This window comes from Paenibacillus sp. FSL H3-0457 (genome assembly GCF_037981725.1).
Lineage (GTDB): Bacteria > Bacillota > Bacilli > Paenibacillales > Paenibacillaceae > Paenibacillus > Paenibacillus amylolyticus.
The window spans coordinates 6,689,199-6,746,869 of record NZ_CP150283.1; the positions used below are offsets into that span (position 1 = coordinate 6,689,199).

General features: G+C 47.4%; 53 protein-coding genes and 1 pseudogene (2 of these 54 cut by a window edge). 20 read left to right on the top strand and 34 right to left on the bottom strand.

The genetic code is table 11. The annotated features are described in order from the left end of the window. The 6 genes from MHH25_RS29420 to MHH25_RS29445 form a co-directional block, all read right to left on the bottom strand. A protein-coding gene (locus tag MHH25_RS29420) for a PepSY domain-containing protein (RefSeq protein WP_036671624.1) crosses the window boundary here: on the bottom strand, positions 1–109 show its beginning. Its footprint begins 692 nt before the window's first position; only the first 109 of its 801 coding nucleotides appear in the window; its start codon is at positions 107–109; the stop codon falls past the left edge of the window. Positions 110–187: 78 nt separating this feature from the next. Then, positions 188–1,564, bottom strand: a complete 1,377-nt coding sequence (locus MHH25_RS29425) for an ATP-binding protein (protein WP_339196037.1) — start codon at positions 1,562–1,564, stop codon at positions 188–190. After that, a complete protein-coding gene (locus tag MHH25_RS29430) occupies positions 1,561–2,313 on the bottom strand; it encodes a response regulator transcription factor (protein WP_036671627.1) in 753 nt (250 codons plus the stop codon). Before MHH25_RS29430 ends, MHH25_RS29425 begins: the two co-directional genes overlap by 4 nt. 55 nt (positions 2,314–2,368) lie before the next feature. Beyond that, positions 2,369–3,013 (bottom strand): SDR family oxidoreductase, encoded by a 645-nt coding sequence (locus MHH25_RS29435; protein ID WP_036671628.1) that lies wholly within the window; start codon positions 3,011–3,013, stop codon positions 2,369–2,371. A gap of 317 nt (positions 3,014–3,330) precedes the next feature. After that, a complete protein-coding gene (locus MHH25_RS29440; protein WP_036606574.1) occupies positions 3,331–4,512 on the bottom strand; it encodes an NAD(P)/FAD-dependent oxidoreductase in 1,182 nt (393 codons plus the stop codon). Positions 4,513–4,536: 24 nt separating this feature from the next. Then, a complete protein-coding gene (locus MHH25_RS29445; protein WP_017691658.1) occupies positions 4,537–4,983 on the bottom strand; it encodes a DUF1641 domain-containing protein in 447 nt (148 codons plus the stop codon). A 685-nt stretch (positions 4,984–5,668) separates the two neighbouring features. On the opposite strand from MHH25_RS29445, the gene MHH25_RS29450 reads away from it, so the two are divergent. After that, positions 5,669–5,845, top strand: a complete 177-nt coding sequence (locus MHH25_RS29450; protein ID WP_074092719.1) for a CsbD family protein — start codon at positions 5,669–5,671, stop codon at positions 5,843–5,845. 165 nt (positions 5,846–6,010) lie between these two features. On the opposite strand, the gene MHH25_RS29455 is transcribed toward MHH25_RS29450, so the two are convergent. Beyond that, positions 6,011–7,012, bottom strand: a complete 1,002-nt coding sequence (locus MHH25_RS29455) for an NAD-dependent epimerase/dehydratase family protein (RefSeq protein ID WP_200868488.1) — start codon at positions 7,010–7,012, stop codon at positions 6,011–6,013. 152 nt (positions 7,013–7,164) lie between these two features. Here MHH25_RS29455 and MHH25_RS29460 point away from each other — a divergent pair, with 152 nt between their 5' ends. Further along, a complete protein-coding gene (locus tag MHH25_RS29460; RefSeq protein ID WP_036606572.1) occupies positions 7,165–7,683 on the top strand; it encodes a cupin domain-containing protein in 519 nt (172 codons plus the stop codon). 277 nt (positions 7,684–7,960) lie between these two features. Here the strand turns inward: MHH25_RS29460 and MHH25_RS29465 are convergent, their stop codons facing one another. From MHH25_RS29465 to MHH25_RS29505, 9 genes and pseudogenes are all read right to left on the bottom strand, one after another. Next, the gene (locus MHH25_RS29465) at positions 7,961–9,040 is read right to left on the bottom strand and encodes a DUF1835 domain-containing protein (RefSeq protein ID WP_051447000.1); all 1,080 of its coding nucleotides are present in this window, start codon (positions 9,038–9,040) and stop codon (positions 7,961–7,963) included. Positions 9,041–9,102: 62 nt separating this feature from the next. Next, the gene (locus MHH25_RS29470) at positions 9,103–9,762 is read right to left on the bottom strand and encodes a TVP38/TMEM64 family protein (RefSeq protein ID WP_081745839.1); all 660 of its coding nucleotides are present in this window, start codon (positions 9,760–9,762) and stop codon (positions 9,103–9,105) included. A gap of 262 nt (positions 9,763–10,024) precedes the next feature. After that, positions 10,025–10,459, bottom strand: a pseudogene (locus MHH25_RS29475) (HNH endonuclease); the annotation flags it as partial. 79 nt (positions 10,460–10,538) lie between these two features. Further along, a complete protein-coding gene (locus MHH25_RS29480) occupies positions 10,539–11,666 on the bottom strand; it encodes a hypothetical protein (RefSeq protein ID WP_340018736.1) in 1,128 nt (375 codons plus the stop codon). Between the two features lie 382 nt (positions 11,667–12,048). Further along, the gene (locus MHH25_RS29485) at positions 12,049–13,221 is read right to left on the bottom strand and encodes an acyltransferase (protein WP_036612117.1); all 1,173 of its coding nucleotides are present in this window, start codon (positions 13,219–13,221) and stop codon (positions 12,049–12,051) included. A gap of 281 nt (positions 13,222–13,502) precedes the next feature. Further along, positions 13,503–14,849: a deoxyribodipyrimidine photo-lyase gene (locus tag MHH25_RS29490; RefSeq protein ID WP_036612119.1), complete on the bottom strand. Its 1,347-nt coding sequence runs from the start codon at positions 14,847–14,849 to the stop codon at positions 13,503–13,505. A gap of 35 nt (positions 14,850–14,884) precedes the next feature. Next, positions 14,885–16,048, bottom strand: coding sequence for a response regulator (locus tag MHH25_RS29495; RefSeq protein WP_036671630.1), 1,164 nt, complete (start codon positions 16,046–16,048; stop codon positions 14,885–14,887). Between the two features lie 94 nt (positions 16,049–16,142). Further along, positions 16,143–19,238 carry an ATP-binding protein gene (locus MHH25_RS29500; RefSeq protein WP_340018737.1) on the bottom strand — a complete coding sequence of 1,032 codons (3,096 nt, stop codon included), beginning with the start codon at positions 19,236–19,238 and terminating at the stop codon, positions 16,143–16,145. 239 nt (positions 19,239–19,477) lie between these two features. Further along, positions 19,478–19,906: an SRPBCC domain-containing protein gene (locus tag MHH25_RS29505; RefSeq protein ID WP_036671633.1), complete on the bottom strand. Its 429-nt coding sequence runs from the start codon at positions 19,904–19,906 to the stop codon at positions 19,478–19,480. A 226-nt stretch (positions 19,907–20,132) separates the two neighbouring features. Here MHH25_RS29505 and MHH25_RS29510 point away from each other — a divergent pair, with 226 nt between their 5' ends. Further along, positions 20,133–20,900: a class I SAM-dependent methyltransferase gene (locus tag MHH25_RS29510; RefSeq protein WP_036671634.1), complete on the top strand. Its 768-nt coding sequence runs from the start codon at positions 20,133–20,135 to the stop codon at positions 20,898–20,900. A 260-nt stretch (positions 20,901–21,160) separates the two neighbouring features. Here the strand turns inward: MHH25_RS29510 and MHH25_RS29515 are convergent, their stop codons facing one another. Beyond that, complete coding sequence (locus MHH25_RS29515; RefSeq protein ID WP_017691643.1) at positions 21,161–22,195, bottom strand: NADH:flavin oxidoreductase/NADH oxidase; 1,035 nt, start codon at positions 22,193–22,195, stop codon at positions 21,161–21,163. Positions 22,196–22,243: 48 nt separating this feature from the next. Next, entirely contained in the window at positions 22,244–22,435 is a 192-nt protein-coding gene (locus MHH25_RS29520) for a 2-hydroxymuconate tautomerase family protein (RefSeq protein WP_017691642.1), read from the bottom strand. Positions 22,436–22,923: 488 nt separating this feature from the next. On the opposite strand from MHH25_RS29520, the gene pepT reads away from it, so the two are divergent. Next, positions 22,924–24,162, top strand: a complete 1,239-nt coding sequence (gene pepT, locus MHH25_RS29525; RefSeq protein WP_340018738.1) for a peptidase T — start codon at positions 22,924–22,926, stop codon at positions 24,160–24,162. Positions 24,163–24,298: 136 nt separating this feature from the next. Here the strand turns inward: pepT and MHH25_RS29530 are convergent, their stop codons facing one another. After that, on the bottom strand, positions 24,299–24,991 hold the full coding sequence (locus tag MHH25_RS29530; RefSeq protein ID WP_047840885.1) for a cyclic nucleotide-binding domain-containing protein: 693 nt from the start codon (positions 24,989–24,991) through the stop codon (positions 24,299–24,301). 283 nt (positions 24,992–25,274) lie between these two features. Between MHH25_RS29530 and MHH25_RS29535 the strand changes: the two genes are divergently transcribed. Further along, positions 25,275–26,114 (top strand): methyl-accepting chemotaxis protein, encoded by an 840-nt coding sequence (locus MHH25_RS29535; protein ID WP_340018739.1) that lies wholly within the window; start codon positions 25,275–25,277, stop codon positions 26,112–26,114. A gap of 147 nt (positions 26,115–26,261) precedes the next feature. Here the strand turns inward: MHH25_RS29535 and MHH25_RS29540 are convergent, their stop codons facing one another. Continuing rightward, positions 26,262–27,698 carry an alanine/glycine:cation symporter family protein gene (locus tag MHH25_RS29540; RefSeq protein WP_340018740.1) on the bottom strand — a complete coding sequence of 479 codons (1,437 nt, stop codon included), beginning with the start codon at positions 27,696–27,698 and terminating at the stop codon, positions 26,262–26,264. A 329-nt stretch (positions 27,699–28,027) separates the two neighbouring features. Between MHH25_RS29540 and MHH25_RS29545 the strand changes: the two genes are divergently transcribed. Beyond that, positions 28,028–28,957 (top strand): response regulator, encoded by a 930-nt coding sequence (locus tag MHH25_RS29545; protein WP_036612142.1) that lies wholly within the window; start codon positions 28,028–28,030, stop codon positions 28,955–28,957. 173 nt (positions 28,958–29,130) lie between these two features. On the opposite strand, the gene MHH25_RS29550 is transcribed toward MHH25_RS29545, so the two are convergent. Continuing rightward, complete coding sequence (locus MHH25_RS29550; protein ID WP_017691636.1) at positions 29,131–29,307, bottom strand: aspartyl-phosphate phosphatase Spo0E family protein; 177 nt, start codon at positions 29,305–29,307, stop codon at positions 29,131–29,133. A 435-nt stretch (positions 29,308–29,742) separates the two neighbouring features. On the opposite strand from MHH25_RS29550, the gene MHH25_RS29555 reads away from it, so the two are divergent. Beyond that, complete coding sequence (locus MHH25_RS29555; protein ID WP_036671640.1) at positions 29,743–30,366, top strand: GPR1/FUN34/YaaH family transporter; 624 nt, start codon at positions 29,743–29,745, stop codon at positions 30,364–30,366. A gap of 211 nt (positions 30,367–30,577) precedes the next feature. Then, positions 30,578–31,090, top strand: a complete 513-nt coding sequence (locus tag MHH25_RS29560; protein WP_026081401.1) for an acyl-CoA thioesterase — start codon at positions 30,578–30,580, stop codon at positions 31,088–31,090. 41 nt (positions 31,091–31,131) lie between these two features. On the opposite strand, the gene MHH25_RS29565 is transcribed toward MHH25_RS29560, so the two are convergent. After that, a complete protein-coding gene (locus tag MHH25_RS29565) occupies positions 31,132–32,208 on the bottom strand; it encodes an anthranilate phosphoribosyltransferase (RefSeq protein ID WP_047840886.1) in 1,077 nt (358 codons plus the stop codon). A gap of 18 nt (positions 32,209–32,226) precedes the next feature. Beyond that, on the bottom strand, positions 32,227–32,820 hold the full coding sequence (locus MHH25_RS29570; protein WP_100528196.1) for an ANTAR domain-containing protein: 594 nt from the start codon (positions 32,818–32,820) through the stop codon (positions 32,227–32,229). A 590-nt stretch (positions 32,821–33,410) separates the two neighbouring features. Here MHH25_RS29570 and nirB point away from each other — a divergent pair. Genes nirB through cobA form a run of 4 tightly spaced genes read left to right on the top strand, consistent with a single transcriptional unit; the run spans position 33,411 to position 37,872 of the window. Next, positions 33,411–35,852 carry a nitrite reductase large subunit NirB gene (gene nirB / locus MHH25_RS29575; protein ID WP_340018741.1) on the top strand — a complete coding sequence of 814 codons (2,442 nt, stop codon included), beginning with the start codon at positions 33,411–33,413 and terminating at the stop codon, positions 35,850–35,852. Positions 35,853–35,868: 16 nt separating this feature from the next. After that, complete coding sequence (gene nirD, locus MHH25_RS29580; protein WP_036612155.1) at positions 35,869–36,186, top strand: nitrite reductase small subunit NirD; 318 nt, start codon at positions 35,869–35,871, stop codon at positions 36,184–36,186. Between the two features lie 37 nt (positions 36,187–36,223). Then, positions 36,224–37,105 (top strand): formate/nitrite transporter family protein, encoded by an 882-nt coding sequence (locus MHH25_RS29585; RefSeq protein ID WP_340018742.1) that lies wholly within the window; start codon positions 36,224–36,226, stop codon positions 37,103–37,105. After that, the gene (gene cobA / locus MHH25_RS29590) at positions 37,102–37,872 is read left to right on the top strand and encodes a uroporphyrinogen-III C-methyltransferase (RefSeq protein ID WP_036671651.1); all 771 of its coding nucleotides are present in this window, start codon (positions 37,102–37,104) and stop codon (positions 37,870–37,872) included. The genes MHH25_RS29585 and cobA overlap by 4 nt, the downstream gene beginning before the upstream one ends. Before the next feature lie 232 nt (positions 37,873–38,104). On the opposite strand, the gene MHH25_RS29595 is transcribed toward cobA, so the two are convergent. Then, the gene (locus MHH25_RS29595; protein ID WP_036671653.1) at positions 38,105–38,743 is read right to left on the bottom strand and encodes a TetR family transcriptional regulator; all 639 of its coding nucleotides are present in this window, start codon (positions 38,741–38,743) and stop codon (positions 38,105–38,107) included. Between the two features lie 195 nt (positions 38,744–38,938). On the opposite strand from MHH25_RS29595, the gene MHH25_RS29600 reads away from it, so the two are divergent. Continuing rightward, positions 38,939–39,706, top strand: coding sequence for an SDR family oxidoreductase (locus MHH25_RS29600; RefSeq protein WP_036671654.1), 768 nt, complete (start codon positions 38,939–38,941; stop codon positions 39,704–39,706). A 471-nt stretch (positions 39,707–40,177) separates the two neighbouring features. Here MHH25_RS29600 and MHH25_RS29605 read toward each other — a convergent pair whose 3' ends face one another. The 3 genes from MHH25_RS29605 to MHH25_RS29615 form a co-directional block, all read right to left on the bottom strand. Continuing rightward, the gene (locus MHH25_RS29605) at positions 40,178–40,432 is read right to left on the bottom strand and encodes a hypothetical protein (protein ID WP_036612324.1); all 255 of its coding nucleotides are present in this window, start codon (positions 40,430–40,432) and stop codon (positions 40,178–40,180) included. Between the two features lie 200 nt (positions 40,433–40,632). Next, complete coding sequence (locus tag MHH25_RS29610; RefSeq protein ID WP_340018743.1) at positions 40,633–41,982, bottom strand: HAMP domain-containing sensor histidine kinase; 1,350 nt, start codon at positions 41,980–41,982, stop codon at positions 40,633–40,635. Beyond that, positions 41,982–42,659 (bottom strand): response regulator transcription factor, encoded by a 678-nt coding sequence (locus MHH25_RS29615; RefSeq protein WP_339200076.1) that lies wholly within the window; start codon positions 42,657–42,659, stop codon positions 41,982–41,984. The genes MHH25_RS29610 and MHH25_RS29615 overlap by 1 nt, the downstream gene beginning before the upstream one ends. Before the next feature lie 253 nt (positions 42,660–42,912). Here MHH25_RS29615 and MHH25_RS29620 point away from each other — a divergent pair, with 253 nt between their 5' ends. From MHH25_RS29620 to MHH25_RS29630, 3 genes are read left to right on the top strand one after another with little or no spacing between them, the layout of a single operon-like run. Then, the gene (locus MHH25_RS29620; RefSeq protein ID WP_340020558.1) at positions 42,913–43,731 is read left to right on the top strand and encodes a polyphosphate polymerase domain-containing protein; all 819 of its coding nucleotides are present in this window, start codon (positions 42,913–42,915) and stop codon (positions 43,729–43,731) included. After that, a complete protein-coding gene (locus MHH25_RS29625) occupies positions 43,724–44,404 on the top strand; it encodes a DUF4956 domain-containing protein (protein WP_036612177.1) in 681 nt (226 codons plus the stop codon). The genes MHH25_RS29620 and MHH25_RS29625 overlap by 8 nt, the downstream gene beginning before the upstream one ends. 27 nt (positions 44,405–44,431) lie before the next feature. Next, a complete protein-coding gene (locus tag MHH25_RS29630) occupies positions 44,432–46,738 on the top strand; it encodes a carbohydrate-binding domain-containing protein (RefSeq protein ID WP_036671658.1) in 2,307 nt (768 codons plus the stop codon). 231 nt (positions 46,739–46,969) lie between these two features. On the opposite strand, the gene MHH25_RS29635 is transcribed toward MHH25_RS29630, so the two are convergent. After that, positions 46,970–47,548 (bottom strand): class I SAM-dependent methyltransferase, encoded by a 579-nt coding sequence (locus tag MHH25_RS29635; protein ID WP_036671660.1) that lies wholly within the window; start codon positions 47,546–47,548, stop codon positions 46,970–46,972. A 26-nt stretch (positions 47,549–47,574) separates the two neighbouring features. Continuing rightward, positions 47,575–48,246, bottom strand: a complete 672-nt coding sequence (locus MHH25_RS29640) for an FHA domain-containing protein (RefSeq protein WP_036671661.1) — start codon at positions 48,244–48,246, stop codon at positions 47,575–47,577. A gap of 234 nt (positions 48,247–48,480) precedes the next feature. Here MHH25_RS29640 and MHH25_RS29645 point away from each other — a divergent pair, with 234 nt between their 5' ends. Continuing rightward, positions 48,481–48,636: a hypothetical protein gene (locus MHH25_RS29645; protein ID WP_156946129.1), complete on the top strand. Its 156-nt coding sequence runs from the start codon at positions 48,481–48,483 to the stop codon at positions 48,634–48,636. A gap of 374 nt (positions 48,637–49,010) precedes the next feature. Here MHH25_RS29645 and MHH25_RS29650 read toward each other — a convergent pair whose 3' ends face one another. Continuing rightward, positions 49,011–51,599 (bottom strand): DUF2339 domain-containing protein, encoded by a 2,589-nt coding sequence (locus tag MHH25_RS29650; protein ID WP_036671663.1) that lies wholly within the window; start codon positions 51,597–51,599, stop codon positions 49,011–49,013. A gap of 189 nt (positions 51,600–51,788) precedes the next feature. Continuing rightward, a complete protein-coding gene (locus MHH25_RS29655; RefSeq protein WP_308737350.1) occupies positions 51,789–52,832 on the bottom strand; it encodes an LCP family protein in 1,044 nt (347 codons plus the stop codon). 112 nt (positions 52,833–52,944) lie between these two features. On the opposite strand from MHH25_RS29655, the gene MHH25_RS29660 reads away from it, so the two are divergent. Beyond that, the gene (locus tag MHH25_RS29660; protein ID WP_340020559.1) at positions 52,945–53,919 is read left to right on the top strand and encodes an aldo/keto reductase; all 975 of its coding nucleotides are present in this window, start codon (positions 52,945–52,947) and stop codon (positions 53,917–53,919) included. Between the two features lie 144 nt (positions 53,920–54,063). Here MHH25_RS29660 and MHH25_RS29665 read toward each other — a convergent pair whose 3' ends face one another. The 3 genes from MHH25_RS29665 to MHH25_RS29675 all read right to left on the bottom strand — a co-directional run bounded on the left by MHH25_RS29665 (position 54,064) and on the right by MHH25_RS29675 (position 55,729). Beyond that, positions 54,064–54,525, bottom strand: coding sequence for a MarR family transcriptional regulator (locus tag MHH25_RS29665; protein WP_036612197.1), 462 nt, complete (start codon positions 54,523–54,525; stop codon positions 54,064–54,066). A 134-nt stretch (positions 54,526–54,659) separates the two neighbouring features. Next, positions 54,660–55,337, bottom strand: a complete 678-nt coding sequence (locus MHH25_RS29670; protein WP_340018744.1) for a TIGR00266 family protein — start codon at positions 55,335–55,337, stop codon at positions 54,660–54,662. Next, positions 55,334–55,729, bottom strand: coding sequence for a winged helix-turn-helix transcriptional regulator (locus MHH25_RS29675; RefSeq protein ID WP_017691613.1), 396 nt, complete (start codon positions 55,727–55,729; stop codon positions 55,334–55,336). Before MHH25_RS29675 ends, MHH25_RS29670 begins: the two co-directional genes overlap by 4 nt. 164 nt (positions 55,730–55,893) lie before the next feature. On the opposite strand from MHH25_RS29675, the gene MHH25_RS29680 reads away from it, so the two are divergent. Next, the gene (locus MHH25_RS29680; protein ID WP_340018745.1) at positions 55,894–57,108 is read left to right on the top strand and encodes an MFS transporter; all 1,215 of its coding nucleotides are present in this window, start codon (positions 55,894–55,896) and stop codon (positions 57,106–57,108) included. A 196-nt stretch (positions 57,109–57,304) separates the two neighbouring features. Beyond that, on the top strand, positions 57,305–57,671 hold the 5' portion of the coding sequence (locus MHH25_RS29685; protein ID WP_340018746.1) for an aldo/keto reductase. It continues 491 nt past the right edge of the window; the window shows 367 of its 858 coding nt (coding positions 1–367); its start codon is at positions 57,305–57,307; its stop codon lies off the right edge, out of view.

The window sequence follows — 57,671 nt, forward strand, 5'->3', positions numbered from 1 at the left end:
CAACGAGAAGCCCTGCACCCCACCAGAGTGACCTTCGCGATTTCGCCCATCCAATGTTCCCTTGTTCATGCCGTTTCATCTCCGGTGGTCGCTGCTCATGTTCTGTCATCACGTTTCCCCCTATGCACTCTCTTATCATCCCCAGTTGATCTGATGCTTATCAGTATATAAGAGAAGAATGAGAATTTCATGAGAGCGGCCCGTTCTGAACCGATAAAGGCAAAATAATCGAAGCCTCGGTGCCTTCACCCTCGGTGCTGGTCAGTTCGATCCGTGCTCCAACTGCCACTGCAAGCTCTTTGGCAAGTGACAATCCCAGACCTGAACCGCTTGCACCTAAGCTGCGTGTTCTGGCCGGATCAACCCGGTAGAATCGGTCAAATACCTTCTCCAGCTCGTCCTCCCGCATACCAATCCCGGTATCCACGATTCGAATACGGCACTCTTGTCCCTTGGCTTCAAGCCTGACTTCAATTGCATCCTCACTATACTTCCGGGCATTATCCAGCAAAATAAACAAAAGCTGCTTCAGCTTACTCTCATCGCTGATCGCCCAGATTGGACCTGGATCTTCACACCGGACTTCACGGTGATAGGCTTCGCGAAATGCACGTGTCGAGTCTGTAGCCAGTCTCGTGATATCCACACGCGCCAACTGCACATTCCACTGCTCTGGCTGCTTCGCAAGCAGTAACAGTTGCTCGGTCATCTCTCGCATGCGAACCGATTCGGACAGAATCGCTTCTACCGCTTCATCAAATACCTCGGGCCGCTCTTTTCCTCGTCGCTGTAGCAGACTGGCATAACTCTCAATAATAGTCAGTGGTGTTTTGAGCTCATGAGATGCATCGGATACAAATCGCTCCTGTCGCTCAAAGTTGGATTCGAGTAAATCCATCATCCGGTTAAACGTCTGTCCCATCGTTTTCAGTTCATCCTTCGATCCTTCCTCCAGTGGAAGACGCTTAAATTGGCCGCTGGACTGGATATCAGTCATCGTGCGTGTCATCTGCTGAATCGGTCTGGTCATTCGATTCGCCAGAATCCGGCTGGAGATAATGGCTGGAATGAGAGCAATAATCGTGACCGCCACAAGCACAGTTCGCAGTACAGACAGACGATTCTCCGTCTCTGCAATGCTCTCGGTGACTTGTACATTCACCACCTCGCCATCAGGCCAGATGACCGGGACTGATACCCACACATAACCAATCTGTTCAACTTGGGTATACTCCGATTTCTTCTCACTTTCGTACTTATAAGGCAGCTTGCTCAGCTGCTCGGAAGCTGCTGTTGTTGTCACCGGGGAACTGGTGCCGTCTTCATTAACAATCCGGAGCATGCCGTTCACAGGCGCGTAGGCCCGTAACAAGTCATCCGGCGGAATGGAGCCGGCAGACTGACGCACTCCTTTGACAATAGACTCCGCTTCCGCTTCCACCCGATTAACCTCGTTATCAATCGACATCCGTTCAAACACGATGTAGACCGACAGGTTCACCGCGATTAACAGCACAGCAAATAATACAGACGAATATCCGTAGATTTTACTGCGCAGGCTCATAACTGTTCCTTCAGGACGTATCCTACGCCCCGTACGGTATGTATTAAGGGCGGTGTGAATCCGTTATCCACCTTTTTGCGCACATAACGGATGTACACATCCACCACATTGGTATCTCCATAATAATCGTATCCCCACACGGCCTGCACAATCTGATCACGACTGAGCACCTGACGTTGATTTTGAAGCAGGTACACGAGCAGGTCGAACTCACGTGGAGTAAGCTCAATGGCTACACCATCTCGGGATACCTCTCGCGTTCCTTCATTTAGTTTCAACCCGGCAGCCGTCAACCAGCCCGCCTCAACTTCATCCTGATGCCCAGAAGAGTCATTCCCTGTATCAACAGGTGTAGAAGAAGCGGAAGAAACAACAGACGCCACTGCACTAAGCCGCAATGCAGCCCGAACTCTCGCAAGTAGCTCTTCAATCTGGAACGGTTTGGTGATGTAGTCATTGGCTCCAAGATCCAGGCCGGATACTTTGTCTTCTACAGAATCTTTGGCAGTGAGCATAATGATCGGGACCGTAGCATCTTTGGCCCGAACTCGCCGCAACACTTCAATTCCACTCAGACCAGGCAACATCACATCCAGCAGAATCAGATCCCACTGTCCTTCAGCATACTTCTCCAGTCCTTCTGTTCCACTACCAGCCTTGCCCACCTGATATCCCTCATACTGTAGTTCCAGTTCCAGCAGACGTGCTATTTTGGGCTCATCCTCTATGACCAGCACGGCTTCGTTCATGCAGCGCTCCCCCTCATCCCCATCATTTCATTCTCCCGTTATCTTACAATAACATCTACAATTTGCCCAAGGCATCTTCAACGGGATGCTCCCCGGCAACCAGATCAAAGGCCATCCGGTACGTCTTCTCTTCCTGCAAAGAAGCCACGATTACACGGGCTACATCTTCACGTGGGATGCTCCCCGGCTCCAGATCGGTTCCAACTGCAATCTTGCCTGTGCCTGGTTCATTCTTGAGACCGCCTGGACGTATAATCGTGTAATTGAGATCACTTGCAAACAATGCACGATCCGCATAATGTTTCGCCACGTAATAAGGCTTGATGGACTCTGACCATTTCTCCCGTTGATCTGCGCCATACGCACTGACCAGAATATATCTGGAGATTCCTTGCTGCTCTGCGGCTTCCATCGTTTTCACCGCACCGTCAAGATCAATAAGCAGTGTTTTGTCCTGACCGGTAGATCCGCCAGAACCCGCCGTAAACACAATGGCATTATGATCCTTCATTGCCTCAGCCAAGTCCTCCACACTACCCTCCAGGTCACCAATTACCACATCTGCACCGAGTTCCTTCAGTGCATCCGCCTGCTCCGGTTTGCGGATCATAGCCGTTACTTTATGTTTGCCTTCCTGTGCCAGCTGCTCCACCACAAACTTTCCGATTTGTCCATTTGCTCCTATAACTAAAACGTTCATACGTCATTCTCCTCTCAGTTGAACGGATGGCTTGTTGTTGCCCCCCGTTCCTTTTATTTAAAGATGCTCATCCTATAATTTAAACGAAAGCCGGCGCTTCTAAGCGCCGGCTTCATGTCCATGCCTGTTCAGTACCTCTAAGAAATGTGAAGTCTTCCGTTGTCCCATTAATATGCCATATCCCCTAGGTACTTTATACGCGACCTCACATTTGACCACTTCTGCCGCACCTTTTTTCATTCTGAATATCTGTTATCCTTTGTAATCGTGACAACCAAAAAGGACGCCCAAAAGGGCGCCCTTGAATGGCATTAAGATTAGTAAGCCAGTGCGAACAAACCGTGAATATGAGCCAGGTAACGGATGTTACTTGCTTCTTTCATCATGGTTGCAGGCAGACCTTTCAGACGAGTCTGGTTGCCACCGATCATGCCGACAGCATCTTTACGACCCAGACTTCCCAGCGTACCGGAGAATACTGGTGTGAAGGATTCCATTGCGCCACCTTTGAACATAACGCCCAAGTTGTGACCAATAGTCTCACCCATTTGCCAAGCCAATTGTGCTGTTGGAGGGTAAGGGCGAGCGCCTTCGCTAGGGAAGACTACTGCGCTGTCACCAGCAACAAACACGTCTTTGTGAGAAGTAGATTGCAGAACTTCCGTAACTTTCGCACGGCCACGATCCACTTCAATTCCGCTGTTAGCAACAACAGCGTTGCCTTGTACGCCACCTGTCCATACGAGTGTGTTCGTAGGGATGGAGCTGCCGTCTTTCAGCAGAACTTCGTTTTCTTTCATCTCGGTAATCGCTACGCCAACGATGAAGTTAACGCCACGTTTCTCAAGACTTGATTTAGCACGTTCAACCAGCTCTGGCGGGAATCCTGCCAGGATGGAAGGACCTGCTTCAACTGTGTACAGGGATACTTCTTTGAAGTCGATGCCTTTTTCTTGACATACAGCAGGAAGCAGGTCAGCGAATTCGCCAACAAGCTCAATACCTGTCAAGCCGCCACCACCAATAACAAACGTAGCGTCTGCTTTGTTGCCGGACTGTTTGTAAGCATCAAGACGTGCTTCAACGTGTGCACGAATACGGTTTGCATCGCTAACCGATTTGAGCGTGAAGCTGTACTCTTGCAATCCCGGAATTCCGAAGAATGCCGTTTCGCTGCCCAAGGCAACAACAAGTGCATCGTAAGAGTATGTGGAGCCGCTGGTCATCAGAACTTTCTTCTCGTCCGGCTTGATTGTATCCACCGTATCGATTTTCAAGTTCACGTTTTTGCCACGCAGCAATTTTTCAAGTGGAAGAGCAACTGCTTGTTCAGCAATGCTTCCCGCTGCAAGACGGTGCAGTTCCGTGATAATTTGGTGTGTAGGGTAACGGTTCACGACAGTAATTGTCGCTTCTTCCGGAGACAAGTATTGACGCGCAGTCAATGCAGTCAACAGACCGCCGTATCCTCCACCCAAGATCAAAATTTGCTTCGACATATCCATCCTCCGTTCTTCTAAGTCTTAACGTTTCGGTTGTTGACGCTCGTTCAAGATGCTCAAGAAAGATTGAGCAAAACGAAGCGATTGTTGTACGTTTGGATCTTTAAGCATTTTCAGCATAGCGAACAAGCCAACTGAAGTTTGCTCTGTTTGCGCACGGTCATTGGCTTCGATGGCAGCAGAAGCTACACCTTTAGCTTTGTCTACAACAGGCTTAGCGAACTCGCCCATTGCGCTCATTGTGTCGCTGATCAGAACTTTGTCTGTTGCTACACTTTGTGCAAAGTCATAAGCTTTTGTCATAGCAGTAACCATTTCAGCCAATTTAGGCAGGTTCTCCACCAGAACGGTTAAAGACTCCTGTACCTCAGGCTTCATCAGTTGATCCAGAACGTCCAAGGACTGGCGCTCGGAAACGTTGGCACCTTCTGTAACTGGCACCTCTTGTTGAGTAGGCGATTGTGACATAAGAGAAAGTCCTCCTTTACTTTGGGATAGAAGTCCGCGACTTTCATGATGCCTGTCAAGCAGAGCCGAACCACAAAATACATCGAATACATTTAAATGTACCAAATTTCACACAATAGGATGAGCGTAGCTCATGGCTACTCCCATATCATGCATTGTATCTTGGATCTATTGCGGACAACATGTGTTGACGCACAAAACGACAAGCAGGCCGAAACCGAACTCTATACCCTTATATTACACCTCTTACACATGAACATGAAAAAGAAATTTTTTACACTTGTGAAGATATTGTGAACATTGTAACAAAATCGATTTTTTTGTCAACCCATGAAGGCAAGCTAACGCCGCCGATCCTCCTGTCCAAGATCCGTATTCCTACCACATGTGGTATTAAGACAAGATCACATATGACCAGATGTGCGATATGTACACAAGGAAGGATTCGTTTATCCAAATGTTCAGGAATTGTTTTCCAATATCACAATTTTCATGCAACGAAATTGGTCACTGTCGTTATTATGCAGCGTTGGGCTCGGCCTTATTCCATCATTGAGACATCTTTTCTATTTCAAGTATGAACCTCTTGCGTCACGAATGCAAAACTTGGAACAAAGCCATTGCGTTTAGAATGCGGACATCCCGGTTAATAAGGACTACACCAGAAACGAAGGAGATGTTCGATATGAGTAATTCAACTGGCGATAAAATCAAAGCAGGCGTAAACAAGGCCAAAGGCGAAGTGAAGGATCAGATCGGTAATGCAACCAATAACAGATCCCTTCAGGCTGAGGGTAAAAAAGACAAAGCCAAAGGTGCTGTACAGGATAAAATTGCCGACATTAAAAAAGATCATCACTAGATCCTTTTAATGTGAGGTCCAACAGCACGAAGATTTCGTGCAATAGATTATTTTAAAATAGCCTGACCGTCCGTGTTCGGATGAAATCCGAAAATGAGACGGAGGCGCAAAAAAGCCAAGGAAGGTGTTACTCAATACACCCTTCCCTGGCTTTTTTTGTGCATTTTATACTGCTGGAACTGCGTATCTTGCCATATCGATAATGAAACTGCGCGTTTCCCTTGTTGTATGGTATTCACGGCTGAACTGTCTGACCCATTCGGGATGTTCCTGATACCAACGGAAGGTTTTTTCCAATCCCTTTTCCAACGTGGTTTGTGGTAACCAACCCAATTCCGCTCGCAATCTGCCTGAATGTACGACCAGACTCGACCCTCTGGACTGGGTTGGTTCTTGCTCCCGGATCTCTACAGCAGCTACGGATCGATCCATTGGTTTCAATATCTCCCCTATTTCCTGCATGGTTGTTCCAAGCCCTGTCGATATGTTGTAGACCTGTCCGTCTTTGCCTTTCAGCATGATCTGTTCAATGGCCCGGAGGGCATCATCTACATACAAGAAATCACGCACTGCCGATCCCTGGATATCCAGAGGCAGTCCGTCCAACATCCGACCAAAATTTCGGGGAATAATACGGTCTGGCAACTGCCATGGACCATAGAGGTTGGTCAAACGAAAGAGTTTGACTGGAAGCTGGTAACATTGAGCATAGGAGTGAGCCAGCATTTCACACGCGACTTTGGACGCGGAATAAGGAGAGACGGGTGCATACGGATCTGATTCATGATAGACTCTGCCCCAATCGCCGCCATACACTTCAACGGATGAAGCCAGCAAGACTGGAATGTGATGTTCTGTAGCATATTGCAGGATAGACTGTGTGCTGAGTGTATTATTGCGAAAAACTTCCCCTGGCTGATGATACGAATAATCCACGTGTGGCATGGCCGCCAGATGGATTATGTAATCTGTTCCTGGAGGTAGATGAATCCGGTCCGATGCAAGGTCACAACAGATGAACGGCATCTCGTGCAGAGGAGAGATATGAACCAGCCTCTGACAATAATCATCCCGATCCAGAAGGGTAATTCGATGCCCCTTTTGCGCCAAATACTGTGAAAGATTAAATCCCACAAATCCAGAAGCCCCTGTAATCACAATGTTCACACACGATTCCCCCTTGCGATTTATACAACGAGTGCAATGAAGAGAGTATATGTACTGAGTATAACCTTAAAATGATACATTTTGTATCATTTTACAATTGTTTTTTGTTCGTCCTTGAGGTTATCGGGTAATTTATAGTGAGGTGATGTGAGATGAATGAACGGAAAAAGGACATAGAGACGTTATTCCTTCAGGATGACGGTGTAATTCCCAATCATCCGACCCTGCCTGTTCTTTTGTATAAGAATGTATGGGCTGAAGAGGCCCTTCACGCAGAATCGTTGCTGAACCGTAATGGATGGGGAAATAGCTGGTTGAATGGTGTGTTCAATTATCATCATTATCATAGTAATGCTCATGAGGCTCTTGCTGTGGTGAGTGGATTCGTGAAACTGATTTTAGGCGGAGAAAATGGTCAGAAAGTTTACCTTCAAACAGGCGACGTTGTCGTGCTTCCCGCTGGAACAGGGCATAAACGTCTGGAGTCCAGCACTGATTTTCGTATTGCCGGTGCTTATCCGGGCGGCATGAGTTACAACACACACACAGGTGAGGAAGACGATCGTGCCAAGGCTCTTCAGGAAATTCGAAAGGTTCCGATCCCGGTTACCGATCCGGTCTATGGACAGCACGGACCGCTACTAGAAATCTGGAATGGGAAGAAATCATAATACAAATGAAGATCATAAAGACGAGTGTTATTGGACAATGCACAAGCGAAGCTGGTTCAGTACTTAACGAGAAAAAATAGACTGTTCCCCGGACAAGTAGGAGTTACTCACCGATGGAACAGTCTATTTAAGTATTAAGTCTGAACAGCTGGTATCGGGAACTCTTCGTGATCATCTTACTATATGGGCAAGGAACTGCTCAAATCTTCCGTCTTATTTCAAACTTCGCGATCTCGTCGCTTGTTTTTCTATCCGTGCGTTTCAGCCTTAGTCCCTTTCAGCGCTCGGCAAGCCGAATACTGTAATACCTCATTGCAAGTGGCTTTCCATCCATTTCAAGTTGGCCTTGCAGCACCAGTTGTCGTAGACGGTACTCCACGAACGCATCACTTATATGCTGGCTACTTGTACCAATCACTTCACCCACAATACGAGCTGCTCGGATATACTTGCCTGGCTCCCAGTTCGGTGTCAGTTCCCTCACCTTCTGCATAATGTACTCGTCCAACGCATCTTCAGTTAAGCTCCGAATCACGCCATTCTCCATCATACGTAATAGCCCAGGCTGTACCGAAAGTTCCAGCCAATCCTGTTCCAGTTGGCGGCGTTCTCCCTTGGACAGCGGCTCTTGCTCAGAGCAGACGTGCCACATCGCCAGAAGCTTTTCCGAAAGAATCTCGCCTGTGTGGAGCACATCGTATTGAACGTCAGGTCTATCAAATAATTGCTTATATAAGCCACTCGTTTCGATAAGATATATGGGACTCTCGGTGTTCCGCAATAGATACATGGCATAGAGTAGTCCCGTCTTCTCCCGTGCATTATTCGCATACCAGATAATGATCGACGTCTTGGAATCAAAGGACTGTATTGTGGCGTTGAGCTCAAATAATGATTCCAGTTCATGCATGCCATATGCCTCACGGTCATTGAGACACATTCGTTCGGTCAGCCAGAGATGCCTGCGTTGCAAGTCTGCACGCCGGGTCAGATCACCTAACGGCCCTACCGCATAATTATCATCTATAGAAAAAAAACTCCGTTTTTCCTGATCAGGTAATGTACTCATTCCCATTTTCAGACTACTCAGAGGTGATTCTCCAAACGTAATATGAATTTCATTTGGCTTGTCGACCTCGGAGAGAGCTTGTTGTTCCAGACGCCCCAGATCAAAAGGGATATCCATATTCCGAAACAGTGACTGTACCGCTTCAGCAAAATCCACCTTTTCGCCTTGCTCTTCCTGCCGCTTGACCACGTGTGCTGATTTCATATAGAGCACACGCAGTACTGAACGAAGTTCATCTTCACTCATACGATTTATTGTTCGGCTGAATGCATAGATATTATCATTCATGCTGGGTCCTCCTTCGAGCTAACGAGATTACTGAAATCCTATATCTGCGTACTGATCATTTTTTATGAGGAAATCGATTTTCCACCGGGTTGATTCAGATCATGCAGATCTTCACCATCTGACGATGAACGGGTAAAATGTCGCTCCAGTTTGCGGCTTGCCCACAGGGATACCGCAATGAACAGCAATACACCTACCCAGCGTATTGGGTGCTCCAGAAATTGTTCCACATTGGAACCGATATACGTAACAGAGAAGATCATGATCGCTTTACCACAGCCCACCGCAAGCAGGAAAGATAATAATCGCATTCGCGCGATACCTGCCGCCACGTTGATAATGACAAACGGACCTACCGGGAAGATACTCAGCAAAAAAACATAACTGAATGCATTCCTTCGAATCCATACCATGCTGCGTTGCACACGAGGTTTGCGTGCCCATCGCTCTACAAAAGCGGATTTCCCAATCTCCCGTACGATCAGGAATGTAACGGTACAACCGAGCACCATGCCGATCCATGAATATATAAATCCTGCCCACAGACCGTATACCGCACCGTTTACGCCCACAATCAACAGCGTTGGAAGCGGTGGTACAAATGATTTCATAAACGTAAGCAAAATTCCCGGTAACGGGCCCAGGGAGCGAAACTTCTCCAGCCAGAAACGAATATTTTCTTCCGTAATATATGACATAATGTCCAATGCTGCCGGGGTCATCTGCATCCATCCAATCTATACAGTCTAAGTTCTCAGGTTTGATGTTCACTATACATCATTCATATGGATGATGAAGCTTCTTTAGCAACTCCCTCCCAGTATAACGTACATCTTCGATGAACACTGTTGTCAATTTGAAGAAATTATTGCACAGCAAACTCACTTCCCACCCAAATCAAAATTAAATCAAAAAAGCACACCTCGACCTCTGTGGTCTTGGTGTGCTCTTCATATCGAAACCCCAATCCATCTTCGGGGGCATTTATCCTTCTTCCAGCTGCGCTTCCTGCATGGCCAGTTCAATCAATTCTGCCTGATGTGCAGCATTCCATTCGGGAATACCGGAATGCATGAACTCTTCGGCATCCATCGCTGCTTTGGACTGGTTGCACAGATTACAGGCGCAGACACAGTTGAGCGGGGTGGTATGTCCACCTTTGGCACGCGGTAGCAGATGGTCAATCGTATCTCCATACGATCCACAGAAGTAACAGGTGTAGTGATCCCGAGTCAGAATATACCGCTTGAAATCCTTGTTGCTGAACAATCGGCGAATCGTGTACCGATTCACCACCACAGCGGCTTTTTCCTTCACTAGCGTGACCGCAAGCTCCATGTCCACTTCCTGATGCCAGCGTCTGCCCTTGTCCGTCTTCCCCCTCATCCGTACCATGCCTTGACGGTTGGTCCGGAGCGAAGCCGGATCTTCCGGGTCGATAGCTACCGGGGCCGACGGGGTCTGGCGGCGGGGACGGCCATCCGTGCCAGCCCCGTGACTACGGCTGGCGTGCGCGGGTCGCTGCCCGGATGCACCGCGGGCAGTGTCTTCGCCGTTCGCCTTGGGCGCACGCTCTTTGCGCGCCTGGCGCAGCTTGGACCCTGGCGAGCCCGGCTGGCGCACGGGCGCAGGAGGCCCTGCCTCCGCAGCAGCCCCCGGCGCTTGCCCGGGCTCGCGCCCGGTGGCGGCAGGCTGTGCCTCCGCCGCCGCAGGTGCAGCGACCGTGGTGGCAGCGCCACGGTCGCTCAGGGGGCCGCGCATGGGCCTCAGCAGCTACGCTGCGGGCCTGCCCTGCGCCGGGCGCGAGCGCGGCAGCACGCTTGCGGCGCCGCTTGCGCTTGCGTTTGGCTGCGGTCGGTTGATCCGCAGCCATGGGCTCTGCTGCCGGGCCTTGCGGCTCAGCCGGCAGCAGAGCCTGGTGGGCCGCCGCAGCTTGCTCGGCGGCCTGCCCTGCAGCGGCTGCTCGCGCGCCAGCCCGCTGTGCACTGCCCTTCTCATTCGCAGCAGCATGACCCTGCGAATGCCCTTCCACACGCCAGTGCTCACCTGGCTGTGGCTTATCTCCTACCTCACCCGCCAAACCATCATGCTCCAGACTCGTCTCTCTCAGCTCATTGCCCGTTATGCTCTCTGAACGCTTGCTCTTCCTCCGTCTTCTTCTCTTCTTCCGAATACCCGAAGAAGAGGGTGAGGAAGTCACCAAGTCAGCATGTTCATCGTCATTCGAAGATGACGAGTCTACTGACGGTTGAGACAACAGACTTCTGTCAGACTCAGACACCGTAGCTGATCCCTGCTCCATACCATGGGAGGTAAGACCTGCCTCATTTCTCGCAGATGCAGAGGGTCTGGCAGTAACAGCACGTGTCTCCAAGCCATCCCGTTGATGCTCGATCCGTTCATTCGTTCGTCCGCTCACGCTTGAACCTGACTCGTGGTCAGCCTGTCCACCAAGCTGGCGACAGCTGCGGCAAGCTCCACGCCTGGCTCCGGGACCTGCCCGCTTTCCGGTTCTGCGCCGGAATTCGGACATCGGCCGCTGTTGTCCGCAATACATACACGTTTTGCTCAGTCGCGCTTCTTGTTCCGTCTTTCCTTGCCGGAAAGGGGCTGGACCCGTCTCCATGTTGTCACCTCGGTTCCGTATGAATCCGGTTTCTTTCTATTGTATCACATCTGCTCGTGAACACCCTCATGGCCATAGGCCTGATAATCTTTCGAGTTGTACTCCTGTGTCTGTTCACTGCATTCGTGAAGAATGTGTTCCACATATTCCAATATATCCTGCATCGGTCTCCCGCATTTTTCGCATGTTGTCATTATATTCACCTTAATCCTGTTATCCATAATGTATTATCGTTCCGCCTTATGATTACCCCGCATACATGAAAAAGAAACACTCGTTCCCCACATCCAGCATATCTGTATAGACGAAAAAACCGCTTCCTGCTCTCCCCTAAGGTCGACCAAGAAACGGTTTATTATTCCTGTGTTGGAAATACATCTTATCAAACGTCCAGTTGGCCCGAGTTCTGTTGTGGGACCAGTCGTGGTTTGGGTTTTGGCAGATTGCCAAAGATGACCCATGCATATGGAACAAACCTTGCCGTCAATCCAACGACGATCCACGAAGCGATTAGAGCTACACCGAATCCTCCGGCATACCATAGATGCACTAACCACGATACTCCTGTTTGAGGTGGATAATTCCGATACACCACCAGGAAGAATGGATGAATCAGATAGATGCCAAAGGACAATGCCCCAAGCCGATTCAGCGGCTTGACGATGAGTGAAGGCCCTTTGCGATAGAGCAGATAGGCAATCTGGATAAGCACCAGCGCACAAGCAAAGGTATGCACATTCCAGAAGAATTCATACCACAGTGTGTTATACGTTGCGATCTTCAGACGCAGCAGGTAATAGATATACACATGGCCAAGTCCGGCAATGATCCATACCGCCCAGAGCAGAATCCATGAAGCTACGCGTCCTTTGGTTGCATTGGCCCGACTGATAACAAACCATTGCTTGATTTTAGGGAAATATACCCCGATAAAAGCACCCAGCATGAAATAGGAGAAGTATGAGAACGCCCAGCTTCCCTTGTTGGGTACCTGGAATCCATATTTATTACTTACGATGAATGCCCATTGAATCAATAGTCCAATCGGAACAGACCATTTCACCACAGAAGGATACTTCTTAAGCAACCATAACACCAATGGGAATAACAGATAAAATTGCATGTTAATAAACACAAAGTACAGATGTGTATAGGCCTTACCTGTAAACAATTTCGTGATAAAACTTACTGCCGATTCATTAAACGGACGGCCCTGATAATGCGTGAAATGCAGCAACACAAAATACATTAATGAAAACAGGAAATACGGGAGCAAAATATACACAAATCTTTTCTTGTAGAAGTTACTCACGAGTTTCTTGTCCAGCGGACGGGAATAATAGTTATAGAACAATACGAAACTGCTCATAAAAATAAAGGTTGGCGTACCATATTTCATAAAGATATTAATAAAGTTGTACAGCCAGTAGTAGCCTGAACCCGTCATGTCCACCGTCGCGTAGGACGTAGAATGCACGCTGAGTACGCCGATAATTGCCAGGGCACGCACCAGATTCAGTTCTGGAATTCGCTCTCTTTTCAGTGTTTCACTCATGTTTACGTTTCTCCTTAATGTGTTCGTCAATATGTCAGATATGACTTAATACAATAAAGCTCTCTATCTATTAAAAGCCATATTGCTTAAGATGGGTAGTCCAATTTCTTAATAATTCCTAAATTTTCAACACATTTCACACTATTTTCATGTCTATATATGTAAAAAAGACCGCGAGTACGCGGTCTGTGGAACATCCTGCTCTCAACCAAATGAATATTGGATCAACCGGATGAGAATGGTAAATCTGGGTTTGGGCATCATCCCACCCCTGACTGAGTCTACTTCCCACGACTCGCCATAATCTGTTTATACACGTCAATAGCTGCCTGTCTCGATGCCTTCAGATCAACAATGGCATCCTTGCGTGGCTGATGGATGTCCTTGCTATGCAGATCCTTCAATTCAGGCAACCACTTGCGAATATAATCACCTTGCGGATCATACTTCTCGGATTGTGTTACCGGATTGTTCACGCGAAAATACGGAGCCGCATTCTCCCCAAGCGAGGCACACCATAACCAGTTACCACGGTTTTGAATGTTATCATAGTCACGCAGCTTACGCCTGAAATAAGCTTCGCCCAGGGTGAATGGGCATTGCAGGTTTTTGGTGAGAAACATCGCCGTGAGAATCCGCAGCCGGTTTGGCATATGTCCGGTTTCATTCAGTTCCGTCATCGCTGCATCAATAATCGGAATGCCTGTCTCCGCCTTGCACCACCGTTCAAAGTAATCATCATGGAGAGCCGAGAGATCGTACACCTTTTCATATGTAAAATAGTGACTCTCATAGACCGCCCGATACAGATAGAAGTCGCGGAAGCACAACTGCCTGATCCATTCCCCCGCTTCTGCCGTGCGACTCGCCGCATCATACATTTTACGAATGGATACAGCTCCCACAGCTACGTAAGAACTGAGATGACTCGGCTCGTACGCCTCATATTCATCCCGATGATCCCCATATTCAGCAATTCGATCCGACAAAAATTGATCCAACAGCAGATGCGGGTCCTCGTCATTCGAACCAATGCCCTCCAGCAACTCCGGAGGTACCTGCATTGCATCCGGCCATTCAATCTGACGATCACTCACCTTCAACTCTGCAACCGTTGTTGCCGAAGGAGGGTTGGGATGTTCATTCATGAATTCCACCCACCGCCGATGGAAAGCCGCAAATACCTTATATGGCTCCGACTTGCCTGTAAAATTGGCAAATCCATTCAGATCCATCAGCAGATGATCCGTCAGTTGTGTGAACGTAACCTCGTGCGCCTCACTGACTTTGCGCATAGCCCTATCCCGCTCGATTGCATATGGCGTCATGTCCCGATGGACCACAATCTCGTTAATCTCACCTTTGAATTCGTTCAGGATGAATTCAACCACTTCAGCCGGTTTGCCGTAAGCAACATGCAGTTTTCGTTTGGCTTCAAGATACTGTCTGCCTAATTCCGCTGCGTGCTGCCTGAAATTCACACCGCTGTGTTCCTTCTCTCGGCCTTGCCGCAGGAGGAATGAATCATAGATGAGAACATGCACACTCTCTTCTTGGTGTTCCCGCAAATAATCGAATGCGGCCAGATCATCCGTACGCAAATCTTTGCGGTGTATGAATAGCTTCATGCTCACCCTCCTGTCTGAACTTACATTACATACGTTTATTTGTCCGTCAGGTTCTTATATAACCTGCTTGTTTCGGGCTCGGGCTGATACCCCAGATCCTCATTTAATGTCAATGTAAATGAATGATACAAACGAAGTATGCCTTGCTGATCATCCATGGATGCATACACTTCCATCATGAGTCGGCAGATCTCTTCCGAATACGGTTCCCGTTCCTGTAATATCGTTAATTGCTCAATCGCTTCCTTGCCACGACCATGCTCCATGTCCCATCTCGCGATATCCATAACCAGCGCTGTATACTTGCGTCTGAGTTCCCTTGCTTTGGCCTGTGCCCAATGATAATCATGCTCTTCCAGATAATCGCCACGATAAAGCGGAATCATATGCCTCAAATCGTCGACATTGTCGGATGTGATGACGTGGTAAACCATGGATTTTTCAAATTGATCCACATCACTTACCAGATTGCCTGATAACAGACGATAACGGTTCATATTGTACTCCAGCTTGCCTGTCATGTTCCATTCCTTAAGCAGCTTTCGAATCTGGTACACGGAAGTATGTAGATGGGTTAATCCCTTTTCCTGGGAAACATCACCCCATAGCTTATCCAGCAGAATCTCCTTGCTTACCCATTCTTCCCTGTGATGAAACAAAAAAGCAAACAATTCCTGTGATTTGGTTGTGCGCCACTTATGTTTCTTGGCACCCTGATCCAAACTTCTGTAGATATCCAGATGTTTGAACGTTAGCAACCCCGGAACTTCAGTATCCAACTCCACAGGTACAGGTTCCGATCCCTGTACCTCGGCGGTGGCTGCAACTTGAGAATTATGCGACATTATGCCCGCGATTCGATCAACGGTTTTGGCCAATCGGGTCGAGCTGACTGGTTTCAGTACATAATCCAGTGCATGCAGCTCAAATGCTTCCACTGCATGGTCCGCATAAGCCGTAACAAAGATAATACGAATACTCTGATCCAATTGCTGTATATATTCAGCCGCTTCCAGGCCATTCATCTCGGGCATTCCAATGTCCAAAAATACAACATCTACACGTTCGTTTGCCAGAAAATGAAGACCATCGCGAGCTGTTGAAAAACATTGCACGGGTGTAATTCGTCCGTCCGTTCGTAGTAGTCGCTCCAGATGAAGCTGCGCTGGCTTCTCATCATCGATCACAATGGCTCTCACCGTTCTTTTAGCCTCCTGCCATGAAAGATTCAATAGGAATACCGATTTTATCGGCATCCGCTGTCTGTTAACCATAATTGCTTCACTTGGCACACTAATTGGAATAATCCACCTTTTGCACGGGGATACGGAATCGGATCTGCGTGCCTTTATCCACATGGCTATGAATCTCGAGTCCCTGACCATAGAGAGACATCAGGCGACGGTTTATATTTTGCAGCCCCACACCTCCCGGACCTTCGGTACGCCCAGACTTGACCTGAGCCATACGCTCAGGAGGGATACCTACACCATCATCTTGGACCTGTACGACTACATGCTCGCTCTCTTGGAAAATCCTAAGATGAACTGTCCCGCCGGCTGCCCGCTCCATCACGCCGTGGCGAATGGCGTTCTCCACAAGAGGCTGAATACTGAGAGGTGGCAGATACAGATGTACGTCCGATTCCACCTCATACTCAACCACCAGTCTTTCCTCAAATCTCGCCTGTTCCAGATGCACATAAGACTCCACCAATTCCAGCTCTTTGGTCAAAGGAACAAGCTGCTCCCTGTTCTGGAAGTCAAAACTTCCGCGCAGGTAATGACTCAATTCAATCAGCAGATCGGTTGCTTTGTCCGGATTCACTGCACAGGTTGCGATAATAACATTGAGTGCATTATATAGAAAGTGTGGCTTGATCTGGGCCTGCAAAAAGGCCATTTCGGTCCGAATAGCCTCCTGCACAGAACTCCGCATCTCAATTAACGTCCGAACTCTGGCGCGCAATTCACCGGCATCCACCGGTTTGCTCAGGAAGTCATTGGCTCCCGCTTGGAATCCGTGTTTGATATCCTCAGGCAACCCACGGGCGGTCAGCATCAGAATCGGCAACTCCGACAAGGAACTGTGCTCGCGCAGTTTGCGACATAACTCAAGTCCGGACATCTTAGGCATCATCCAGTCCGTAATAACAAGATCAATGGACGGGAACTCCTCACGGAGTTTCAATGCAGTGGACCCGCTGTCCGCTGCAATCACACGATACCGCTCCGTCGACAATAGGTTAAGCAATACCTGTCGATTCACGGGGTCATCGTCTACAATCAGAATCGTATGCTCCGCTTCCGTAAGATCATCCTGCTCATCTGACTCTCTTGTCACAAGCTCCTTCGCCCCTGCCCCCTGTGCAGCAACATATCGGGCGGCAGCTGGTTTCGAATGAGTTTGCAAAAGTGGCATCTTCATAACAGGCAGGGTGAAATGAAAGGTCGAACCTTGCCCCGGCTCCGATTCAACCCAGATCTCACCACCGCCAAGCTCAACGAGTTTTCGCGTAATACTCAGACCCAGTCCGGTTCCATTATTCAATCGCTCAATCGTGCCGTTACTCTGCTCATACGCCTGGAAGATATCCTCCTGTTTGTCCAAGGCAATGCCTACCCCTGTATCAGCGACCGATACCTTCACCCAGTCCCCTTCAACGCTGGCGTACAATCGAATCTCACCCTGCTCAGTGTACTTATAGGCGTTACCCAGCAAGTTATACAGAACTTGCCTTAGGCGATCTTCGTCTGCCTCAACAAGTGGCAAAGACTGGGGCCATTGTTGAATCAATATAACCGGCTTGTCCTCAAACGTGAAACCCGAGACTTCAACCACAGTACGAGCAACGGATTCCAGATCGACAGCTACCCGTTTTAACTCGATCTCACTATTTTTTAATTTGGCAAAATCCAAAATATCGTTAACCAGCAGTGAAAGGCGCTTCCCGGTTGAAGTAATCATGGAGAGATTTTTCGCTTGCTTGGGCGTGACTGCTCCAGCCGCCCCTTCCAGCATGGATTGCGCAATATTAATGATGCCATGCAGGGGAGTTCGTAGCTCATGAGACGTATTCGCCATGAACTCGTCCTTCAGGCTGTCGATGGCCAGCAAACGCTCCGACAGAGCTTCCACGTCTCGGAATGATTGTGCAAAGCGGATTGCGGTCACAATCATCTGGGCAAATACAAATAATAAAAGTTCAATCAGCGCAAAGAACGCTGTGTCTAGGGTAGTGAACGCACCAAGCGTATATAACACAACAACCATGAGTATGCTCATCATACTCACCAGTGCAAAGTGGCTGTCATTCGGCCGTCCTTTCAACCAATAGAAAATGGCTCGCAGCGTATATAACATGACAACAAGTGAGATCAGTAACATGGGAAGCTCAAGAGACGAGAAAAGCGTTGGAGGAAGCGTAAGACCCACAATAGTCTGGGTAACGATTAGCACTACAGCCAGACGAACAAACCACTGATGAACTGCTCCTGGTACACGGGCATCCATATACCGAAGCAAAAAATAATAGGCAAAGGCTGAACTAAGGAGCTGAATCCGAAGTATCTCATTATTGGTCAGGAACGGTACAAACGTACCCAGTAACTTCTCCCCATGTGTCAGAGCGTACACCGCACCAGAAAGGCTGAATAATCCGAGAAAACGAAGCTCCTTCTCCGTACGTCGTAATCTGAACAGAAGTAGAAAAAAGGCGGCTGGCAAGATAAAACCGAATAAGGCCATCAGATCCCTGAGCCAATCTTGTTGCTGACTTTTCAGAATACTATGCTCGTCTCCAAACAAAATGGGCGCTACTATGCCCCCGGACGAGTAACTATAATTTGATACTTGAATGATAATGTCAGCCGTATTGCCCTCAATGGACGTGAATCCTGTAAAGGGCAGATTTAATTGTATATCTGTTGCCCTAGTCTTTCCTGGCAGGCCTTTGCCACCAATCTCTTTCCCATCGATAAATACCCGGTGGGCCATGCGTATATTCTGTGTGCGTATACCATAATCATTTTTCATCGTCCGGGGTGTAAGCTGAACTTGCAAATGATAGGTTCCATACCCATGGGCCTGCCCCAAAGATTTGTTCCATCGGGCAGGAACTTGAGTGCCCGACGAAGCCGGCAAAGGCTTGCGACCGGATACACTTGCTTCAATATCTGCCGGGCTCAGCAACTGCCCAGGGTAGAAATCCCAGACACCCTTTAGAGACGCTGCACCCTTGCGATCAAAGTTCCATTGGGTCAGGTCAATTTTCCCCTCTGAAGCTTGAGGGTTAATCCGCTCGCTAATTAACGTCTGGGCGATCCAACCCAGCGGAACAATGACAATGCATATGAAACTTATGGTCAGCATAATCCAGTGTTTTCTCATCTATGTATTCCTTCCATTCACAATGGCGAGAGACGTCTAATTTTGTCGATTTATCACTATAATTCATGTTACACGTTTCTGGTGCTCACGGAAATAGTTTCCGTATCAAAATCGGTCAAATTCGTTATAATTTGACCGATTTCTATCTTTTCCACCAGCTCTTGGTACACCAAGGAACCCCAGGCCGAATTTCACCGGAAAGAACGGGCGAAATGACCTGGGGTTGATTGAATGAAGATTTATTTAACAACTTGGGCAAGCTTCTGAACGATTCCGGCCCATCCCTGTTCCATACGTTCGCGTACGATAGCGTGGGCCTGTCCAAACTCGGTCAGTTTATCCGCATCCCAACCGCTGTGAATCAGTGTGAAATCCGTACCTTCGGGCTGTTCATTCAGTTGGAACGTCAACGTCCAGTCCTTCCCCCAGCGGAATGACAGCTTGTGCAGCGGAAGAACTTCCGTCACCTGACACGGTGATTGACCGAAGGGGCCTGCTTCCAATATAAACTCGTGACCTTCCACGGGTTCCAGATTGCTTGGCATGAACCAGGTTTTCAGTCCCTGCTCGGTCGAGACCATCTCCCACACTTTCTCTACAGGTGCATGGAGCATAATTTCCTGCCGAATATCTGGCAGTGCACTTGATGAACTTGATGATGAATCCATTCGAATCACCTCCTTATACATATCATTTCGTATAACTACCGAATAGAAGTTGACCTCCGCTTTATCCACACCCTATAATTGGAACATATTACATAAAAGGTGCGTGATTCCTATGATAGTCTGCTCTGAAAAATCCAATTCCAACCGTTGCCGGAAGGGATAATCCTGCTCATTCCCCTTCCACGTTTTTATTTTAATACATTTACATGTGGGGGATACCTATACCATGTCATTCAGTTATTACGGTCCATTATGCACCGCCGTTTATGATCTCACGAAACCTGTGGGACACTCCTTGGGAGGAGACATTGAATTCTATCGCCATTATCTTCAGCGCTGCAATGGACGTATCCTTGAAGCCATGTCAGGATCAGGCCGAGTGCTCATTCCTTTGCTTGAAGCAGGCTTGAAGGTGGATGGAATTGATTATTCAATGGATATGATCAACTCTTGCCGTTCTCGTTGTATGGAGCGGGCATTACCCATGCCTGAGCTGTTCGTTGCCGATCTGGAGAAGCTTGACCTTCTATATCGATACGAGGCAATTATCATTCCCGGAGGTTCTCTGCTCCTCATCCAAGACAGACAGGCGTCGATTAACGCATTACGTAATCTATTTCAGCATTTAGAACCTGGCGGCAGGCTCGTGTTTGATCTGTTTCTGCCCGATGTGACACAACCCTCTTCTGTAGAAACATCAACCGTTTCATTACCCGATGGTGATACGATCACGGTAGAAGTGAAAACCATTGAAGTGAACCTTCTACAACAGTACAAAGTGAGTCTGATCCGTTACGAACAATGGCATCAGGGTGCTCTTGTTGCTACGGAGCTGCAACAACTTACCTTGCGTTGGTACGGCATAGAAGAGTTACGCCTAATTCTCGAACACATTGGTTTCTCTGACATTAAAGTGTACGCCGACTTTAACCCGGATCAACCACCTACACAGTCGAATCAAAAATTCGTCTATGAAGCGACTCGAAGAGCGTAGTCATCCGTAATCGGATGGATATGATTCTCAATATCCAAAATCAGGCCACAGCATGAGGTTTAACCCATGCTGCGGCCTATTTTACTGTATGAAATTTGCACTAACATTTACACGAAAACGAAGAGGACAGAAATAACTTGAAGAAGCGAAGCTACAAGCTTTCTGCAAGAAAGCTACATCGAAAGCATACACTTCGCCTTTATCCTCAGATCGGAAGGTTATTCTGTCATCGGAGTGGTAAGTGTAAATGTTATTGCAAGTTAGTATCCACGAGAATATTGTTCCGCAATGGCGGCTTGATCCTTGCTGACACCCAGTTCCAGAGCGGCATGGTTCGCCCAGTACGGATCACGCAGCATGCCTCTGCCAACGGCAACCAGATCCGCATCACCGTTTCCGATCACCGCTTGAGCCAACGCTGCATCCTCCAGCATACCCACTGCGATTACAGGAACGTTCAGTTCTTCACGGAAACGACGGGCAAATGGTACCTGATACCCCGGATAGTTCCCCGGTTTCCGCTGTCCGGAAGGACCTTCGCCACCTGAACTGATATGGAACATGTCCACGCCTGCATCTTGGTAGGCACGAGCGATATTGATGGTGTGGTCGATATCGTATCCACCATCCGCGTATTCTACAGCCGAAATCCGCAAAATCAGCGGCATATCTGCGGGCATTTCTTTTTTCACTGCACGAATGACTTCTACGCCAAAACGGGACAGATCCTGCCCATATACATCCTCACGATGGTTCATTAGCGGGGAATGGAACTGGTGGATCAGGTATCCATGTGCACCGTGCAGCTCAATGGTATCTACTCCAGCCTGCACTGCGCGGCGAACACCGTCTGCGAACTTTTGCACCATAGCTTCTACTTCTTCCGTACTTAACGCACGTGGTTCCTTGTACTTTTCTCCCGGGAATGTAACTACCGATGGGGCAACCGGCTGTGGAGCATCCTCTGCTTTTCGTCCCGCATGTGCGATCTGAATAGCTACTTTGGAGCCGTAGGCATGAATTCCATCTACAAGTTTGGTGAAGGCCGGCACATGCTCATCTGACCATATCCCCAAGTCATTATCCGTAATACGTCCATCCGGATCTACATCGGTCATCTCGATTACAATCAGTCCTGTTCCTCCAACCGCACGGCTCACATAGTGAACCTGATGCCAATCGTTCGGAATACCATCCTTCGCAGTGACAGAATATTGGCACATTGGTGCCATGACGACACGGTTATTTAATTGCAGACTCTTGAATTGATAAGGGGAAAATAATTGTTCAGTCATTGGTGTTACATCTCCTGTTCCATGATCATGATATATATGAAGCCTTACTTATTTGTCTAAGTCCGAAAATAGTTTTCCGTTCTTGCCGTAATTGTCCTTCTCCAAATCCTCAATGAAGATAAAGACTTTGCTCGGATCAACATCCAGTGTCTCACAGGCCACCTGAGTCATACGTTCAATCAACTGACGTTTCTGCTCGACCGACTTGCCTTCCAGTACCTTAACCGTGATAAATGGCATGTCTTGAACACATCCTTTCTTCATCATTTATTATGAACCGCAGTTATAGAAATACAAGTACGTACATTTTTGTGACCTAGTACCCTTTTTGATACCTAGTCATCCTCATATTTCGGTTCTGCCCCATTCTGGAAATGACTGCAAAACATGATATGATAACCGTAGAGAACTACAATAATTACTATACCCAATTTACATAAGTTGTGACTAACGGTTACACGATAACGGAGAGGGCAGAAATAACCTGTAGAAGCGAAGCTAAAAGCTTTCTGCAAGAAAGCTACTTCGAAAGCATACACTTCGCCTAAAAGTTTTCTGAAAGAAAGCTGCATCGAAAGCATACGCTATCCTCAGATTTTCACCTTTGTAAAAGTGGATCAAAAAATCTGGGGATAACAGCGATCAGAAGGTTATTCTGGCCTCGTAGTGGATCAGTGTAAAACAAGTAGCTCAACTTATATACTACTCAAGCTAGGGAGCGATAATAGATGAAAGATATATTAATTCAAAGACTGAGTACTTATGTTCAGATGGATACCCAATCCGATGAAAATAGCGAGACATGCCCTTCCACACCCGGCCAACTGGCCTTGGGCAAACTGCTCGTTGAAGAATGTACCTCTATTGGTCTGCAAGATGTGACGATGGATGAGAACGGTTATGTCATGGCTACACTGCCGTCCAATACCGACAAGGATGTTCCCGTAATTGGTTTCCTGGCCCACCTCGATACAGCGACCGACTTTACTGGCAAAAATGTCAAACCACAGGTTATCGATAACTATGACGGTGCTGACATTGTGCTGAACTCGGAGCTGGATGTAGTACTGTCCAACAAGGATTTCCCGGAACTGCACGAGTATAAAGGCCACACCCTGATCACAACTGATGGTACAACGTTGCTTGGTGCAGATAATAAGGCAGGCATTGCTGAGATCATGACGGCGATGGCCTATCTGATTGGACATCCGGAAGTGAAACACGGTAAGATTCGGGTTGCTTTTACCCCAGATGAAGAGATTGGCCGTGGACCGCACAAGTTTGACGTAGCTGCTTTTGGAGCCAAATATGCTTACACAGTTGATGGCGGACCGCTTGGCGAGCTGGAATACGAGAGCTTTAACGCAGCTGCAGCCAAAATTACCGTACGAGGCACCAATGTGCATCCCGGAACAGCGAAGGATAAGATGGTGAACTCTCTGAAAATTGCGATGGAATTGAATCGACGCCTGCCTGTGGAGGAAGCTCCTGAATTCACGGACGGTTATGATGGTTTCTATCATCTATTGTCTCTGGAGGGTGACGTTGAGCTGACGAAAATGAGCTACATCATCCGTGATTTCGACCGGGCGAAGTTTGAAGAGCGCAAAACAAATCTGCTCCATATCGCAAACGAACTGAAGACCAAGTATGGAGAGAAAAGCATCACGGTTGAATTGAATGACCAGTACTATAACATGCGTGAGAAAATTGAACCCGTACGCCAGATCGTCGACATTGCCCATGAAGCCATGACCCGACTGGACATCGAACCTGTTATTCGCCCCATCCGGGGAGGCACAGATGGTTCCCAGCTATCCTATATGGGCATGCCAACACCAAATATCTTCACTGGTGGTGAAAACTACCATGGCAAATTCGAATATGTATCGGTAGACAATATGGTGAAGGCAACCCGTGTCATTGTAGAGATCGCTCAATTGTTCGAACAACGCGGAGATATCTAATCCACTTGAAGTGCAGAGCAAAAAGAGCACCCCTTGGTATATTCGGGAGGGTGCTCTTTGTTGTGCCGTATTGTATTTTATTGTGTCGCGTCATGTCGCTTAGATATGCAGGCTTGGTCTTTATTTTAGAATGCCATCACTCATATATATTGCCTCCTGCGATGACACGCAACTGTTCCAGATCACAGATCACTAGCTTTCGCTGCACTTTGCGAATAATATCTCGATTACACAGATCTTGAACAACTCTATTAAGATGTCTATAGCTGGTGCCCAGCATATCGGCCAGTTCGGTGAGCTTGGAGGTCTGGATCTCTTCCGAAGAAGACTCGTCCTGGCCCATTGTGGACAACAGATAGCTGGCAAATCGGCTCTCGACCGGATATAACATATTCAGACTCGACAGGTTGGAGAAGGTATACAATTTGTGCGTAACTTGACTCAGCATAAAGTGGAGAAACTTAGGGTTCTCTGCATAGGTATTTTGGAGAGCGCGATAGCTGATACCCAGCAGCAGGCTTTTGCTCACAGACTCTACCGTATTCATAGCCTCCTTGCCATTTACCAGTTCCAAATCTCCCACAAGCGCAAGTGGTGTACTGAAACGAAGTAACAGAGACTTGCCGTTAGGCAGGGTGGTATAGATCTTGAGCTTGCCCTGCACGAGAAAATACAACCGCTCAGGTCGTTCACCTTTGGCACATATCATCTCGCCCTTTGCAGCCTCAAGTAGTCGCAACTCAGCGAGCGCAGGCTCGTCCAGCACCTGATCCAACCCATGCTCACGGGCAAGTTGCCGCACAAGCCCAAAGTCCATAATTTCTTTCATTCCGACTTCCCCTCCGTTGTCGTATATAACGTATGTAAAAGGACATATGTCCCATAATTGATATACATTCGTACAAATATCTTGATATAAAAATAGTTACAACTAACACTTATATCCAATAAATCATTTTAGATGGGAAATATTTTAAAATTTAATCATAAAATGTTCATTCTTTCATGCAAAATGCCGTTCACGAAAAGTCATTTCCGTCCGATGAAAGATAGAGCATTCCATAGATCGTTAAAAATAATACATTCAAATATTGAAAGGATGGTCCTCTTCCATGAACGTTGTAGATGCCCTGCTTAAAGTAATGCCTTATATCAGCCTGATCCTCAGAGAACCAGCTAGTTTAACTCTTTACGATCACGAAAAAGTATTAGATGTCATTATGACAGATAAATTTGATCTTGGTTTTGAAAAAGGAATGTCACTCTTGGAATCGTATCAAAACTTTGCCATCTTAAAAAACGGAAGAGAAGCTACTCTCGCTACACTCTCCAAGGAAGTTTATGGTATTGAACTGGATATTCTGAACATTCCGATCTTTGATGATCACCAGAAAGTTGTTGCTGTTTTCTGTGTGTCTTACGACCAATCTAACCAGAACCAACTTGAAGACATTATACAAGAAAATCAAACCATCAATGGTAACCTCGTTGATATGGTGCAACATGTCGCCGCTCATGCCGAAGAATTGCAAGCAACCAGTGAGCAGATCCTGCAGAACACACGGATTGCTGTTCAGAACTCTTCCCAAATCAACAAGGTAGCAGGTTTCATTCGTGAAATCTCTGAACAAACCAACTTGCTTGGCCTGAATGCCGCTATTGAAGCCGCTCGCGTTGGTGAGGCAGGCGCTGGCTTCGGTGTGGTTGCTTCCGAAGTACGCAAACTCTCTGTGGATGCCAAACAAGCTACAAGTGATATCGATACCAGCCTGAGAGATGTACAACAGGTCATCAAACAGATGGAAGTTGAAGTCTCCCAGATTGCAGCCTCTTCACAGGAACAAGCAACGCTTGTAGCATCCTTTACCGATGTGATTGAGCAGCTTAACGAAACAGGGGCACGAATGAAAACTCTATCCGAACAACTGATCAGTTATTCGGTTAAAAAGTAATCAAAACATATCTTTTGATGAACTTTAGCTAGTGCAAAGATACATTTTATATGCAACAAACAGGACTCGGGTTGCCCATGATGGATAATCCAAGTCCTGTTGTTTGTTGTGCCCATTTTATATAACCAACTACGTTCAGATAGAACCTTAATTGGCTAAATGTATTGATTTATCTCCAATAACTTCTTCTTCCGACTGCCAGCATTCCACTTCACCCGGAATATGAATCCGGTCCCGGGTAAAGACGGGATCACGTCCTTCAGCCTTCTGTTTTTTGTAGTCCTTCAACGCTTCGAAAGTCACCTTGGACAGCATCAGAATTGCAATCAGGTTCACCACCACCATGAGCCCCATGAACAGGTCCGCCAAATCCCATACCAGCTGCACTTTGGCTACCGCACCAAACACCACCATCGCGATAACGCAAATACGATATACCCACAGCCAAACTTTGTTGGATTTGATAAACTCAATGTTGGTTTCTCCATAGTAATAATTTCCGATTAGCGTACTGAAGGCAAACAGGAACACCATAACCGCCAGGAATCCCGATGCCCATGAACCAATATGTACACTTAATGCAGCCTGAGTTAATTCAATGCCACCCAGATTGGAACCTTTGTATACCCCGGATAACAAAATAATCATAGCTGTGCTTGTACATATCACTAACGTATCTGTCAGCACGCCAAACGCCTGAATAAGTCCCTGTTTCACCGGATGTGTTGCATCCGCCGTTGCAGCAGCATTCGGGGCGCTACCCATTCCCGCCTCATTGGAGAACAATCCGCGTTTCACACCGTTCATCAGTGCAGCACCTAACGTTCCGCCAGCCACCTGTTCGATGCCGAAGGCGTTTTTGACGATCAACGCAATCATGGCCGGAAGCTGGGTAATATTCGCCAGCACCACAAAAGCCGCTACCCCAATGTACAATACGGCCAGTACAACAACGATGTATTCCGATGCTTTTGCAATCCGTTTGACACCGCCCATGATAATTCCTGCAAATATCACAGCCATAATGATACCCACCGTTAACCGATCCGTGCCAAATGAGTTTTCGAATGCAACAGTAATCGTATTGGACTGCACCGCATTAAAGACCAAACCGAATGAAAGCGTAATGAGAATGGCAAATAAAATTCCCATCCAGCGTTTGCCCAACCCACGTTCCATATAATACGCCGGACCCCCACGGAATCCACCCTTATCCTTCACTTTATAGATCTGAGCCAGCGTACTCTCCACAAAACTGGAGGCCGACCCGATAATTGCAATGATCCACATCCAGAATATAGCACCAGGTCCACCCAGTGCGATAGCCAGTGCAATACCGGTAATATTCCCTGTACCTACACGGGCCGCCATACTAATACAGAACGCCTGAAAAGGTGAAATTTTGCCTGGTTCCTTGCTTTTTGGCTCTAGAAGCACCTTCACCATATCTCCAATCATGCGGAATTGCATGAATCGGGTCTTGGTGGTGAAGTATATACCACATACTACCAATAATATAATTAACACTTTGGACCATAGAAAATCATTGAAAATGACGACAATATCTTGTATTGTTTGCTCCATCGGTATGCCCCTTTTTATGGTGTATTTCAAGCACAGAGATGGTTACGCGAAAAGTTTGTACCATTCTGCACAACACTAGCCCCGGACTTCGGGATGTTACTTATACTACAAGAACATCTACGAAAAACGACAAATACCTACATGCAATTCCTACATTTATTTTAAAAACGGGCTTTGATCGCCCTATCATTGTCATTTAACCTGACATGTCAGGTTCTATGCAAGAAGGAAAGGAACGATTACACTGGAACGAGAGTTCATCGCGGCGTTAACCGCCTTTACCATAGATTTATCAATCACACCATTCGCAGAGAAAGGGAATGACTGACATGCGTTATTTTATCGTGGATGATGATCCTGGCGTTCGTTCCATGTTGATGGATATTATTGAGGATGAAGGCCTGGGCGATATTGCCGGGGAAGCTGAGGACGGAGCACATATTCACGCGGAACTATTGGAACTGCATAAGGTGGATGTACTGCTGATTGATCTGCTGATGCCCCAACGAGACGGGATTCAGACTGTGCGAGCGCTTGAAGGAAGGTTCGAGGGCAAGATCGTCATGATCTCTCAGATCGAGTCCAAAAATATGATCGGAGAAGCCTATTCACTAGGCATTGAATATTATATTACGAAGCCGATTAACCGGTTGGAGATTCTATCTGTTCTGCGGCTGGTGAGCGAAAGGCTTCGGATGCAGCAATCCATCGCAGATATTCAGCGGACATTGCAGGGATTGTCCGGTTTGAATTCTACCGAACGTGCTGGGGCTCCGGTTCCGGACAAAACAATCACGACTGCAGGACATTTCCTGCTGTCCGAGATGGGCATGATCGGCGAAGCGGGCAGCAGGGATCTGCTGGACATGCTGGAATATCTGGAACAGGTAGAGACAGATGAACATAAGCTGTCCCCCTATACGTTCCCATCCCTCAAAGACATCTTCCAGAATGTAGCGATACGTAAACTGGGAGAAGACGCCTCTCTCGCAGAAGTGAACAAGGAGATCAAGGCATCGGAACAACGTGTTCGCAGGGCCATCTTCCAGACTCTGAGCCATGTGGTTTCTCTGGGATTAACAGATTATACACATCCCAAGTTCGAGAACTATGCATCCAAATTTTTCGATTTCACCGAAATTCGTAAGAAAATGCTAGAGCTGCAAAACAATGTGGAGCCTTCCTTGTCCCAGACACGCATTAATACGAAAAAATTCGTACAGGTCCTTTATTTGGAAGCCAAACGATTACTGCATTAAACAGATGCATGATGGATAAGATGCAAAAACAAACGGGCATGAATATTACACCGGTAGGATACCGCCTCTTCAACTGAGGCTGTCCATACCGGCTATATTCATGCCCGTCTGTACGATCAAGCGTTACAATCTATGTGATTTGTTCCGTGTATAAAATTAAAATCGCTTTGGGTTTAGGCCCGTGAATGGTTTCGGCTAATTCGGTTATACTCATTAATCAATTCGTCCAATGCCATAGACTGCCGAATCACATCGGGATGCCCAAGACCACCCTTGTTATGCTCTACCAGCATATGAAGGTTATGTCTGGCCTTCTCTATTTTATTTTTCAAATCCAAACTCATAACCATGACCCCTGATACCTCCTTATTCTGTGAACCATTTTAGTTTTTCCTGTCAATCTATAGTTGGATTAACATATGGCATAGGAGACAAGGATGTTTTGTATTCTTCTCCAAATTTTGATAAAGATTATTTTATCACACTAGAGCTTATCCGAAAATGGCTGATATGACGCAATTTTAGTGGTATCACCGAGGGTTGGATTCTAACGTCTGGCCTCATCATTCACGGCCAGAACGGATTGTGTCGTAAATGTGTATATTGAAAAAACAAAAAGTCTATTGGTTTAAAAGGTAATAAAATCCCTTTCCATAATGGGGTCATTCAGGTACAATAGGGCGATGTGTGTGTCCGGACCCGGCGGATACAAATGATGTAATGTAGAGGACGGCCAACGACGGCCATTGATCCTGATTTGATATTATTGGAGGCTTATCATCACCATGCAGACCGATTCACAGACTAAAGTCAAAATTGTTAACGCCGATCCCAGCGCAATGGGATTATTTGGGTTGGCTATCGTAACCCTGGTCGCTTCTTCCCAAAAGCTTGGCATTACAGAAGGACTTAGCTACGCTATTCCTTGGGCGATCTTCCTGGGTGCTTTTGCCCAGCTATTCGCATGTATTCAAGATTCCAAACGCAACAATACCTTTGGCACAACGGCTTTTGGCGCGTACGCGTTCTTCTGGTTTGCCATGGCTGCCAACTGGATGATCAAAATGGGCGTATTTGGCTCCACTCTCGCTGAACAGGCCGATGGCAAGCAGCTCGGATTTGCTTTTGCCGGATACCTCGTATTCACCCTGTTCATGACGATTGGTGCTATTGAAGCGAATAAAGTATTGCTTATCATCTTCATTCTGATTGACTTCCTGTTCCTTGGCTTGACCTTTGACGCTTTCGGCGTAGCTCCTCACATTTTCCACACCATTGCAGCATACGCTGAACTGGCGATCGGAATTGTGTCCCTGTATGGTACAGGTGCTTCGGTACTGAACGCTCACTTCGGTTATGCGTTCTTGCCGATCGGCAAACCGTCCGGCATTTTCAAACCCAAGGCTTAATATACAGTAGTAAACCGCCAGCGCGCCGGTCCGCGCCTGGCGGTTTTTTTGCAGTCCAACTTCATTTGAATATGTATCAGACCGACACCTATACTAGGGATAATAGATCAGAAGTAGACCCTGAAACACCTGAAATGAAATGTCACAGCAGCCATACTGTCAGGAGGAAAAAAGCATGAGAGAGATACCGAAACCAACGGAGATGGATCAGGTGGAGAAAAAATATGTACGCGAAACACGTTGTTTCAAGACGGCACGGGTGTTCCCAACCGATGTCAACAATCATAATACACTGTTCGGTGGCAAGCTGATGTCCTACATCGATGATATTGCATCCATTGCCGCTTCCAAGCTATGCCGGGTCAATACTGTAACGGCTTCAACCGACTCTGTCGATTTCCTGTACCCGATTAATCCAACGGATTCGGTTACACTTGAATCGTTCGCGTCCTGGACAGGACGAAGTTCCATGGAGATTTTTGTGAAAGTGATTCGAGAGGATCTGAAGACCGGAGAGAAGAAAATTGCGGCGACTGCATTTCTGACCTTTGTGGCCTTGGACGAAAATAATCGCAAACTGATCGTACCCCGCATTATCCCGGAGACGGAAGAAGAGAAGAAACTATACGAGACCGCTCCGGATCGGGCGGCCATGCGGAAACAACGGCGGGAAGAGAGCAAGAAATTCGCTGACTTCCTGACCGTTACTTATCCTTGGGAATAAAAACACGCTAAACAATAACAAGATTGAACACCAGCATTACATTATCTGGTCGATGCCGGATAGATGGACACCGCTCTGCTATCCGGCAGTTCACCACCCATGGAGACACACCACTGCTGATAGATGCGATACGCTGCACCACTCTCCAGTAATCCCTGACACGTGTATATGCCCTCTTCGATGGAATTGACACGCCCCGCCGCATACAAGCGGAAACCTCCATTTAACAAGACCTGATTCACAAAAGCAATATGAGCCTCACCGCTTAACACACTTTCCGCCACTTCAAGCTGCTTCGCAGCCGTCCAGACCAGCTCCGGCACGGGCATATCCAGTTCATAGGCTGCAGGATCAACCAGTTCCAGCTTCATATCACCGTCTTCCACGGCGTATACGCGGGTTGGCCGATCAATATACAGATCCTCAGAACCTTCCATCCCCTGTACAACATAAGCACGCCGATAGTTAAACCGGGTGAGCAACTTCGCAATCCGATCCAGAAAGGTATTATGAAACACACCAAACACCAAATACGGTGAATGGTTATAATCAATCAGTTTCTCTGCTGTGTTAAACACCGTTCGAAAACCCAACTCTTCCCGTAACGGACGAAGCTTACGAAGAGGTTCGCACCAATCCTCGGAGGATGCGTACATGACACCCGAACGCAATGCAGCGCTCCGTGCATCTTCCCGATCTATTTTACGTGTATCAATTCCTGCTTCCTTTAACAGAACCGACAGCGTAACTCCCCATTTGGGTGGTAAAGGGTCACTCCCATGCAAAGTCACCGGCAACCCGGCCGCCGCGAGTACAAACGCAACAGGAAACGTGGCCATGAACGACTTTGTTCGTCCATCATAGGGACCCGCACAGTCCAATCCATCCTGAAATATGGAGAAACGTTCCGCACTGTTACGACAAGCATGAACAAAAGCTTCCAGTTCCTCGACGTTTTCCATTTTCATACGTTCAGCCATTAGGAACGCAGCCGTCTGGGCAGGGGAAACCTCCTGTTTCAGGATTTTCTCTGCTACGGTCAGTGCTTCTGCATAATTCAGATCACGTGAGCCTCGTTTCCCACGTCCGACCTCTCGGAGTATCTGAGACATATCCATGGAGAATCCTCCTTCCAATTAAGACTGGAGCAGTTGATGGGCCTTCACAATCGCTGTGGCTACATCGACCATTCGTTTTCGTTCATCCATCGCTTTCTTGCGTAACAGGTCATAGGCTTCGGCCTCTGAAATCTGCTTCAGATCACTAAGAATAGCCTTCGCCATATCAATCCACTTCCGATCCTCCAGCCTGGATTGCAACTGCTTCCGTTCCTGCTCCCACTGTTTGCGTTCCATGTAGCGTCGGGCTGCAAAGTGAAGAGTCCAGTGAATCTCGGACCCAGTCATGGATGGTGTAAGTATTCCATCAAATGATGTTTCGACCTCGCAGGATTCTGCGGAGGAAGAGGCTGTATCTGGCGCGCACCACCAAAGCAGCGGTGAATCCGACTTCCCCTTTCCCAGGCAGTTCACCCAGTACTCCACATCAGCCAGCGACAGATGCAAAATGGACGCTTCGGCCGCACGAGCTAGCTTCACCGCTTCCGCTTCACTGCCCGCCACCTGTACATGGTACCCGTTTGCTCCCAGTAGCCTCTCCGGTGTCAGAGGGATTGCATCGGATGAGGCAGCTATCGTTGGTTGAACACGGATGACCAATAAAGATCGCATGATGGATCAATCCCTCCCCTATTGCTATAATCAGAGTCCACATCATTTAAGACGTTAATACATGAAAGCAATAAACATGTTACATTACCTAACAAAAATTAAGTAGTGACGATTATGCGTCTTATTTTCAACATTAGAATGATCTTTTCATGCCTCATCATGTTGCAATTAAAAAGGGTGAAACACTATACATGGCACCTTTTCTACAGTATTTATCGTATCCAGCGTGCTAACGTTATCTAGAAGCCTTTAAACTAAGAAGATATACTCGTAAAACTTCGTCGTCCATTCGATATTCCAATAAACTCATGTAAACATAATTAACTTTAAATTTCAAATACTTTTTTATGTTAACTATATTGACATGAATAGATCGATCTTTTATAGTTAAGCCATAACAACTCCATATTTGAATCGATCACAGTTACAACGGCGTAGCTGGTTGAAACGGCAATGAAGCCTGTTTTGCAATCTCGGAGCAAGGGATGCGTATGTATATGCGCAGTCCTCCGAGGCATAACAGGCTTTTTCGATTTTAGAGACAAGGTTTTGAGGCATTTTGCAGAATGGACCTAAGGGGGCTAATCATAATGAGTACAACGAAAAAACTGGTGCTGGTTGGCAATGGCATGGCGGGAATCCGCACAATCGAACATATCCTTAAGCTTGCTCCACACGCTTATGAAATTACAGTCTTCGGCGCAGAGCCGCATCCCAACTACAACCGGATCATGTTATCTTCCGTACTGGCTGGCGGAACATCCATCGAAGATATCGTAATCAATGAGTGGAGCTGGTACGAAGATAACGGCATTCGGGTGTACCCGGGTGACCCGGTCGTTCAGATCGATACCAAGCGCAAGGAAGTTGTATCTCAAAATGGTGTACGCGCAGCCTATGATGAGCTGATTATGGCAACCGGTTCACAGGCGTTCATCCTCCCTCTTCCCGGAGCTAACAAGGAAGGCGTGATCGGTTTCCGCGATATTAAAGACTGCGAGACCATGATGGCAGCATCACAAAAGTATCGCAAAGCTGCCGTCATTGGAGGTGGATTGCTAGGACTGGAAGCAGCGCGGGGGCTGCTCAATCTGGGCATGGACGTCACAGTCATCCATATTAACGGTCATCTGATGGACCGGAACCTAGATTTGCCGGCAGGTCTGATGCTCCAGCGTGAGCTTGAAGAACAGGGCATGAAGTTCCTTTTGAACAAACATACCGAAGAAATCACAGGCAAACAACGAGTAAAGGCCATTCGTTTTACTGATCAAACGGTGCTTGAAGCGGATCTGGTTGTCATGGCTGTCGGGATTCACCCTCAGATTGAACTGGCTCGCAATACCGGCCTCGATGTGAATCGTGGAGTCATTGTAGATGATTATATGCATACCAGCATCCCTAGTATATCTGCCGTCGGCGAATGTGCAGAACACCGCGGTATTGCCTACGGACTGGTTGCTCCATTATATGAACAAGGTATGGTGCTCGCAAAACGCCTGGCTGGCGCGGCAACCGAAGGATACGAAGGTTCAGTCACTTCTACCAAACTGAAAGTATCCGGTGTGGACGTATTCTCTGCCGGACAATTCAAAGACGCTGCGGACACTCGCAGCATTCGTATTCAGGATGACGTTGATGGTGTGTACAAAAAGATGGTGATCAAAGACGGACAGCTGATCGGAGCTGTATTGTTCGGGGATACCACGGATGGCGCATCGCTGTTTTCCCTCATTAAGAGTGGTGAGAACATCAGTGGTCGGGAGAAAGAAATTTTGCTCGGTGTACCTTCCGGTGGTTCAGGCTCGGGTCCATCTGTCGCAGAACGAATGGCGAGTATGCCGGATGACGAGATCGTCTGTGGTTGTAACGGTGTGACCAAAGCTTCCATTGGAGACGCCGTTCTGAATAAAGGCTGTAATACACTCGGTGCAATCAAATCCTGTACCAAAGCTTCCGCTTCTTGCGGTGGGTGCAAACCTATTATCGAAAACCTGCTCACATATTATGCCGGTGATAATGTAGGTGAACAGACTAAAGAAGGCATCTGTGGCTGTACATCCTATGATCGGGATGAGATTGTTGCACAGATCAAGGAGATGGGACTCAAAAGCGTCAATGAAGTCATGAATGTTCTCGGTTGGAATGAACCGGAAGGTTGCTCCAAGTGCCGCCCTTCCCTCAACTATTATCTCGGGATGATCTGGCCGGCTGAATACACAGATGAGCGTGTATCCAAATTCACCAATGAACGTTATCACGCCAATATCCAGAAAGACGGTACCTACTCCGTTATTCCACGGATCTATGGTGGTGTCACTTCCCCAGCGGAATTGATCAAGATTGCAACTGTTGCAGAGAAATACGATGTGCCGTTGGTGAAATTCACGGGTGGACAGCGACTCGATCTGCTCGGTGTACAGAAAGAGAACCTGCCGAAGATCTGGGAGGAACTCGATATGCCTTCCGGTTTTGGTTATGGCAAGGCGCTTCGTACGGTGAAGACTTGTGTAGGTAATACGTTCTGCCGATTCGGCACACAAGATTCCATTGAGATGGGTATTCGTCTGGAGAAAAAACTCGACAAGATGGTGGCTCCAGCCAAAGTGAAACTCGCTGTCTCCGGATGTCCGCGGAACTGTGCTGAAGCGACCATCAAGGATCTGGGTGTTGTCGCCATTGATGGCGCTTGGGAGATTCATGTTGGCGGTAACGCGGGAGTCAAGGTTCGTGCAGCCGAGTTGCTGTGTACGGTGAAGACCGATGCGGAAGTGGAAGAGTGGACTTACTCTTACCTGCAATATTATAGAGAGAACGCAAAATGGAATGAGAGAACAGCGGCTTGGATTGAACGGGTTGGTCTGGATCATGTGAAGGAAGCATTGGCGGATCGGGATGTACGTCTCGCTCTGGTTGAACGTCTGGAAGTAACACTGGGTCACACGGTTGATCCTTGGAAAGAAATCATTCAAGACGAGAAATTGCGTAAAAACTTCACCCCACTGTCCGGTGCCGAGCCGGTAACCCACTAGAAGAGGAGGAACAGCGATGAACAAATTCCGGATTGGACACCTTGCAGATATTGATGAAAAGGGAGCACGGACCTTCCTGATACAGGATACCGAAATTGCAGTCTTCAAACTGAGCGACGGAAGTCTGCATGCCGTCGAGAATCGCTGCCCTCACAAGGGCGGCAAGCTGTCCGAAGGCATGGTGTGCGGGACAGCGGTTCATTGTCCTTTGCATGATTGGAAGATTGATCTGCGTAACGGTAAGGTACACGAGCCGGATGAAGGCTGCTTGAATACCTACAAAACAGAAGTAGACGGCAACAGCGGAGAAATCTTCATCACAATTGCGGGTTAAAGGCTAGAGATACCCTGACATCAAGGAGGCGTGCGCTATGGATTTTGTTAAACCTGCAGAAGTGTTGCAATCGATGATCGAAGCTGGTGAGAGCAAAGCCAGAATGAATCGGGTACAGATGCTGATCCGCGGTTTTCTGGCGGGGGCTATCCTTGCCTTTGCAACCACACTGGCATATACCGCTGTATCTCAAACTTCCGTTGGTTTGGCAGGTGCACTGATATTCCCGGCGGGATTTGTCATCATTATTCTGCTGGGTCTCGAATTGGTGACAGGAAACTTTGCGATGCTTCCACTCGCAGTGTTGAAACGCAGAATTACATGGATGGATATGCTTCGAAATTATTTTTGGGTGATCACAGGACATCTGCTCGGATGTGCATTCTATGCTCTCTTATACGGCCTGACCATTACCAGGATGGGTACGGATATGAGCAACCCTCTAATTCAAACGCTGATCCAGAACAGTGAAACCAAAACATTGGGGTATCAGCACTTGGGTGGGGATGGCATTGTACTGGTCATCATCAAAGCCATTCTATGTAACTGGATGGTCACACTCGGGGCAGTGATGGCAATGACGTCCACTTCTACACTGGGCAAAATCGTAGCGATGTGGCTGCCCATTACCATATTTTTCGCTCAGGGATTTGAGCATGCTGTGGTAAATATGTTTGTCATCCCGGCAGGCATGATGCTCGGTGCACAGGTCACTATGGCTGACTGGTGGCTATGGAATCAGATCCCGGTGTTGTTGGGTAACCTCATTGGCGGAGCTGTATTTACAGGCCTCGGTCTATATGCTGCACACCACTGGGGGAATCCGGTGAAACTATCGACGAAACTGGCAACCATTCAGGGTGGTCGTTCAGGATTGGCAAGTTCTGATGCTGCACCGAAATTGGGGACACGATCATGAGCCGGGGCCTGGTTAGTATTGTTGGCGCTGGTCCTGGAGATCCGGAACTGATTACGGTAAAAGCCCTGAAACGTATTCAGTCCGCAGATGTCATTATGTATGATCGGCTTGTGAATGATCAATTGCTCGCTGAAGCTCGTGAAGGAGCACTCCGCATCTACTGCGGCAAGGCTCCAGGCCTTCATTCCATGAGTCAGGAGATGATTGGACGGATGCTGGCTGCCCATGCAGCGGAAGGCAAACAAGTCGTAAGACTCAAGGGTGGCGATCCGTTCATCTTTGGCCGTGGTGGTGAAGAAGCGCTTGTGCTGGCGGAAGCAGGGATTGCATTTGAGATCATTCCTGGCATCACTTCAGCTGTAGGTACATCCGCTTCATCCCTTATTCCGTTAACCCATCGCGGGGTTGCTTCATCCTTCGCATGTGTCACGGGAACCGGCAGTGATGGAAGTGTATCTTCGGTCCGCTGGGATCTACTTGCCCATAGTGTGGATACACTGGTCATCTACATGGGTATTAGCCAACTGCCCCAGATTCAACATGAATTGCTTCACCATGGCAAAAGTGGACACACCCCTGCGGCTTTAATCGAACGAGGAACCACTTCGGAGGAACGGATTATTACCGGCACACTTGCCGAACTCCATTCCCTCGCCCTGTTACATCAAGTGAATAATCCGGCATTGATTATGGTCGGAGAGTCCGTTCTGATCCGCGAACAGCTGCTTCAGATGCAACAGGCCGCGAACGCCTCCATGACAGGATAATCGAATTGGATTTCTTCATCTATATCAATTGAACTAAACATTTACACAAAACGGAGAGGACAGAAACGACCTGAAGAAGCGGAGCGTTCGCCTTTATCCCCGGATTTACCCTTTATAAAGGAATCAAAAAAATCTGGGGATAACAGCGATCGGAAGGTTGTTCTGTCATCGGAGTGTGCAGTGTAAATATTCTTTAGTTCAAGTGATATAGAACAAAACTCTCATTCGACCTTTAATCCAACAGCATACGCTCGTGAATAGTCCGACCCTTCTGCCCTGGTTCAATCAGCAGACGGGTCGGTTTGATGTTAATCAGCGCCGTAAGCTGCTCTCCCATATAATGCGCAGAATACTTGAATCCAATCTCTGCCCAATGCATGATTACACCTACCGTTGCAGATACCAGATAACTTAACATGATGTCGTAATTAATCGTCCACTCACTATCCTCGGTCACCAATACAAAATCTTCGGTTAGATACGTTCTAAACATATTGCACAGCCGGGAGCTCATATCTGAATGCATCGTTATTAATGCACGAAAGATATCCTGATGGGCTTCAATATATTCGAATACAGGCATCGTGGATGGCAGCAATACAGTCATGTCCACTTCTTTGAGCTGTGCGTATGGTTCTGCATAAGCTCGCCCCACTCCCTGCATAAAATCATCCAGAATGAACTGCAACAACTCCGGTTTGCCGGGAAAATGTAAATAGAAGGTTCCCCGGTTGTAATCCGCCCGTTCCGTAATATCCCGGATTGTGAGGGCATCCGCTCCCTTCTCTAATATCAAAGAAACCGCCGCAGCGATGATCGCATCCTGCGTTCTTCGTGCTCTCCGGTCCTGAGGATGTTCAATGATCAACATTTTCGCCTCCTTTGTTCATTATTGTAATATAAATGAACACCGCTTACACCTCTGTCCGATAGCTGACATATGCGATGTCAATGATTATTGTCACATTGCTATGTATATCTTAACATTGAGACAGGAAAGATAGACGACAGGTTGAAACTTTTTTTGAGAAATACCTGCCAATAATGAATAAGGAGCGGATTTATCATGAGTACATCTTATAAACATACAGCCGTTATTACAGGAGCAGCCGGGGGCATTGGTAAAGAATTGGCACGCCGCCTTGCTGAGCGCAAAATTAACTTGGTTCTGGTGGACCTGAATGAAGAAGCTATCCAACAGACGATTACTGATCTGAACCTCGACAAAGAGCACGTCATCGCCGTAAAAGCGAACGTATCCCAAGAAGCAGACGTGAAAAACTATGTGCAAAAAGCATTAGATGCTTTTGGTCGAATCGATTATTTTGCCAACAATGCCGGAATTGAAGGTCCAACAGGGCTGATCGAAGACCTGAGTGTTGAAGCACTCGACACCGTATATAACGTCAACATTCGTGGAGTATTCCTGGGTCTGCAAAATGTCATTCCAGTGATGAAAAAACAAAAATCCGGTGCGATTCTTAATACCTCTTCCCTCGCGGGTCTGATGGGTGCACCTGCTGTATCTCCATATATTATGTCCAAACATGCCGTAGTTGGTCTCACGCGTACCGCTGCAAATGAATTGGCACCTTATAATATCCGGGTTAACGCTGTATTGCCAGGCACAATCAACACACGTATGATGCGCCAGATCGAAGCTAATTCCGGTAACGTGGAAGATTATCAATCAGCAACCGTGTCCAGCATTCCAATGGGCCGTTACGGTGAACCGGAAGAAGTGGCTGCGGTAATGAACTTCCTGTTGTCCGAAGAAGCATCCTATGTAACAGCTTCCCTTTACACCGTAGATGGCGGTATGGTGGGTCAATAAGAAGCTATAAACGGTGGGATTGATAGGGATTGGGTCGATAGAACTTCAAGTCCATCCTTAAAAAAGTTATACCGACAGGTGTTCCCGAAGGGATGCCTGGTCACTACAATCTAAAAAAGGCCTCAACACCACAGTATTGTGGAGTTGAGGTCTTTTTGACAGTACAACACTTGCCATGCATTAGGCTGCATCTGTGAGATTTCACTTTTGAAACAGCCATTTAATGTCTCGTTGCACCATGTGATCACTCTAAGTTACTCTAACGAACCTAGGGCACCTTATTTCGGCAAAAAGCGCTTATTTCCCGAACTAACGAATCTCAGACACGCTAATTCCGCGGAAATGCTTTAACTGCATGGGAAAGTTCTAAAATCCATAGAATAACGTGTCTGAGATTCGTTACATTCCCAAACGAGCGAGAAATACTCGAATAGCGCGTGTGAGATTCGTTAGATTTTGCCCACGCTTAACTTAATCGACGTATCCCGCATGACCCTTGTCCATCAAGTAGTCCATCTCCGCATCCAGGATGCTTTCCACGGTCAACTCATCCAGCTTCACATCTTTACGACTAAGGATATAGTCAGCCAGATCATCGCCGTCAATATCCACATCGTTACCTTTGGAATTTTCGTGCGCCTTGTTGATGTACGCTTGCTCATGCTTCAACACAAGGGCGATATTCTCCTGGCTTGCCTTCGTTTTATCTGCAATATATTGCATCATTTCTTGTTCATTAATTGCGTTTGCTTCTGCCACGTTCAGTCATCTCCTTGATTCATACATACTGTTGCCATTGTAGCATAGGTTAACCCATTACAGGCAGAACTTATGCCTGAAGAACAATTATAGAGCGGGAGCGAAGAATTAGTGTTGAGCCGAAACGTAGGTAGCATTTTTTCATACGCTGGCTCATCACTCTGCCCCTACGACAACCGCACGTAAAATGTAGCACCCTCTCCAACTACACTTCGAGCATACACCTCTCCTTTGTGCTGATCCACAATGGAACGAGCAATCGCAAGCCCCAGACCATGCCCACCATGTTTGCGGGCTCTTGACGAATCGGTACGATAGAATCGATCGAAGATCCGATCCAGATGTTCGGGTGCAATGCCTTCACCTGTATTGGATACGGCCAGCACGACATCATTATTCTGTTTCTGGAGGGTGACGTTTACGGCGCCTTTGGGACCGGAATACTTCACCGCATTATCGAGCAGGATCAGAATGACCTGTTTGATCTGCTCACTGTTCCCATGAACCGTAAGATTCGGCTCAATGTTGTAATCGAGGGAGATGTTTTTCTCAAAAATAACGGCCTCCATCGGCAAAATAATACTCTCCACCGCATCGCTTATATTAAACTTCGCATGAATCATCGTGGAGCGTGAGTCATCCATCTGTGTCAGATAGAGCAGATCATTCGTAAGTCCCGTCATGCGCTCGGTTTCCGACTTGATATAGTGCAGCCACTTCGCTTGGTTTGCTATAGTATCCTCCTGATTGGCAAGCAGTACGTCGGCATTGGTATTGATGATCGCCAGAGGTGTCTTCAGCTCATGTGAAGCATCACCGATGAATTGTTTTTGCTTCTCAAACGCTTCTCTGACTGGTGCAATGGAGCGATTCGCAAAATAACGGCTCAGGAAGTAGATCACAATCAACATGACCAGTCCAACAATAGCAAATGTATAGATCAGATTCGTCAGAATGCCTTGTTGTGCCGTCACATCAATAAATACGATCATATGCCCGTCACCGCTCGGATCAACCACATAAGCCCAGTCCGTTCCATCCAGCGTAAATTGCCCCGTCTGCCGTTCCGAATCACCAACTTTATTCTGGTCAACCTTTTGCAGCGCCTCGGTGTAGAACGTATCTTCCATATCAAATCGGGAATGTGTATCCGTAATCTTCCACTTATCATCCGTCTTAATCATGAACGAAACGGAACGTGCCGGAGGTGAGTTGGGATCACCTCCCGGTCCTCCATTATCACCACCCATGGTATCGGAAGGAAACGAATCTGAACCAGAACTTGAACCAGAGCCTGTACTACCCCCTGTACCGGAACCCTGCCCTTCCCCGCGCGGCATCTTGGATGAATTATAAGGACTGTGATAGAAATCAGACACCTTGTACAACTCCATATTTGTCTCACGTTGCACATTCTGATAAGTAATTGTATAGATCGTCGCAAATGCCACCAGCATCATAATGGAGATGGACACCAGATTCACGATCAGGAAGCGATTTCGAAGTTTCTTGAACATCAGGACGTCACCTCAAGTACATACCCCACACCCCGAATCGTGTTAATGCGAACGGCAGAGTTCAGGAAGGTTAACTTTTTGCGTAAAAAAGAGATATATACTTCCACATTGTTATACTCCACTTCCGAATCAAATCCCCATAACTTCTCAATAATCTGCTCTTTGGAGGTAATCGCCTGTTTGCGGGCAATCAACAGCTCCAACAGTTCATTCTCCTTCAGATTCAGCTTAATCTCCTTACCCTGTACGCTCAGCTTCAGTTGAGTTGTATTCAGCTCAATGTCGCCAAACTTCAGTCCATCCTCGGGAACCACTTCTCCCTTCCGTCTTAAGGCTGCTCGAATTCGGGCCAGCAATTCCTCTGTGGCGAAGGGCTTGGCGATATAATCATCGGCACCATAATCGAGGCCTGTGACTTTGTCCGATAATTCACCTTTCGCCGTAAGCAGAATGACAGGTGTATGATTCCCTTCACTGCGGAGTTTCCTCAGGACGGTGATCCCGTCCATCTCCGGCATCATGATGTCGAGTAGTAACAGGTCGTAGATGCCGCTCTGCGCATAATCGAGTCCTGACCTGCCGTCGTGGACCATGTCCACGGAGTAGTTGTTTTTTTTCAAAATCTGCGATACAGCCTCTGCCAAATGAACCTCATCTTCCGCAATTAATATTCTCATCATCTATTCATTCCTCTGCTTGAATTATTTCTCTCAATGGACTTGTTTTATATGTTCTTATTCTATCAATCAAACCTTGAATCAATCTTAATTCATTTTGTGTATGCGCACTATTATAGGAAGGTAAAAAAATGTTAACGCAATGTAAAACCATTTAAGATTCATTCAAGGTTGGGGCTCTAAGATACAGACATGGAAGCAATACACGATGCAACAAAACATACAACCCACAGACGAAAGGAATGAGTCCCACATGGCGATTGAAGTATTCAACCGATATGAGAGCAAGTATCTTCTGACGGATGAGCAGTACGCACATTTCTACAATGACCTGCTGAAATACATGGAGCTGGATGCCTACAACAAGAAACATGAGTACTACTCCATCAGTAACCTGTACTTCGACACTCCGCAGGATTCACTGATTCGAGCCAGTCTCTCCAAACCAAAATACAAGGAGAAGCTGAGACTGCGGGCTTATGGAATCCCTGAAGAGAACGCCAAAGTGTATCTGGAGATCAAAAAGAAAGTATTTGGCCTGGTGAACAAGCGCAGAACAGCTTTGAAGCTGGATGAAGCATATGAATTCGTCCGTTCGGGACAGGCGCCAGAGCTCGCGGATTACATGAACAAACAAGTTGTCGAAGAGATCAAATATTTTCTTCGGGTATACGATCTGGAACCGAAAGTGTATCTGGCATATGAACGCAAAGCACTCTTCGACAAGAACAGCCGCGATCTTCGCATTACCTTTGACACCAACATTCGTAGCCGCAGATATGATCTGAAGCTCGAACAGGGAGATTACGGTGAACCGCTGGTGAAGGACGGTCGATGGCTGATGGAAGTGAAGGCCGAGAAAACCGTTCCGATGTGGTTGTCACAACTGCTGTCCGAACATGGTCTCTATCGCACCGGATTCTCCAAATACGGCAACGAGTACAGACATCTCGCGAGAACAACGAACCTGAATTACCAGACGGAGCGCATTCTTGTACCAGGTACCGATTTCGACCCATCCATAGAACAAGATAAAACGATTATAGAAAGAGAGCGTGTCCTATATGCTTGATTCACTGTTCAGTTCAGCCCTAACCGATACTAACCTGACGTTTAACAACGCAGTCATTACCATTGGTCTTGCCATCATTCTGGGATTGGTCATCAGCCTTACCTACATGAAGACTAACCAAAGCACATACTCCCAGAGCTTCACCTTAACGATGGTTGTCCTGCCCGTCATTGTCGCCATCATCATCCTGCTCATCGGCAGCAACATCGCACGAGCTTTCAGCTTGGCAGGTGCCTTCTCGATCATCCGATTCCGAAGTGCCCCTGGTGATCCAAAAGACATTGCTTACGTATTGTTCACGATGGCTTCCGGTCTTGCCTGCGGTGTAGGCGCTTTTGGATACGCGGTGCTGTTCACCATTATCCTGTGTGTACTGATGTTTGTACTGAGTCGCTTCAACTTCGGCGGCAAGAAAAGTCAGTTGAAAACGCTGAAAGTCACCATTCCCGAAAACTTAAGCTATGAAGAAGCACTCAATGAAGTGTTCCATACATTCAATGTACCTTTTGATCTGAAAAAAATCAGAACGACCGAACTCGGCAGTCTGTATGAGCTGGTCTACAGTGTAACCATTCACGAAAGTGTTAGCCAAAAGGAATTCCTCGACGCCATCCGTACACGGAACGGCAACCTGGATATCTCCTTAACCATGAGTCCAACAACGGAATATTAATTTTTAATTCGAAGGGAACGATCCAATATGAAGAAAAACATGATAACAGGTAGCAAACTTTGGTCCATCGCCATGATTACCAGCCTACTCGCAGCATGCAGTTCACCAGCAACCACAAGCACAACGGCCAATGCCGCAACGTCAACGACAGGAACAACCAAAACGGTATCTGTCAGCGAGCAAACTTCTGTAAAATACGCCGATCTGGTCTCTCTGGATGCTGACGATACAAATATTAGCTGGAGTGAGGCAGATTCCACAGCGATTAAGCTGAACGGAACAACTGCAACGGTAACCGGTTCGGGCGCCAAAGCAGCGAATGGTTCGGTAACCATCTCTGAAGCAGGTACTTATGTACTTAGCGGTGAGCTAACGGATGGCCAGATCGTGGTCAACGTTGCCGATAAAGGCACCGTACATCTCGTATTAAACGGAGCAACAATTCATGATAATGACAGTGCCGCGATCTACATTCAGAAGGCTGGTAAAGCAGTGATTACACTCGAAAAAGGAACCAAGAATACCGTTTCCGATGGTAAAACGTATGTGTACGCCGACGCTACGACAGATGAGCCTGATGCTGCAATCTTCAGCAAAGCAGATCTTACATTCAATGGTGCAGGTCAATTGACCGTCACAGGTAACTATAATGAAGGTATTACGAGCAAGGATGATCTGAAGATCATTAGTGGTAACATCCGTGTCAAAGCAGCCGATGACGGCATCAAAGGTAAAGATATGGTCGCCATTCAAGCCGGTACGATTACCATTGAAGCCGAAGGCGACGGCATTAAATCAACCAATGATACAGATACCACCAAAGGTTACGTTGCTATCGCAGGAGGTACTTTCGATATCCAAAGTGGCAATGATGGCATTCAAGCTGAAACCGCACTTGTTACGGATGGCGGCACATACAACATTGTAACGGGCGGCGGTAGCGCCAATGCACCAGCCAAAGTAGAAGAAGGTCCATTTGGCGGCGGCGGTGGATGGGGTGGTGGCACACGTCCAACCGATATGGACACACCACCAGATGGCGAACCTCCTGCAGATATGCCGGAGATGCCCAATAACAGCGGTACAAATGCAGGTGCTAATACAAACGGCGCAGCAGCATCCAACTCCGCCAACACAACAACAACAACAACGGATAACAATGCCGATGCGGACACAGCTACAACAGCAACGGAGTCCACAAGTGCCAAAGCACTCAAAGCAGGTACAGACCTTACGGTTAATGGAGGTACGTATACCATTGATTCCATGGATGATTCCCTGCACAGCAACAATAACGTGACAGTCAACGACGGAACATTCAACATTGAATCTGGTGATGACGGCATTCATGCCGATCAGGCCCTGACGATTAACGGCGGAAAAATCACGATTGCGAAGAGCTATGAAGGACTTGAAGGTGCAATGATCACCCTGAACGATGGGGATGTAGATGTAACGGCATCCGATGATGGCGTAAATGCTGCAGGTGGCGAGACGGAAACAGCTGCGAATACAGCGGCAAGTACAGATAGCACTACTACAGCAACCGATGCCGCAACGATATCGAACATCTCTGTAACTGAAACGACAGGCACAACATCAACTACCGATCAGGCATCCCAAGGTACAGCTCTTAATCAGCAAGGACGTGGACCGGGCGGTATGGGTGGTGCAGCAGCGAGCAATAACGAGTTCCACATTAACGGCGGTACACTCACGGTGAACGCAGGTGGTGACGGACTGGATTCCAATGGTTCCATCAACATGACTGGTGGAACGGTTATTGTGAACGGACCGACGGATAGCGGCAACGGAGCATTGGATTATGACGGCACATTTGAAATCAGCGGTGGGTACCTCGTGGCTGGCGGAAGCTCTGGTATGGCACAAGGAACATCCGATGCGTCTACACAAAATACCATTGTGATGACATTCCCTGCAACGCAAAAAGCTGGAACACTTGTACATGTACAAGATAGCGAAGGCAACAACATTCTGACGTTTGCACCAGCAAAAGATTATCAAACCGTGGTTGTCAGCTCCCCGGATCTTGCGAAAGATGGTTCATACGTGATCTACTCCGGTGGTACGTCTACAGGTAAAGCGGTGGATGGACTCTATACAGACGGTACCTATAGTGGTGGAACTCAAGTGGTTGCCTTCCAATCGACCAGTAATGTGACTTGGGTGAATGAATCTGGTGTAACCACTGCCAATACAGGTATGGGCGGTCCTGGTGGCGGCGGTGGACAAGGCGGATTTGGAGGCGGCAGAAACAGATCCCAATCCGGTACAACCACGGACACAACAGGCACCACCGATTCTGCAAAGTAATACGTGCGGTAAGCAATAATCAAGCAATCTCTTGCCCTAACTCAAAGCCGAGACAAAAAGGCCCCGAATCACTTCATAGTGAGTTCGGGGCCTTTTTCGTATCCTCGTTCTTACGTGGTATCTGCATTACTATGATATGGAGCACACTCTTTCATCCATTAACGTTATGGCAGAAGATTTACAGCACTCCAGCTGAGCAAAAAACTGGTGATCACTTTCCTGTTCTTTTCTTTAAAAGGAATACACATACACCTTGGTGCGCAAGGCATCCCGGCATGTAATGGTACGTAGCGGTTCTTTTCCTGGCAGCGCAAAACAGACACTAATCACCTTGGCACCCGGCGGAAGCTCTCGACTGAACTTGTCCAGAAGCCGGGTCATGGCTCCCGGGAACAGATAACAAATCACACAATCTGCATGTTCATAGGAACTGGTGTAGATGTCTCCGCGCATGAAGCGCAGCCTGCCCTTGAGAGAGTGCTTGTTTCCCTTGGCTCGACGTAAGCGAACACTGAGATAGGCAATTATTTGGGAAGACCATAAGGGAATTCTCGAATTCTCAATCCCGGTCAGCCTTTTGCCAGGGCAATGCCTTACAACATCCAGTCCCAATGTACCCCATCCGGAGCCGGCTTCGAGCACATCCCCGTACCCTGGAATGCGGTTTACTTCCTGTATAACCACCTGTCTTACACGACTGGATGTGGGCATCGGGGAAATCCCGTTTTTCCAACTAACAAGTACGATAGATATGACACATATCAATGTCACCACAGCAATCAGCCATGGAATCAGGTAAATGATGAACATGAACTCATCCCTTTGTTATCACTCATTCATTCCGGCACATGAGACTTCATATATACACCCTTTTTATAAACGGACTTGATGGTAAAATGTACACCCAGCTTGCGATTCGTCCGATAGATTAGCGAATTAATCTCGTCGATCCCTACCGCTTCACTCTCCAGCATACTACGCTCTGGCCACACCTGAGCCACAATCTGTTCCCTTGTCACAAAGTGGTCCAGTTGACTATACAGCAACTTGAACAGCTGGTACTCCTTCTTGGACAGCGGAATCTCCACTTCGCCGATCTGTACGGTTTGCAGGTGATCCAGTAAACGTACGCCCTCACCCAGCAGATCCGACACACGATATTCCCTCGTCTCTCCAAGATCGCCTTCCGTGCGAAGTTGGATCAAGCCGTTGACCAACGTCAGGCTGTCTCCTTCGCCAAACGGATATTTCTCATAGGGAACGAGGCGCTGCCCGTTCAGTTCGGTTCCATTTTTGCTATCCAGATCCTCGATCCATAACTGTTGCTGTACATCATAATGAATGCGGCAATGCCGCTTCGATATCATCTGATTATAGACAGACAAGTCCAATTCACTACCGCCTGTATAACGTCCCACCGTAATGGAGCGACCCTGGCTTACATAAGCGAATGAGCCGTCACTTTCCTGTCCTGGCGTACGAATGACGATTTTTGCCGTCTCCCGCATGTTATTCTCCCACCTTCAATGATCACTCACTCGATCTCTATAAACATATCTTCAACAATAATGATAAATTCATCAGATTTGTTCCATTGTTTGCACCGCTATACTTCAATATAGTGGTATACAGGAACGATTTATGTTCGGTTCTACTCACTCTACTATACCAGACGTTGTGCTTTTTTTCTCATGACGGCCGGATGTCTACTTTAGCTCATTCAACAAGAGAGGTACCTTCTAATGAACAAAAAAAATATTTTCATATACGTATTGCTCGCCTTTGCCCTGTCCATGACATTAACCGTGCTCTCCCGTATGAATGATGATGGCGGAGAATCACTGAAAGGCACCTCGGCTGCCGAAAACTCATGGTTACAAATGAAGATCCAGCCCTAAGTCTACTCTATTATAACGTGATCTCCGCGCAAAACGTTTCACGAATGTCATATTAGGCTAAGCCATAGACTCACATCAATAAGGCCCCAGATTGCTGGTCACAGCAGCCCGGAGCCTCATTTTAATCCAAAAAATCTATATTACACGACTTATTTCCCAAAGCGAAGTGAAGTCGACAGTGAACACTACCACCATCCGCACTCACGTCATTGTCGCTTCTTTCTCACACCGAATTTCCTCCACGCATACACGATAAGAGCTACAGGGCCAGCAATCCATAACAGTTGCCATAGCATAATTTTCAGGTCGAATCCCATTTCAAGAATCCCTCCTCCGATAATCGCAAAGGTAAATACAATCGTTCAAAACCCAAATCAATCTTGGTCTTCCTCCGGCACAGTCGGCTCGTCGTCAGGCTTCGCTGTCACTCTGGACTGTACTTCCTCCATCCGGCTGGACACCTTCTGATACAGGTAAGAGATCCCAAGCAATAGAACGCCGAAGCTGAAATAGGCAAAGATTTTGCTGCCTGAGGTAAGCATCCCCACATCATAGAACACCATCTTACCCGTGGCGAACAACGTTAGTCCCAGGCCCAGACGCCGAATCATGACATATTTTCTACGGAATCCATAGGCAATATAGAGAATCGCGAGCAGCAGATAGATCAGGCTGAACATCAGCCCCACATCACCCCACTGGAACTGAATCGTCAGGAAGACGGTGATGACACCCATCAGATACACCCCTGCGATAACCGGGTACCATTCAATGCTCTTGAACTGCCCGCGGATGCCGGCAATCAGCAGATCCCTTCCTGCAAAGAATACCCCTACGTTAAAGATAATTAACACCAGCAAACCAACAATCTCTGCCGCTGTATGCTGTTGAACTTCCGGCTGAAGCGCTGGCATGGTTAAGGTTACGGCCAGTGCAATACAGCAACCAATAGCATGCAAGAAGGTGATATACACCTGCACGTATTGATCACGCAGCAGCTTCACTTTGTTCAGTCCATAGGCCAACGCAATGGTGAGCGCTGCGAACATAAGCAACTTGTAGAACATGTATAACAGGAACGTCCCATCGACAGCTCTGGTATACAATTCATTCGACTCATACAGCACATATAACCACAGATTCGCAAGTGTCACATACTTGAATCCGTTCAGAAAACCCAGCTCCAGCGGGCTGTAATTAAATCTCTCTTTGGAAGATGAGTTGCTGTGAACTGCCCAGGCATAATACAGTGTAATAAGCACAGTTCCCAGCGTGATACTGGAGTATTTTAACATGAAGTAAGAACGTTCCCCGATGAAGAATAGCGCCAGCAGATCGTAGTACACAAAAGTGATTAGACATAGAAGAACGATGCCCCATCCGGCACGTTCCACCGATTTGAACCGTTTCAGATGTCCAAGCGTAACCAGCAGAACCCCTTCGATCAACCAGCCCATCGATAACCACTTGGCCCCGAACTGGAACGGAATAATCAGAATGGCAAAGGTCAGGGAAGTGACATAGAAGAGTAATATCGTCTGTTTCTCCTGAGCCATATGGCGCTGAACGAATCGTGCGAGGCCCAGATACACCACGCAGAAGATCAACGCCAGCAAGCCCTGAGCATCATTCCAATCCGCCACATCAAATAATACGTATAACATCAGACAACTAATGCTCGTATTCATGGCGAGTAGAGCGAAATCCCACCAGGTTAACTTCATTCGGTGTTTGAACGGATATGCCAGTGTAATGCCCAGATATAATACAAACGTCACAATGGAATACAACATGCCAATCTTCTCACTTGGCGACAGCCATAAGAGGATGAGCATGGATGGTGTATTGAACAGGAAACTGATATAGTGCACCACCGGCCACCTTTTGCCAAACGAAATGAACACAATAATTCCGTTTAAGAGCAGCAGATAGATCATGGCTACATAGACAGCAGGGCCCTCAAGCCCGAACGAGAACATGTAGGAGAATAACGGAAGATATCCGCCTACCAAACCTAGTGAACAGATGGTCTTCGACTGGTATCTCAAGGACAACAATACGGAAATTGCCGATACCAATACAGACAGGGCAAGTCCCGTATATAACCCGATAATATGCAGTAAAAAGTAACTATAGAAGACGGAGCCGAACAACACGGATATCCCACCGCCGAGCAGCCCCATCGCAAACGTCTGCCTTTTGCGGCGGAACAGCCACTCTCCTCCAGCAAGCATCAGTGCACCGAGCAGGAAAAAGGCTCCACTCTTCATCTCGTCATTGAACCAGGTCGAGTACGAGTATTGGAACGCTGCTCCAACCCCCAGAATGAGGAGCAGGATGGCTACCTTGTTGATCCAGCTGAGTCCAATCTTCATCTCCATGCGATTCTGCTTGATCCGGCGTTGAATAGTCTCTTCGCTCAACCCTTCCTCCGCCATATGCTCATATCCACGTTCCATGTGCCCACGCAGAGCCTCTTCTCTATCCCGTACAGCTCGTCTGTGCGATTCAATGCGCTCATTCACCTCTGCCGCAAGGTAAGCAATCCTCTCCTTCACCTCGTGGGAGTCCTCTTGCAACTCCTGTGCTGCCTGGTTGTACAGCGCGTTTAGATTGGATTTGGTTCGATGCTCATGGAATGCAATTCGATCATTATGTACTGCTGTTTTCCCTTGAAAATAGGTCTCCATCTTCTCCCGCGATACCCGGATCAGATTCAGCTTTTCATCCAGCATCTGTTCGGATAACGCCATGCGAAGACGTGCATTCTCTTCTTCCATCTTGCGTGAGCGAAGTTCGAGCTGTTGCAGCTTGAGCTTGTGGGCTTCATACTGTTCCTGTAACTGTTCATTCTGAACGATCAGGTCATCGGACTGGTATTCCTGGAGCAAGGCGTGATACTCCTTCGCCAGTTGCTTTTGTTGCTCCTGAACCTGTTGAAGCCGATCCTTAAACTCCTTCATGAGCTTCCTCCGTTGGTTGATGTTTAATCTTTTCCCTATATTTTACTATATGTATGCCATAAAAAGAGGTTTAAACATTAGATATATCTGTGCAATATTTCATCCGTAGGATCTCAAACGCAAAAAAGCCGGGAAGCAACTGCTTCGCCGGACTTATATTCATATGAGCATTTGCACAAGAATCGATGCTTATGCCGCATCACTCGTCTCCGATTGGTCCGCTGACTCGGGCTCAATTATCTCGGTCGCATCTGGGTCCAGCCAACTGGCGATCATGCCACGCACATATTGCAGATCGTCCTCAGACAGATCGTAGTACCATGTGCCACTGCGCGTTGCACCCTCACCCTTCAGCATGTAATTGCTGATCGTTGGTATGCTATCTTTCATATATAAGGACTCGGCAAATTTCACGATAAAGTCCGAGGTCATGTTGGTTGTAAAATTCGATCCGGCAATCTGGATTACGTCCGGGATCTTGGTCAGATTTTTGACTTCCAGCGCACGATTCATGAAGGCACTTAGGAAAATCCGGTGACGCATCGTCCGATTGAAATCGGAGTCCTCCCGGTAACGCACATAACCAAGCGCTTCTTCGCCGCTATAGATCGGTTTATTGGCTTCAACAAACAGCTTCTCATGAATTTTGAGTTTGTTCTCAATATTCTTTTTGATTGGCAGTTCAACGCCACCCACCGCATCAACAATATCCTTGAGCCCGTTAAAATTAATCGCGGCATAGAAATCCACTTTGTTCCCCAGCAAATTCTCCACCGTATCCATCGCCATCTTGGCTTCACCATGGGCATACGCTGAGTTGATCTTTGACTTCACATCCCGGCCGACAATCTCGGTATAGGAATCACGTGGAATGGACAGCAGCAGCACTTTATTGTCTTCTGGACGCACGACTGAATAGATGATGGTATCCGAACGGCTTGGTTCGTTATCCCGTTGGTCAATACCCAGCAGCAACAGCGAGAATGGATCCGTATGTTCCACGACAGGGGCATCCTTATCGCCCGCTGGTACAAAGGAGTCATCCAAGGCTTCCTTCACCGTAGCTGAAGCGAACAAATTAAAGGCAAACACGACGAGTTGCTTTTGATAGATAAATCCGAGCCCTCCCAACACAAGCAGCACACTTAGGGTGATGATCAATGGCTTCTTCCATTTCTTCTTCGGTTTCTTCGGCTTCCGTCTTGTTAAATGTGCGGCACTGTTTTCCATCATATCTCCTTTAATAACGGGTTCTTAGAATCATTTAACTATATTAATAACACGTTTTCAATAGATTACGTTATAATCTGCATTACATAAATGAATAGAGAAGGAGCGATGAATGATGGAGTATCGACGTTTGGGCAATAGTGGTTTGCGTGTGTCGGCACTGGGGCTTGGCACCAATGCGTTTGGCAAACGCGCGGATGAAACAGCTTCTACCCGCATTATTCATGCAGCGATGGATCAGGGCATCAACTTTATCGATACCGCCAACATCTACGCAGGCACGGAATCGGAACGCATTATTGGACAGGCTCTCACAGGTCGACGGGAAGACGCGGTGCTTGCTACCAAGGCCGGATTACCCCGGCATGATGGTCCTCATGGGCGGGGTTCCTCCCGCTACCATCTGCAACAAGAGCTGGAACATAGCCTGCGGCGTTTGCAAACGGATTACGTCGATCTGTACCAGATCCATACTTTTGATCCCCATACACCACTGGATGAGACACTGCGCACACTGGATGATATGGTCACTTCCGGCAAAGTCCGTTACATCGGAGCCTCCAACTACGCAGCCTGGGAGCTGATGAAAGCTCTGGGCATCATTGAACAGAAAGGTTATGTGCGCTTCATCTCCACCCAAACCAGCTACTCCCTGGCAGACCGTACGCCTGAGTTGGAACTGGTGCCGATGTGTCTCGATCAGGGTGTAGGCATTATCCCGTATTTCCCGCTGGCAGGTGGTATTCTGACCGGTAAATATAACGGACAGACCCGTGTGCCTTCTGGTTCCAGAGCAGACACCGATCCGTCCTTCAACCGTTTCCTGCTGGAGCATAATATCCAACTGAGTGAACAAGTGAGTGCTAAAGCTGCCTCATATGGTTGCTCCCCGAGTGTGCTGTCACTCGCATGGCTACTGACACGTCCAGCTGTATCCACAGTGATTGTGGGCGCTACACGCACCGAACAGCTGGAACATAATCTGGCTAGTCTGGACATGTCACTGCCCGATGAGCTGTTGGCCGATCTGGACCAGATCAGCGACTCTTTCCGTCGCCGCGAGCCGTTTGCATCCTACCGAATCGATTGAGTAACCCAAATAGACCTCCCGACAAGATGAAGTCAGGAGGTCTATTTGTATTTTACAGAGGCGCTATAATTATTAATAATCAGAAAATTTTCCAGTTCCACTACATTCTGTAGTTTAATACATTAAAAAAAGATATATTACGGATCAACTCTCTGTTTTTTGGCGAAGAAACTCCTGCATGATCTCCAAATACTCTCCCTTACGTTCATCCAAAGTTTCGAAAAATGCCTTGTCCGATTCCTCGACCAGATGGATTCCCTCCACAGCCAATCGGGTTCCTTCTTCCGTTGTTGTGATAATATTGGCACGCGTATCTGTCTGATGACGAGCGCGGGTAATTAATCCCCTTTTTTCAAGCGCACGTAGAACCTGAGAAGTCACGTTAACATCCACCTTGGCAAACTGAGCAATTTGAACCTGAGTCACTCCCTTGCCTTCCTCATCGTGTTCATTGAGCCATAAACAGGCGTGCAATAATACAAATTGAGGTTGTGTCAGTTCGAGGGGCTCCAGCACCCTGCGTACTTCCTTTTGCCACATGGCTGTAACCTGCCATAACAGATATCCCGGACTTTCTTGTGCGTTTTTATACCGTGAGCTTGTCATCTCATACCTCCATGATGTGCGACCTTATGCAACAGAATATATACCCGTCAGTCAATGAAGTAAATCCATTATTCATATAACGATGATGGAAACATATCCGTTGCAACTCTGTGTGTTCTTTCTCAAAAAAATAATTAGCGCGCAGGGATAAACTGCTTCACCCATTGTCCGAATCCTTGCGGATTGCGGCTCTGTATAAGAATAGTTCCTTCTCCCCGGAACCTACATACCAGTCCTTCTCCACTTGTAACACTGGATAACCAGCCCTGTGAAGCTTTCTCAATACGGTAATCTACATAATGAGGCCATGCCACCAAATGGGCGTTATCCACGATCATTTCTTCACCTGCTGCTAGATTAATTGCATGGATGGCACCATAGGAAGACAGAAATACGGTTCCACGTCCGCTGATCTCAATAATGAAGAAACCTTCTCCCGAAAAGAGACCTTTTTTCAGGTTTTGCATTTTGGTATTCACCTGAATGCCCTCGGTTCCTGCCAGAAATCCGTCTTTCTGCACATAAAGTGAATAGGAACCGTCCAATTCAACAGCTTCTACATCGCCCAAGCTTGAAGGTGAGAGCAGAATCTCTGCCGATCCGCCCGTAGCCGTCAGTTCCTGAAAGAAAAACTTCTCCCCGCTCAGCATCCGACCGAACCCGGCAAACATCCCACCTTCTGCTGAACCCTTCAGTTCAACCGTAGGAGTCATAGATACCATCGCACCACTCTCGGCCTTGAACCGCTCTCCCCGCTGCAAATGTACCTTGAGCATCGCAAAAGCACCATCATATAAAATCTCATAGTTCACGGTTGCACCAGCTCCCTATTGTCAGAGTTAAAATCATTGAGTCCATTATCTTCCAGAACTGCTGATTTGTCTCCGTATTCCTTCACAATATGTTGATCTCCCCAATTGCAGAGCGCATTGAGAATCGGTTCAAGACTTCTCCCGTAATCACTCAATTCGTATTCTACTTTGGGAGGAACCTGATTATATACGATGCGGTTTACGATTCCGTCGTTTTCAAGCTCTCTCAGTTGCTGTGTTAACATTTTTTGTGTAATTGCGGGCATAATACGCTTGAGATCACTGGTTCGTCTTTTCCCATGTGTCAGATGACAGAGAATGACGCATTTCCACTTGCCACCGATCACCTCTAAGGTAGCTTCAACCGAGATGTTATATTTTTTTCTAACCATAACTTGCTTCCTCCCTGATGAATTGAATTACATCCGTCGCATGCTGTATAGGCACCAAAAAGTACGTAGGGTACTAAAAAGTACGTACTATTCAATCTATACCGAATAACTCATAATAGCATTTGCCGGTACGTAAATCTACATTCGGGGGAGTTGAGCAAGAAATGTTACAAGATTCAAAACGCAGCACATGGGCATTGCTTGCGCTGGCCATTAGTGCATTCGCGATCGGTACCACAGAGTTTATCAGCGTTGGGCTACTGCCCCTCATTGCAGATGACCTGGGCATTTCCGTAACTACTGCGGGACTGACCGTTACTTTATATGCATTAGGCGTTACCTTTGGGGCTCCTGTTCTGACCTCACTGACGTCTACCATATCACGCAAAACGCTATTGCTTGCCATCATGATTGTCTTCATTGCGGGTAATACGATGGCTGCACTATCGACGGGCATCACCATGTTACTCATTGCACGAGTAGTGTCCGCTCTGGCACACGGGGTGTTCATGTCCATTGGCTCCACGATTGCAGCTGATCTGGTGCCTGCCAACCGTAGGGCGAGTGCCATTGCCATCATGTTCTCCGGTCTAACCATTGCCACAGTAACCGGTGTACCTCTCGGTACACTCATTGGTCAACATTGGGGCTGGCGCGCTGCCTTTATCCTGATTGTTGTGGTTGGCATCGTTGCAATGATCGGTAACCTGATACTCGTGCCATCCACGTTGAAGCGAGGAACACGGACGGCATTTCGGGATCAGCTGAAGCTCGTTACAGGTGGACGCTTGCTGCTTGCTTTTGCCATCACGGCTGTTGGGTACGGAGGAACATTTGTTGTGTTTACGTATCTGTCCCCGTTGTTGCATGATATCAGCGGATATTCCGAGAAAACAGTAGCGTTCATTCTGTTGTTGTACGGAATCGCCATTGCTGTTGGCAACATCATCGGCGGCAGAGCAGCCAATCGCAACCCGCTCAAGGCGCTCTTCTACATGTTCATCATTCAGACCATCATTCTCGGCGTGATGTACTTCACCGTCCCGTTTAAGTTGGCAGCACTGCTCACCATTATGGGTATGGGCCTGCTCGCTTTCATGAATGTGCCTGGTCTTCAGATGTACGTTGTAACCTTGGCTGAACGATATGCACCACAGGCCAAGGATGTAGCCTCAGCCTTTAACATCGCCGCATTTAATGCAGGGATCGCTATAGGTGCTTATTTGGGTGGAGTGATCAATGATTCCATCGGTTTGATTCACACGACATGGGTCGGTGCCTTGATGGTTCTCGTAGCTGTAATCCTGACCGCATGGGCTAAAATGCTGGAAAGCAAGGATCAACATGCATCAGTCGAAATGGAGAAAGCTTCGTTCTAATTTCCATTCCGACCATGGGTCTCACTCTTATATATATCAGTTCCAGCCTGCGAGGGGAACCGGTTTCATATGGTAGTTTATTATACTATAATACGTTGAACCCAATTTGATCTACTATGATTTAATTTTGTATGATAAAACAACAAAAATTCAGCTTAATATGACTGATTTTTACACACTTTAAGGAGGAAATCTCATGACAACAGCTCAAACCGCACAACATTTACAATCCACAGTAACTCTGCATAACGGTGTTTCTATGCCTTGGTTCGGACTTGGTGTATTTAAGGTAGAAGAAGGATCTGAACTGATTGAAGCTGTGAAAAATGCGATTAAACATGGATACCGAAGCATTGATACTGCTGCAATATACGGCAATGAAGCCGGTGTTGGTCAAGCGATTGCAGAAGCTTTGCAAGAAAACAACCTGAAACGCGAAGAACTGTTTGTTACATCTAAAGTATGGAATGCAGACCTCGGATATGAAGAGACACTTGCGGCTTTTGATACAACCTTGAACAAACTGGGACTGGAATACCTTGACCTGTATCTGATTCACTGGC

Coding starts and splice junctions, on each gene's coding strand:
- MHH25_RS29470 (WP_081745839.1), bottom strand. CDS start 9,762: ATGACCCCGGCAGCATTGGACATTATGTCATATATTACGGAAGAAAAT.
- MHH25_RS29490 (WP_036612119.1), bottom strand. CDS start 14,849: ATGAAGCTATTCATACACCGCAAAGATTTGCGTACGGATGATCTGGCC.
- MHH25_RS29435 (WP_036671628.1), bottom strand. CDS start 3,013: ATGAACGTTTTAGTTATAGGAGCAAATGGACAAATCGGAAAGTTTGTG.
- MHH25_RS29530 (WP_047840885.1), bottom strand. CDS start 24,991: ATGAAAGAAATTATGGACTTTGGGCTTGTGCGGCAACTTGCCCGTGAG.
- MHH25_RS29425 (WP_339196037.1), bottom strand. CDS start 1,564: ATGAGCCTGCGCAGTAAAATCTACGGATATTCGTCTGTATTATTTGCT.
- MHH25_RS29555 (WP_036671640.1), top strand. CDS start 29,743: ATGCAGACCGATTCACAGACTAAAGTCAAAATTGTTAACGCCGATCCC.
- MHH25_RS29450 (WP_074092719.1), top strand. CDS start 5,669: ATGAGTAATTCAACTGGCGATAAAATCAAAGCAGGCGTAAACAAGGCC.
- MHH25_RS29500 (WP_340018737.1), bottom strand. CDS start 19,238: ATGAGAAAACACTGGATTATGCTGACCATAAGTTTCATATGCATTGTC.
- MHH25_RS29610 (WP_340018743.1), bottom strand. CDS start 41,982: ATGTTCAAGAAACTTCGAAATCGCTTCCTGATCGTGAATCTGGTGTCC.
- MHH25_RS29650 (WP_036671663.1), bottom strand. CDS start 51,599: ATGAAGGAGTTTAAGGATCGGCTTCAACAGGTTCAGGAGCAACAAAAG.
- MHH25_RS29520 (WP_017691642.1), bottom strand. CDS start 22,435: ATGCCATTTATCACGGTTAAGGTACTGGAAGGCAAGTCGGTCGAGCAG.
- MHH25_RS29630 (WP_036671658.1), top strand. CDS start 44,432: ATGAAGAAAAACATGATAACAGGTAGCAAACTTTGGTCCATCGCCATG.
- MHH25_RS29605 (WP_036612324.1), bottom strand. CDS start 40,432: ATGATGCAATATATTGCAGATAAAACGAAGGCAAGCCAGGAGAATATC.
- MHH25_RS29535 (WP_340018739.1), top strand. CDS start 25,275: ATGAACGTTGTAGATGCCCTGCTTAAAGTAATGCCTTATATCAGCCTG.
- MHH25_RS29600 (WP_036671654.1), top strand. CDS start 38,939: ATGAGTACATCTTATAAACATACAGCCGTTATTACAGGAGCAGCCGGG.
- MHH25_RS29510 (WP_036671634.1), top strand. CDS start 20,133: ATGTCATTCAGTTATTACGGTCCATTATGCACCGCCGTTTATGATCTC.
- MHH25_RS29485 (WP_036612117.1), bottom strand. CDS start 13,221: ATGAGTGAAACACTGAAAAGAGAGCGAATTCCAGAACTGAATCTGGTG.
- MHH25_RS29680 (WP_340018745.1), top strand. CDS start 55,894: ATGTTACAAGATTCAAAACGCAGCACATGGGCATTGCTTGCGCTGGCC.
- MHH25_RS29595 (WP_036671653.1), bottom strand. CDS start 38,743: ATGTTGATCATTGAACATCCTCAGGACCGGAGAGCACGAAGAACGCAG.
- pepT (WP_340018738.1), top strand. CDS start 22,924: ATGAAAGATATATTAATTCAAAGACTGAGTACTTATGTTCAGATGGAT.
- MHH25_RS29675 (WP_017691613.1), bottom strand. CDS start 55,729: ATGGTTAGAAAAAAATATAACATCTCGGTTGAAGCTACCTTAGAGGTG.
- MHH25_RS29480 (WP_340018736.1), bottom strand. CDS start 11,666: ATGGAGACGGGTCCAGCCCCTTTCCGGCAAGGAAAGACGGAACAAGAA.
- MHH25_RS29645 (WP_156946129.1), top strand. CDS start 48,481: ATGAACAAAAAAAATATTTTCATATACGTATTGCTCGCCTTTGCCCTG.
- MHH25_RS29635 (WP_036671660.1), bottom strand. CDS start 47,548: ATGTTCATCATTTACCTGATTCCATGGCTGATTGCTGTGGTGACATTG.
- MHH25_RS29655 (WP_308737350.1), bottom strand. CDS start 52,832: ATGATGGAAAACAGTGCCGCACATTTAACAAGACGGAAGCCGAAGAAA.
- MHH25_RS29515 (WP_017691643.1), bottom strand. CDS start 22,195: ATGACTGAACAATTATTTTCCCCTTATCAATTCAAGAGTCTGCAATTA.
- MHH25_RS29445 (WP_017691658.1), bottom strand. CDS start 4,983: ATGTCACAATCGCCTACTCAACAAGAGGTGCCAGTTACAGAAGGTGCC.
- MHH25_RS29565 (WP_047840886.1), bottom strand. CDS start 32,208: ATGGATATGTCTCAGATACTCCGAGAGGTCGGACGTGGGAAACGAGGC.
- nirD (WP_036612155.1), top strand. CDS start 35,869: ATGAACAAATTCCGGATTGGACACCTTGCAGATATTGATGAAAAGGGA.
- MHH25_RS29505 (WP_036671633.1), bottom strand. CDS start 19,906: ATGGATTCATCATCAAGTTCATCAAGTGCACTGCCAGATATTCGGCAG.
- MHH25_RS29570 (WP_100528196.1), bottom strand. CDS start 32,820: ATGCGATCTTTATTGGTCATCCGTGTTCAACCAACGATAGCTGCCTCA.
- MHH25_RS29460 (WP_036606572.1), top strand. CDS start 7,165: ATGAATGAACGGAAAAAGGACATAGAGACGTTATTCCTTCAGGATGAC.
- nirB (WP_340018741.1), top strand. CDS start 33,411: ATGAGTACAACGAAAAAACTGGTGCTGGTTGGCAATGGCATGGCGGGA.
- MHH25_RS29640 (WP_036671661.1), bottom strand. CDS start 48,246: ATGCGGGAGACGGCAAAAATCGTCATTCGTACGCCAGGACAGGAAAGT.
- cobA (WP_036671651.1), top strand. CDS start 37,102: ATGAGCCGGGGCCTGGTTAGTATTGTTGGCGCTGGTCCTGGAGATCCG.
- MHH25_RS29660 (WP_340020559.1), top strand. CDS start 52,945: ATGGAGTATCGACGTTTGGGCAATAGTGGTTTGCGTGTGTCGGCACTG.
- MHH25_RS29585 (WP_340018742.1), top strand. CDS start 36,224: ATGGATTTTGTTAAACCTGCAGAAGTGTTGCAATCGATGATCGAAGCT.
- MHH25_RS29615 (WP_339200076.1), bottom strand. CDS start 42,659: ATGAGAATATTAATTGCGGAAGATGAGGTTCATTTGGCAGAGGCTGTA.
- MHH25_RS29465 (WP_051447000.1), bottom strand. CDS start 9,040: ATGAATGATAATATCTATGCATTCAGCCGAACAATAAATCGTATGAGT.
- MHH25_RS29620 (WP_340020558.1), top strand. CDS start 42,913: ATGGCGATTGAAGTATTCAACCGATATGAGAGCAAGTATCTTCTGACG.
- MHH25_RS29430 (WP_036671627.1), bottom strand. CDS start 2,313: ATGAACGAAGCCGTGCTGGTCATAGAGGATGAGCCCAAAATAGCACGT.
- MHH25_RS29540 (WP_340018740.1), bottom strand. CDS start 27,698: ATGGAGCAAACAATACAAGATATTGTCGTCATTTTCAATGATTTTCTA.
- MHH25_RS29550 (WP_017691636.1), bottom strand. CDS start 29,307: ATGGTTATGAGTTTGGATTTGAAAAATAAAATAGAGAAGGCCAGACAT.
- MHH25_RS29625 (WP_036612177.1), top strand. CDS start 43,724: ATGCTTGATTCACTGTTCAGTTCAGCCCTAACCGATACTAACCTGACG.
- MHH25_RS29545 (WP_036612142.1), top strand. CDS start 28,028: ATGCGTTATTTTATCGTGGATGATGATCCTGGCGTTCGTTCCATGTTG.
- MHH25_RS29665 (WP_036612197.1), bottom strand. CDS start 54,525: ATGACAAGCTCACGGTATAAAAACGCACAAGAAAGTCCGGGATATCTG.
- MHH25_RS29440 (WP_036606574.1), bottom strand. CDS start 4,512: ATGTCGAAGCAAATTTTGATCTTGGGTGGAGGATACGGCGGTCTGTTG.